Below are 57,671 nucleotides of genomic sequence, written 5' to 3'. Positions count from 1 at the left end.
AACCACTGTAACAAAGAATAACGCAAGATTCCCAAACTGATCAAAACCTGTTTTGGCCACGGAAGCGGCCACTAACCCAAACACGCCGAACGGTGCAAACTTCATCACCAGTTCAGTAATCAGCATCATCACATCAAAAACGCCTTGCCAAAAATTGTTCATTGTTTTGGCGGCATCGCCTTTTAATTGCGTCATGAAAAAACCAAACAATAAACTAAAGAAGATTAATCCCAACATCTGCCCTTCTGCCGCAGCATCAACAATATTGGTTGGAATCATTCTTAAAAAAACGTCAACCACATCACCAGCGGACTTGCCTTCAACAGCCATAGACACTGTTTCATTGGCTTCAATAACGGGAGGTGGATTCCCCGTGACGCCTGGCTGTATGATATTGACTAAAACCAGTCCAATTAAAATCGCGATAAAACTGGTTGCAACGTAATAACCGAGTGTTTTCATGCCTAATCGACCAAAACCGCCTTGGCTACCGACATTTGCAATACCCGTAATAATGGCCGAAACCACGAGTGGGACTACAATCATTTTTAGCGCATTTAAAAACAACGTACCAATAAAAGTATAAATGGCTAACCAATGGATTCCTATAATGGTCCCTTCAGTTCCGGTATAGGCTCCCATTGCGGCCGCTAGAACCAGTGCGATTAGAATTTGCCAATGCAGTGCAAGTTTCATATTTTGTCCTTAAAATTTTCAATACCTAAAACAGATGATTAGTCACCTGTTACAGGTCTTTAAAAGTCTGGTTTGATAATACAAAAAAAGCGCTTAAAACGATATGCTTTAAGCGCTTTTAAATAAGAAGTTTTGACGTTAGATTATAAATCTGGACACTGATGCCAAGCCATAAAAGAACCCAAGTTATACACTTCAGCGAAATTTTGAGACAGTAAAATCTGCATCGCCATGTGTGAACGCTGACCAGAGCGGCAGAACACAATCACTGGTAAATCTGCATCTAACATGCTTTCACCTACACGATCTATGTCTTGTAGTGGAATATTAATAGCGCCAGGCAATTTGCTCATTGCAAACTCTTCAGGAGTTCTGACATCAACTAACTGCGCATTTTTTTCTTTGATTAAACGTTTTGCATCATCGCATGGAATAAACATCTTTATTCTAACTCCCAGTTATACTTTTTTATTTGGTGCGTAATATACCTTAAAAGTGCATTTTTTTATACTTATATGACTTTTAAACTTATTAATATGTTAATAAGCATCTTTTATACCCAAATAAGAACAAGGTATAAATACATTCACTCTCTTTTAAGAATTTACTGTCATAAGGTAAACAATCCAAATAACAAAAATTGAATACATCGCGGCTAAAACATCATCTAACATTATCCCAAAACCACCTGAGACCTTTTCATCTACCGTTTTAATAGGCCAAGGTTTAAATATATCAAATACTCTGAACACCACAAAAGCCAATAGCCAGTATTGCCAATTCTGAACAGGTAATACTAACAATATTAGCCAAATACCGACAAACTCATCCCATACAATGCCACCATGGTCATGTACCTGCATATACTCTGAGGATTTACCACAAATGTAACTCCCCGCAAACAAACCTGCAATAAGTACAATCCAAGCCGCAACTTCAGACCAGAGTAGAATAGGCACATACAAAACCAATCCCAAAGCCGTACCTGCTGTACCAGGCCCCTTAGGTAGCAAACCCGAACCGAAGCCAAACCCCAACATCAAAAAAGGGTGCTTCATTAACTCAGAAAAGGCAGGTATGCGTGGGTTATTTTTAGACATAGTGCACTACTTTTAAAATAAATGGTGTTTCAAACTTCACAAACAAAAACAGCGTTAATAATAACGCTGTTTTTAGGTTACAACACGAAGATTACTTAACGCGTTTTTTAGCTGATGTTTTCAAACGTAAAGCATTTAATTTAATAAATCCTTCTGCATCTTTATGATTATAAGCCCCACCATCTTCTTCAAAGGTCGCAATCGCTTCATCAAATAGGCTGTATTCAGAAGCTCGACCTACAACCACCACATTACCTTTGTACAATTTAACACGCACATTACCCGTTACATAAGTCTGCGACTGGTCGATTAACGCTTGTAACATTTCACGTTCTGGTGCAAACCAGAACCCGTTATAGATCATTTCTGCATACTTAGGCATTAACTCATCTTTAAGGTGAGCGGCATTACGGTCTAATGTTAACGACTCCATTGCACGGTGTGCTTTAAGCATAATCGTTCCAGCAGGTGTTTCGTAACAACCACGCGCTTTCATACCTACAAAACGGTTTTCAACAATATCATCACGACCAATACCGTTTTCACCACCCACTTTATTTAGGTATTCCATAACCGTAGCAGGAGACATTTTGTCACCGTTAATACCAACAATATCACCCTTCTCAAATTCAATATCTAAGTAAGTTGCCACATCTGGTGCGTTTTCTGGGGAAACTGTCCATAGCCACATATCTTCTTCTGGCTCATTCTCTGGATGCTCAATAATCCCGCCTTCATAAGAGATATGTAACAGGTTAGCATCCATTGAATACGGTGATTTTTTACCTTTTTTCTTTTCAACAGAAATATTATGTTCTTCAGCGTAAGCCATCAGTTTTTCACGAGACATCAAGTCCCACTCACGCCATGGAGCAATCACTTTAACATCAGGCATTAATGCATAAGCATTTAACTCAAAACGTACCTGATCATTACCTTTACCAGTAGCCCCGTGAGAAATAGCATCCGCTCCTACCTCTTTAGCAATTTCAACCAAACGTTTAGAAATTAAAGGACGAGCAATTGAGGTACCTAAACGATACTCACCTTCATAAATGGCATTAGCACGCATCATCGGAAAAACAAAGTCACGTGCAAACTCTTCACGAAGGTCTTCAATGTAGATTTCTTTGATCCCCATTGCTTGCGCTTTTGCACGTGCAGGTTCAATCTCTTCACCCTGGCCAATATCCGCCGTGAAAGTGACCACTTCGCAGTTATATTCATCTTGTAACCACTTAGCGATAATTGAAGTATCTAAACCTCCAGAATAGGCTAAAACGACTTTTTTGATATCAGACATGATTGCTTTCCTTGTAATGAAACATTTATTTTGCGCGAATTATACATGAAACGGCTTAAAACATCATACATTTAGACGAAACAACCACATTAAAAACAAGTTGTTAAGCATCCAAAACAGCCTATATATTTACACTAAAATGTTTTGACTGATGATTTGTATTAAAAGTCTTCAATTGTAAATTTAAATATTGGCTAGCCACCTTGAATTTTTTACTTTAGAATCCCATAAACCATTAAATTAATATATTATTTTTCTTGTAAGGAAAGCTTTGTAATGGCAAAAGTTATGGACTTTATTAAAGTCACACCCCAATATTTTATTCCTAAACACCTGCTGTCTAGTGGCATGCATTGGTTTATGCAGGTTGAAACCCCTTGGATAAAAAACAATGTCATTAAATTGCTGACTAAAATTTACGACATCAATATCAGTGAAGCGGCCGATGAAAACATTGAAAACTACCCAAGCTTTAATGCTTTCTTTACGCGTGCATTAAAACCAGAAGCACGCCCTATTGATGACAAACCAAATAGTTGGGTAAGCCCAGTAGATGGTGTTATTAGTCAATCAACACATATCGAAGGCAATAAAATCATTCAGGCCAAATGCCACCCATATACAGTTGAAGCCTTAGTAGGTGGTGATATTGGTTATGCAAAAATATTCCAAAACGGGGAAGCGGCCGTTATCTATCTTTCGCCAAAAGATTACCACCGTATTCATATTCCTATTGATGCAAAACTCCTGTCTATGACCTATGTACCTGGTGATTTATTTGCTGTAAACCCTGCAACCGTTCGTCAAGTAGATGGTTTATTTGCCCGCAATGAACGTTTAGTCATTCGTTTTGAAAGTGAAAAAGGTCCATTTTGTTTAATTATGGTCGGAGCTATCTTTGTGGGAAGCATGGAAACGGTATTCCAAGGCAAAATCACCCCTGATTACGAACCGATGATTCAGCACTGGGATTATACTGAAGACAATATTAGCTTTGCTAAAGGTGATGAAATCGGTCGATTTAACATGGGTTCTACTGTGGTTTTACTTACACCAGAGGGACAATTACCAGAATTAGGAAAGATTCATCCAGATACCCCTATTCAAATGGGTCAACATTTGGCAGAATATCCAAACACCAGTGAAACGGCTTCAAATAAAACGCAAGAAGATCACTCGGAACACTAAACATTCTTAACTTTAAGGAATAAATATGAAACTCATTACAGCAGTGATTAAACCATTTAAACTTGATGACGTTCGTGATGCCCTTCATGAAATCGAAATTCATGGTATGACCGTCACAGAAGTCAAAGGTTATGGTCGTCAAAAAGGCCACACTGAAATGTATCGTGGCGCTGAGTATGTAGTGGACTTTCTGCCCAAGCTAAAGCTGGAGATTGCTATCAAAGGTGAAATGGTTGATTCTGCTATAGAAGCCATTATTCAAGCAGCACAAACGGGTAAAATTGGTGATGGGAAAATCTTTGTAACCAATATTGAACAAACCATTCGTATCCGTACAGGCGAAACAGGAACCGAAGCTCTTTAGTTTTCATACTCGTTATAAAACAGCTAAAACGCCACTTTGTGGCGTTTTTTTTATTGTACCTAATCTTGTTTTTAGCAAATTATCCCCTTTCTTTTAAAATAAAAAAAACTATTACTAGACTTTAGCGCATAATCTCTGTATTGTTATACCCAGCAAGAAAGAAAGCCCTACAATTTATATCCTACATTTCGTTGTTTTATTCGTAACACCCGTTCTGAAGTTTTAAAAGTAAAGTCAAGATTTCCACTGCTACACAAGCCATTTATGGCACAACTCTATTTATAAAATTCAGGTACATTATTATGTCTAATACAGTTAAAGGAACCGTTAAGTGGTTCAACGAATCTAAAGGTTTTGGTTTTCTAGAGCAAGAATCTGGTCCAGATGTTTTCGCACACTTCAGTGCTATCTCTGGTGACGGTTTCAAAACGCTTGCTGAAGGTCAGCAAGTTGAGTTCACAGTAACTCAAGGTCCTAAAGGTCCTCAAGCTGAGAACATCGTAGCTATCTAATTGATAACTTGATATTCAAGCTTAAATAAAAAAAGGGAAGCAATTTGCTTCCCTTTTTTGTATCTAACATTCTATATTTAACATTCTATTTCTTTCTACTGAAATTCATTACTCAAGACTGGGCAATCCATCAAAATTACCAGGCCTGGTAAATATGAATGAGCTGTTCATAACTACTGTAGCTAAGCTTCATCCATTGGTTTCATTATTAACTTTAACAGTCGCACTTCACTGCCCGTTTCTCTATTTCGATAAATATCGTGCATTGGCTCATCACCAACCAACTCATAATACTCATGCATATAGATAGAACGCTCTTCAAAATAGCGTTTTAATAACGAAGTTTCAATACTCCAGCCTTTGGGCATAGCAACGCCCTTAACCGACTCTGCTGACTGCAATGTAGCAAGACAAGTCAAGGTATTGTCTTTAAGTTTTGTAAATTGAATTTTTAACCAGTCTGCTGGAGTTTTTATTTCACCAAACTGTGAAACCATCACCATCTCTTTACCTTGAGTAAAACCTACGCCTTCAAGTGCGGCTAAAAACTCATTAACCTGTGCTAAATCAAGAAACCCAATTCTTAATAAATCTTGGTCAGAGCAAATCGCCGTCGGGTGAAGTGTCCCCTCAACAGCTCCCAGTAAATCGAGTGCACTTTGCTTATGTAATGCTTCTTTCTTATTAATAACAATTGAGTAACCTTCAATTAAAACGGCCATAGCTTATCCTGTAATAGAGTTTTGATTATTTTAACAAGATTGAGTTGCTTATCGATTAGGAAGCGTAATGATTGATATAAATAAAGAGTTATACAAAAATGCGAGCTTTATGCCGATGGTTATAAAAAAGAGACACCAACACGATTTTTTTGCCACTTACTTGAGCCTGCTTCACCAAGTGGAATAACCTCCCATTCCCAAGTATAGTCTGCTTTGGGAGGCTCTACATCCCACCACGGGTCAAAACGATCAATTTCTTGGCCACGCTCATTAAACTCAATACCTAAACGATCAGCAATCAAACAAACCTCTCCAGAAAACTGTTTAAGGTAGTGCATATGTGCAAAGATAAGTTGCTTACCCACAATATCTGCGGCATCTTCTGATAGATTAAAGTCGTTTAAAAGCCACCTAGCTGGAATTAATGGTAACTGAGTAATAATATTTAATGAAACAACTAAATCAATTGAATCATCGTCCAACCATGCCGAAGGGGTCTGAACCATGTCTTTTCCATCAGAGATCCACTCTAAAGACTCGGTAATATCATGCTCAATTAGAAAAACATTCTCATACTGTTTGGCTGTATTTTGTGCTGAAGACAAAAAAACCAGATCCACCAGTAATACAGTTTCAAATTGATTTGCTAACTCGGATAAGGGTATATCATTTAAAGAGCCTGCGCCAAAAACCAATACCGTACGATGTTGCACAGCACGCTGTGAGGCTTTTAATATGGCATTTTGACAATTTAAATAATGTTCTCCCCACTCATTTTGACAGCGCTTGGCTCGGGCTTGCATAGCAATGGCTTCTTTTACATATCCCATTTTTTTTGCCTGTTCAATTTTAGTAGAGGTTGTTAAATATTGCCAAAACTCTAAAATCATATGGTTTTCCTAACAGACCCAATAAAATAACCAGGCCTGGTTATTGTAATACCCAAGATTACACCTACAAACAAAGCAAGTTACCTGCCTAGATAATTAAATTGTAAATTAGGCTATTTTATCAATCCCTTAATTCACAAGATAATCACTTTATTCATCTAAACCTAAAGCCTGAGTTTTTCTGGTTAAGGTATTTCTCCCCCAGCCTAACAAGACTGCAGCCTTTTGACGATGATTACCAGATGCTTTCATAGCCACTTCAATCAATACTTTTTCAAAAATTTGTTCTGCTGAGGTGTGTAAACCTTCACGCCCACTCTTTAAAAACGCTTCAGACCATCTTCTTAGTGGTTTTTCCCAATTATCACCTGCGGTATCATCATCGTCATCTTGAGCAGGATGCTGTAACTCAAGAGGCATATCATCCATATATACCGTTTTATCAGGCGCCATAATTGTTAACCATGTGCATAGACTTCTCAGCTGTCTAACATTACCTGGCCAAGGTAGGCCTGATAAAAACTTTGTTACTTCTTTACTTAATATCTTTTCCTCTAAACCGAGACCACGCGCTTCTTTTTCTAAATAGAAACGCAGTAATAAAGGCACATCCTCAGACCTTTCACGTAAAGCAGGGACTTTAATTCGGATGATATTTAAACGGTAAAGCAAATCTTCTCGGAACTTACCTTCACGAACAAGCTGTTCCATATTTTGGTGGGTTGCCGCTACAATACGAACATTGGTTTTAATTGCACTTTTACCCCCTACTCGATAGAAACTTCCATCATTCAAAACACGCAACAATCGTGTTTGTAAATCAACAGGCATATCTCCAATTTCATCTAAAAAGAGTGTACCGCCGTCCGCCTGTTCAAAACGCCCGACTCGTTGCGAATGTGCTCCTGTAAAAGAACCTTTCTCATGCCCGAACAGCTCAGACTCCAATAACTCTCTTGGGATTGCAGCCGTATTGAGGGCAACAAAAGGCCCTTCTGAGCGTGGACTTAATTCATGTAAGGCTTGGGCAACCAACTCCTTACCCGTACCTGTTTCACCATTAATTAAAACCGTTACATCCAACTGTGAAACTCGCCCTAAAACACGAAACACCTCCTGCATTGCAGGGGCTGCACCAATGATATTTAACGGCTGTTTTTCAGCTTTAGGGCTTCGTTTAACTCGCTTAACACCGCCCGATTGAAAACGTTTTACCGCTCTATCAACTAAAACCGAAACCTCATCAATATCAAACGGTTTTGGTAGGTATTCAAATGCACGACTCTGGAACGACTTAACAGCGGTGTCTAAGTCTGCATGCGCTGTCATAATAATAACGGGAATTTGCTTATCCAATTCATGCAGTGCTTCCATGAATGTTAACCCATCCATATCAGGCATTCTGACATCACTGATCACAGCCGATGGTGGAAATTCATCATAGGCTTTCAAAGCAATTAAGGGAGAATCAAAAATTTTGACAATATAAGGTCTATCTTCTAATGCTGCTTCTAACACCCAACGAATTGAGGCATCATCGTCCACCACCCAAACAATTGGCTCAATAATATCGCCATTGGCATTGGCTTTTTGATCAAAACTCATTCTTCATCTTCCTTCTGTTTCAAGGGTAAATAGACCGTAAACACAGTGTTACCTGGTTCACTTTCAGCCACGATAAGTCCATCGTGTTTACGGAGCACATTTTGTGCGACAGGTAGCCCCAACCCAGTTCCTTCTTTTTTACTCGTTACCATTGGGTAAAAGATGGAGTCAAAGACACTTTCAGGAATCCCTTCACCTTCATCTTTAATGCTAATCATGGCTACTAAAGGATAGGTTTTCGCTCCCAAGGTAAATTTATGTTCAACACGTGTTTTAATGGTTAAAAAGCCACCCGTTTCACTCATCGCTTGGAGGCCATTTTGTATTAAGTTAAGTATGGCTTGCACCATGGCCTCAAAATCCATCAGAATATCTGGAATACTTGGATCGTAATCAATCTTTATATAGACATTTTCAGGCTTTTCACCTTCAATAATCTGCAGTACATATCGAATGAGTTCGTGAACGTTATAGGGCTCTTTTTGTGCTGTTTTTTCTGGCCCTAACATGCGATTAACTAAATTTTTTAAACGTAACACTTCACGGGAAATAATTTCTAAAAAATCCGACTCTTTCGCATCTGGCTCAAAACGTTTTTGCAGTAATTGTGTGGCTCCAAATATACCCGCAAGTGGGTTTTTTACTTCATGTGCAAGCGTTTTAATTAACAGATTTCCCGCTTCATATTGATGCCAGCGTTCATCCTCTTCAACAATTCGATGGTGTCGTTCAGTATTATAAATCTCAAACAACCATCCCATTTTTCCATCAAGTTCATAAGGAGTGATTGTGGTACTGATTCTCAATTTATCAAAACCTTGAATGGTGACGGAATATTCATGGATGGTAATCTTTTTATCAATGGAATCAGCAAGGTTTTCTACCAGGCCTGGTAATAACACTTGCCAACTTTCGCCCAACATACGGTTTGGACTCACTTGAAATATCTCACCTGCTGCCACATTCATGAACTGGATACGTTCATCTTTATCTAGCCACATAACAGCGGTTGTTAAGCCTTCAAGCACCTCATTAAAAAAACTATTAGACATCATCAATTATTCACTTTTTATACGAAACCTGTAAAGCCAATGCCAAACGGTAATCAATCGCATGGGCTTCACCTTCATTCACTTCAACCAATAAAGGACCATTAAGAGGGGCGATATTTTTTATACGTAAGCTAGCTCCAGTGGTTAAACCAATATTAGCAAGGTAACGCAACTCTTCAGGGCTTCGGTTTTTAATACGTTTGACCAAAACCGTCTCTTGCAATGGCACCTCCACCAAAGGTAACCAATTATGCTTCGTTACTTCACCTGCAATACTGGGTATTGGTGAACCGTGCGGATCGTGTGTCGGCTGACCTAAATCATCCCACATTCTATTGGCCAGCTTATCAGAAATAGCGTGTTCTAAAACCTCAGCCTCTTCATCAACCTCATCCCAAGAATACCCCAGCCTCTCAACCAAATACTGCTCTAAGATTCGATGTTTACGAATCATATTCAAAGCAATTTTTCGGCCTGATTCAGTCAAGCTCACGCCATAATAGGGAGCATATGAAATGTAGTTTTTATCCGCTAACTTTTTAATCATATTAGACACGGACGCTTGAGAAATGGATAAGCGTTCTGCAATAATCGAAGTTTGAACCCCTTTTTCTACCGAACCGCTGTCTTCCAGTTTATATATAATTTTTAAATAATCTTCTAAGGCTTTAGATGCCATGTAAATGAATTCCTAACATATTTTTCTCTAATAGCATTTTGCGGATTAACTCATTCAACTCAGATTAATTCGTCATCATCTCTCTAACAACCTCAGCATCAGGAAATGCCAAAATATAAAGAATCATAAATAAGATATAAAATACAAATCTTGCCACACCTTGAAATTGAATTTTAGGGTGACTGAGAATTGCAATTGCAAGCCCTGACACAATACCACCTACAGTGCCTAAAGTAGCTGCTAGCATGGCCAGTAAAGCTCCAAAAGCCATTACATAGTAATGCCAAGTAAACTTTGCTTTTTGTTGATTCATTGTTAAGATTCCAGATAATTATTTATGGCTTATATTCTACACTCAAATGCAACGGCTGTTGGATAACTTAAGCCATTTTGGTGCAACTTTGCACAATCCAATTCCCAACAAATTTTAAAATAATATGATTAGAGGTCATTACATGAAAGATCCCATTATTGTCATTGGGCTAGGTGAACTAGGCAGCGTTTTTGCACGCGGATTTTTACGTTTAGGGTATCCTGTACAAGGTATTACGCGTGAGATGGATTCTGATGTAATTGCAAAAAGCATCCCAAATCCTGCGGCAGTTCTTGTAGCCGTAGGTGAGGCAGATATTGAGCAAACATTAGCAGAGATTCCACAACAGTGGAAAGACAAAGTCATTCTTTTGCAAAATGAATTACTGCCCAGAGACTGGATAGCCGCTGAAATCAAAAATCCAACTGTTATCTCAGTATGGTTTGAAAAGAAAAAAGGCATGGATAGCAAAGTCGTATTACCTTCGCCAATTTATGGTGCAAATGCAAAATTAGTATTTGATGCTTTAGCGCAAATTGATTTGCCCAGTTTTGTAATCGATACTGAAGAAGAGCTAACCTACGAACTTGTTCGCAAAAACCTTTATATTTTAACCACAAATATTGCAGGGCTTGAAGTTGGCGGTAATGTAGATACATTAGCGAACCAACACTCTAATATTATGCAAGCCGTGGCTAATGATGTTTTAGATATTCAGGACTGGCTAACCGAAACGCAAAATGACCGCCCACGCCTTATGGAAGGTTTATTAGAAGCGATTAATGGAGACCTTGAACATGGTTGTATGGGGCGCTCAGCACCAGCACGACTAACAAGAGCGATTGGTTTTGCAGATAAAGCGGGCTTAGAAATTCACAAACTACGCACTCTCGCAGCAAAACACTTATAAAATAACCAGGCCTGGTAATTACCAATCACCAGGCCTGGTGCTTTTTCATTATCTTAATTTTACTAACCGCTAAACACCCTCCCCATTCTCATATTTACCTTAAATATTACAACACCACTTTTATGCTTTAAGATAAACCGATATGAGACACATCTATTTCAGAGGTTTATATGATTAAAGAACTCTCCCACCCTTTAGTAGCTGAATTGATTAACCGTTTACGTAAAACTGAAACCAATGCCGCCCAGTTTAAACAAATTGTTGAAGAGTTAACACGCCTACTATTTTATGAAGCAAGCAAATCCTTAAACTTAAAAAGCCACATAGTCACAACTTGGCAAGGCGACTTACCTTTTGACTTTATTAATCAGAATGAATTAGTCCTTATTCCAATAATGCGTGCTGGAATGCCTATGTTAAATGGATTGCAAAACTTACTTCCCGATGCTCCCAATGGCTTTTTAGCCATGAAGCGTGATGAAACCACCCATATAGCTAAAACCTACTACCAACGCTTACCAGACTGTTCAGGAAAAACGGTGATCCTACTTGATCCAATGCTTGCTACGGGTGGTTCTTTATCAGATGCTATCGCTCTTGTTAAACAACATCATCCTAAACAAATTCTTAGCCTAAATATTATTGGTTCACCAGAAGGCATTAAAAGCGTACTCAATAACCATAGTGATGTCGCAATCACAATTGCCCAAATTGATGAAAGATTAGACGAGAATAAATTTATCTACCCAGGCCTGGGAGATGCTGGAGACAGGGCTTTTAACACACCTGAATAAGAAACTTAGGCAATAAAAAACCCCGTGTTAACAATGTTAAGCACGGGGTTTAAGAATATGGTGGGTCGTGAGCGATTCGAACGCTCGACCAATTGGTTAAAAGCCAACTGCTCTACCAGCTGAGCTAACGACCCAAATCGTTATTTAAAATTTATACTCATTTTAAACAGCTCAATACTTTCCAAACAAACCCAGAGTAAATGGTGGGTCGTGAGCGATTCGAACGCTCGACCAATTGGTTAAAAGCCAACTGCTCTACCAGCTGAGCTAACGACCCGCTTGGAATGGGGCGTATTATACAAGCCTGCGAAAAGTGTGCAAGCCCTTTTGACAATTATTTAAGATTTATTTAAATTTTATTTCAATCCGCATGGGAAGTTAAGATTGATAAATAGTAGGATCGGCAACACCAGCATCGCTAAACCCTTGTTTTCTCAAGCGACACGAGTCACACTCACCGCAAGCACGCCCCAAATCATCTGCTTGATAACAAGAGACCGTTAAACTGTAATCTACCCCATTTGCCAAGCCTTGCTGAATAATTTCAGCTTTGGTTAAATCGATTAGTGGTGTTTGAATATGCATTTTATGACCTTCCACACCTGCCTTAGTGGCTAAATTAGCCATGGTTTCAAATGCGGCAATATACTCTGGCCTACAATCAGGGTAGCCAGAATAGTCAACAGCGTTCACACCAATAAATACATTATCCGCTTCAAGAACCTCTGCCAAACCTAATGCATAAGACAAGAACACTGTGTTGCGAGCAGGAACATAAGTAATTGGAATTGCACCCTCTTCAACACCAGAAACGGGCACATCAATAGAGTCATCCGTCAGTGCCGAACCACCAATCGCTCGCATATCCATACTCATCACTCTATGCGTTTTTGCCCCCAGGTTTTGGGCTAGATTTTGGGCTGCAACCAGTTCAGCTTTATGACGCTGACCATAATCAAAGCTCATAGTGTGGCACTCAAACCCCTGTGATTTAGCAATCGCTAAAACCGTTGCTGAATCTAAGCCACCTGACAGCAAAATAACCGCTTTAGCTTGATTATTAGAAGTGTTCACTTGACCTTCAAACATAATTACAGCTTCTCCAAGCGTTTTTGTGCATTTTTGGCAGCTCGACTATGTGGACGAGATTCAATAATCTCTTTGTAAAACTTTATAGCTTGTTCTTTATTGCCTAAATTCTCATAACTGTCGCCAGCTCGTAAAGTGGCATCTGGTACTTTTGATGACTCAGGATAACGTTTAATAACCGTTAAAAAAGCATCTAGCGCTTTTTGATTTTGACCTTTAATCAAATATCCTTCACCACTCCAATAAGCCGCATTACTTGCCAATTCACTTTCTGGGTAGAGAGAAATAAACTCTTGAAAGTCTTTAATTGAAGCATCGTATTTGGATGCTCTCATTAAAGCAAAAGCATTCTTGTACTTCTCTTTTTCAACGTCAGTAGCAGGTCGCGTTTCAATCTTAGCGACTTCATTAGGCACAACTTCTGTTGTTGAAGGGACTTCCTCACTTTCGGGTTTGGAGGCATTTTTTTCTGCTTCAACTTTAGTCGTTTCTGCACTAACAGAAGGCAAAACACGCTCTTCAACTCGAGTATTTGTTAATTCTGTTTGGCCATCAACTTTAGCATCAGATTGCACAGTATTCGTATTAGAAGCTACATCAGATTCTGCTTTCTCCTCTACAGGCGCTAAACCACTTGCTTTAAGTTTTCCGCCCTCAAGCGAACTCAAACGATCATCACTTTCTTTATAGCGTTTATCCATCAAAGCTCGTAAGCTACGTAAATCACGCTTTAAACGATCATTTTCATCTTGAAGCGATTGAATATCACGTTGCTGCTCACCCAAACGACGGCTTAATTGTAATAAAACTGGATTTTCCATCATTCGTTCTAAACGGTTTACACGCTGATCTAAGGTTGCGCCCTGTGCTGCATTGACGGGTAACGCTAAACTTAACGACAAACCTGAAATAGCTGTAATTAATACAGTTTTACGCATCATAGTTCCTTATTTAATGATAATTTCAACACGACGATTTTTTTGCCATGCTAACTCATTGCTTTCAGCAACAGCAGGTTGCTCCTCACCAAAACTGACCACTTCTATACGACTTTGTTCAACACCAAACAACATCATAGCTTGCTCTACCGCTTTAGCACGTTTTTCACCTAAAGCTAAATTATATTCAGGCGTACCGCGTTCATCAGTGTGACCTTTTAAAACCAATTTTTGTCTTGGATTCTGTAACAAAATATTGGCGTGATAACGAACCACGTCGGTGCCTTCATCATCTAATTCATATTGATCATATTTAAAATAAATTAACGGTTCATAAATACTATCAACATCCATCATTTTCATACCATCTAATGATTGCCCTTCAGAGAGTTCCCCCCCTCCCATTTGAGAACCATGTGCGGGAAGTACTTCCACTCCTGAATCAGCTTGCCCTGCTCCACCCACGCCAGGCGCAGTATCAGTACTAACTTCAGGATCATTAGCACCATCTCCACCTCTTTCTGGCGCTGAGCTACAGGCCGTAAGAAGTGAGATTGCAGCAATAGAGAAAATTTTTTGTAATGTATGCATGTTTAACCTCTTTAATATTTAGTTAAATCTTGAGACCTTTGCACGAGTCAGGGACGTAAGAAAAACGAGATAGAATTCTTTAGATTTAGGCTAAAAAATACGCTTAATAACGAGTTATTGGGCGGATTTTTTAGCCTGAAGATAGAGGATTATAGCCGTTTTTATACGTTCTTCGACTCGTGCAAAGGTCTCTTTATATTTAATATTTACATTAGTTCCCTATCAATTTAGATAAGGCCCCCAAGCTGGCTCACGAACTTCACCATTTTTTACTTTCAAGGTTTGTGATGTCTTACCATCAATTGCAACCACCGCAAGCTCACCTTTACCATTTTTATTCATCGCATAAAGAATCATTTCACCATTTGGCGAAAATGTTGGTGACTCATCTAAATAGGTTTCAGTGAGCACATTGAATTCATTGGTATATAAATCTTGTAAGGCAATATGAAAGCCCCCTTGCCCGTGAACAACGGCCAAGTAGCGCCCATCTGGAGAAACTTCTGGATTAGCATTATATTTCCCCTCAAACGTGACACGACGTATTTCACCTGTATCTAAAAATACCTGAAAAACTTGCGGTTGACCACGACGGTCTGAGTTAAAGAACAAAGAGTTCCCATTTGCAGCCCAAGCCGCCTCTGTTTCAATTGAATAATTACGAGTTAAACGACGCAGTTTTTGTGTCGATAAATCCATAATATACACATCAGCACTGCCATCTTTAGAAAGCGTTAAAGCCATTTTAGTACCATCTGGAGACCACGCAGGAGCACCGTTAATTCCTTTGTAATTAGCAATGATTTTTCGGTATTTTCCATCTAAACTTTGCACAACAATATTTGAACGACCGCTTTCAAAAGAGACATAGGCGAGTTTAGTACCATCTGGAGACCAACTCGGTGACATAATTGGCATCTTAGACTTTAAAATCGGTTGAGGGTTATAACCATCCGCATCTGAGATTTCTAAAGTATACAGTCGCTTACCGCCGACTTTTTGTAAAGTAACGTAAGCAATTTGTGTATTGAATGCACCACGTACACCCGTTAGCTCTTCATAAATTAAGTCACTCATTTGGTGTGCAATTTGTCTAAGATTCGATTTAGGAATATTTGTCCAACGTTTTCCAATCACTTGGTTTTTACGCAATACATCCATAAAACGCATATCAATTTGATAAAGGCCATTTCCCTGTGAAACCAGGTTACCAATTAACATATTATCGATATCTAACGTTTTCCAACTGTCAAAATCAATACCATCAATATCCGTTGGGTTTGATGGTAAAACCGTTCTAGCAAGTGGATTAAAATGACCGCTTCGTCTTAAATCCGCACTCACAATCGCTGCCAAATCCACAGGGGCTTTCCGTTGATTCGTTTGAGTCATTGTTGGTTTTAAATCCGCTAGTTCAGAATAACCAAACGGGACAATCGCAATAGGTAATGCATTCTCATAGCCCTCATTGATTTCAATGGTCAATTCTGACCAAGCAGGAAACGAAAAAACCATCAATATCGTGAGTAAAGCTGGTTGAATTTTAGCTCTTAATGTTTTTAGTAAACTCAAAGTAGTCACCGCTATTTTTCAATTCATTAATTAAATATTATCTCAAAACCAATCAATAAGCAGGCCTGGTTTTCACTCAATGGATAACCAGGCCTGGTAAGTTAATGTTTCTGAAATTGTTTAAGGTTTAAATTCAAACGTTATCTCTCGCTCAAACAACTCTTTAACAGGAGGAGCTGGTAGAGGTTCCGCTCGATAGACCGCTTTTTCTGCCGCCTCTTTAAACTGTTTACTAGCAAACTTATTACAGTTCAACACTTTTACGCTGGTAATACTCCCCGTTGGTGATTGGGTGATTTTTAGATCACATTGCGCTTCAGGTGAAATTCTTGCCGGTGTGCGCCAATTATCTTTTACCTTAGCGGTAATAGATGAAATATAGGTCTCTCTCAAGGACAGCATTTGTTTACGCTTCTGAGCTTCTCGCTGCTCAGCAGCCTCTTGATCTAATTGACGCTGTAATGCCGCAGCCGCTTCTTGCTGTTCTTTCTCACGTTTGGCTTCTATAGCCGCCTTTTCAAGCGCTTTGTTCTCTTCTGCTTTACGAGCCAACTCTTTTTCTAAAGCTTTCTTTTTCTTCTCTTCTTCTAGACGCTGTTTCTCAGCAAGAGCGGTTTTTTGCTTAGCTTCTTTACTTTTTTGCTCCGCTTCTATAGCGGCTTGTTTTGCTTGTTCAGCCTTCTTACGTTCGGCATCGGCTTTTTTCTTCTCTATCTGAGCTAAACGTTTCGCTTCTTCAGTTTTCTTACGCTCAGCTTCGGCTTTACGCTTTTGCTCTTCAGCTAACTGTTTCGCTTTATCCGCTTTCGCTTTTTCGGTTTCTTGCTTCTTTTTTAGCTCTTTTAATCGTTCACGCTCTTCTTGCGTTTTAGCTTGTAGATTCTTTTGCTCTTGACGCTTAGCCTCTTGTTCCGCTTTAATTTTTTCTAGTTGAGCCTGAACCTGACTAGAGTCCACGGTAAACGTCTTCATAGGTTCGAGTGTCGCTACCTGTTTGATTTCAACACTCTCTTCACCCTCTGAAGAAATCTTGATTTTTTCTGGCTCATCCAGCCACTGAACACTAAAGGCAGTAACTAACGAAATATGCAAAACGAGGGCTAAAAAAATAGAAATCGGGTGTTTAACAATAAATTTCAACATTACGGTTTTACCAACTCAGGTTCAGTCATTAAAGAAACATTTTCAACGCCGTTTGCTTTTAATAAAACAAAAATGTGCACAACTTTTCCATAAGGCGCTCGGCGATCACCTTGAATATAAATCGCTTGCTCTTGGTTGAGTTGTGAACGTGCAATCACTTCGGCCACCAAACTTTCTAAGTCCTTATTACTAAGAACAATCTCGGGTTGCTCTGACGTTTTATACATACCATCTTCTGTTACGGTAATAACAAAAGGTTTATTCTCTTCTGTCACTGGAATCATTTTTTTGGTCACCTCAGGCGTTTGTGGCAAGCTAACCGTAACCGCTTGCTGAACAATAGGGGCTGTCACCATAAAGATAATTAACAAGACCAAGGTGACATCAACGTATGGCACTACATTGATTTCTGCCATTAGGCGTTTTTTCTGTCTATTGCTTCTAAAACCGTTTTGCATATATCTTCCTAAAAACTTTTTTATCGCTTAACTCTTGAGCCATAACTAAGCGGCAATTAATCTTGCTTAGTCACACTGTGTGCTTGGCGTTGCAAAATCGTTAAGAAACCTTCTGCAAAGTTTTCATATTCACTTAATAAACGATCTACTTGATTTGTTAAACGGTTATAAGCAATAACGGCAGGAATCGCAGCAAAAAGACCGATTGCTGTTGCAATCAATGCTTCAGAAATACCAGGAGCAACGGCGGCTAAAGTAGCGTGTTGAACATCACCTAACGATTGGAAAGCGTGCATAACCCCCCAAACCGTTCCAAAAAGACCAATATAAGGGGCAGATGACCCCACGGTAGCTAAAAATGATAAATGATTTTCTAACTTATCTGCCTGTTTAGAAAACGCTATTTTCATGGTTCTTTGTGCGCCTGAAATTAAATCTGTAGCTTCACCAACACCTTGTTGTTTTAAACGTGCAAACTCTTTAAACCCATCAGCAAAAACTAACGCTAGACCCGTCGCTGATGCTCTATCGGTCTCAACCGAATGATAAAGAGTCGATAACTCCTGAGTTTCCCAAAATGTTTTTTCGAATGTTTTTGCCTCTCGTATGGCTTTTCTGACTTGATAAGATTTGGCAAAAGCCACCGACCATGCGGCTAGAGACATTGCTGCTAGCAACACCATAACAGCTTTTACAACAGGGCTAGCACTTAATACAATTTCAATTAAATCACTATCGTTCATGGTCTTCTCTTTCCATTTATTTGGAGGTTAATCAAGTTAATTTACGTTAGGTGAGTATGGCTTTAGCGACACTCATCCCAAATACAAAATGTAATTATATTACTTTTATTTGGCAATTTGTTCAAAGTTCAAATGTTTATAGGCGTGTGAGGTGGCCATTCGCCCTCTTGGCGTTCTTACCAAAAAACCTTGTTGAACCAAAAATGGTTCAATCACATCTTCAATCGTACCGCGCTCTTCACCTAAAGCGGTTGCCATGCTGTCAATCCCAACTGGCCCGCCTTCAAACTTGTGAATCAGTGTTTCTAAAAAACGTCTGTCCATCTTATCTAGTCCGAGCGTATCAACTTCCAGCAGATTTAAAGCAGAATCAGCAATCACTTGAGTAATGATACCATCGCCTTTTACTTGAGCGTAATCGCGTACACGTCTTAATAAACGATTGGCAATTCGTGGTGTACCACGAGAACGACGAGCGACTTCTTTTGCTCCTTCAAGCTCTGAATGCATTCCTAAAATATGCGAAGAACGCGTTACAATCTCGGTTAATTCATCATGCGTATAAAATTCTAAACGCTGTACTAAGCCAAAACGATCACGTAATGGGGATGTTAGTAAACCAGCTCTTGTGGTTGCCCCTACCAAAGTAAATGGAGGCAAATCGATTTTGACACTTTGTGCCGCTGGTCCATCACCAATCACGATATCAATTTGAAAATCTTCCATTGCAGGATACAAAACTTCTTCAACAATCGGGCTTAGACGATGTATTTCATCCACAAACAAAACATCATGCGGTTCTAAACGTGTCAAAATCGCCGCTAAATCCCCTGGTTTTTCAATCACAGGCCCTGAAGTTTGACGTAATGTTACACCCATTTCTTGGGCGATAATATTCGATAAAGTGGTTTTTCCCAGGCCTGGTGGCCCGTACAGCAATACATGGTCTAAGGCTTCACCACGCATTTTAGCGGCATCCATAGAGAGCTGTAATTGTTCACGAACCGCTTGTTGACCAATGTACTCATTAATTTGCTGCGGTCTTACGGAAGGAGCTGTGTAGATATCATCAGCAATCTCCTGACTGCCAATTATGCGATCGGTTTCAATCATCTACAATTTTACTCCTTGTAAGGCACGTTTAATTAGGGCTTCTAATGTTAACCCTTCCTCAAAAGCTCCTGCAACCATTTTTTCTGCCTGGGTATTTTTGTATCCTAACGCAATCAATGCTTCAGATGCTGACTGCTTTATTGAGTTAGCAAAGCCCGTTGTTGGAATCGCCGTTTGAGCGCCACTACTGGTAATTTGCGGTTGGTAATCCAACACACCTGATTCAACGATTGGCTTGAGCCTATCACGCATTTCTATTTGTAAACGCTCTGCCGTTTTTTTACCAACACCTGGAATGCGGGTTAACGCTGAAATATCGCCATTATCGACATAGGTACAAAACTCATTCACCGACATAGCCGATAAAATCCCCAATGCCATCTTGGCACCAACCCCATTGACCTTAATCAATGTTTTAAAAAGCACTCTTTCAGATTCTGTGGCAAAACCAAATAATAACATCGCATCTTCACGCACATGCATATGAGTCAAAATAGTGATATCACCCTCTTTTTTCTCTAATTGATAGAAGGTAGACATAGGGGCTTCAATTTCATACCCTACGCCATTCACATCCAACAATAACATTGGAGGAAGTTTTTGAACCAACTGGCCTCTTAACAATCCAATCACTTTTTATATTCCTTAAAATTTTGAGCCTTTTGAAATCAACTCTGGATCAATGCCTAACGACATATAACGGTCATGACATAATGCACAGGCCAATGCATCCGCCGCATCTTCTTGCGGTGTATCGGTCAATTTGAGTATATTTTGCACCATGTATTGCACCTGGTCTTTACCCGCATGGCCTTTACCGACAATCGTGCTTTTAATCTGCGTTGGGGTGTATTCCATAATATCCACCCCCTTAATCGCCGCAGCACATAAAATCACCCCACGCGCCTGCCCTAAAGTGATCGCTGACTTTGGGTTTTTATAGACAAATACTTTCTCAACCGCCATCACATCAGGTTGGTATTGGTCGATAATTTGGCAAACCGATTCAAAGATATTTTTTAAACGCATCGCACCAGAAAATTTCTCAACTCGAATCACCCCGCTTACCAAATAATTAGGATGATAACGGCCTGATTCTACAATACCAAAACCGGTTTTACGTGAACCTGGGTCAATACCTAATATGCGTTTGAGTTTAGTCAATGTTTGCCCTTTTACCAGGCCTGGTAGTTCCATAAAACGCCAAGCCATAAAAAAGCGGGCTAAAACACCCGCTTATTAAATATTGCTTTTAATTATTTGATTTGACCAGGCCTGCTTGTCTTGAAAAATCTAACATTCTTTGTAACGAAATCAACGCTTTTTGACGAACATCCTCATCAACCAACACTTCACCCGTATGATTTTTTAAACAATCACGCAAGTTTTGCAAACCGTTCATGGCCATCCAAGGGCAGTGCGCGCAACTGTTACATGAGTCTTTTTTACTGCCTGTGGGTGCAATATAAAGTTTTTTATTGGGTGCTAACTGTTGCATCTTATAGAAGATGCCATAATCGGTTGCCACAATAAATTCGTTATCAGGCATATCCACCACAGCATTTAATAACACCTTGGTTGAACCAACGACATCCGCTAAATCAACAACTTCCGAAGGGGATTCAGGATGAACCAAAACTTTTGCATTTGGGTGTTGTTGTTTTAACGACTCTAATTCAAACGTTTTAAATTCATCATGGACAATACAATGCCCTTGCCAACGAAGCATCTCTACACCCGTTTGCTGTTCAATCCAGTTTCCTAAATGGCGATCAGGCGCCCAAATGATTTTTTGGCCTTGTTCTTTTAGATGGGTCACAATTTGCAATGCATTGCCTGATGTCACCACCCAATCCGCTATCGCTTTTACTTCTGCACTGGTATTGGCATAAACCACCACCGTGTAGTCTGGGTGTTGAGCACAAAACTTAGCAAATTCATCCGCAGGACAACCTACATCTAAAGAACACGTCGCTTCTAAATCAGGCATTAAAATGGTTTTTTCTGGGCTTAACATCTTAGCGGTTTCACCCATAAAACGTACACCACAGACCACCAACATATCCGCATCAGACTGAGCACCAAAATTAGCCATCTCTAAAGAGTCAGCCACCGTACCGCCCGTTTCTTCTGCCAATGCTTGAAGCTCATCGTCAACATAATAATGCGCCACCAATTGAGCATTATTAGCTTTTAATAACTGCTTAATTTCCGCTTTCAACGTCTCTTTTTCAGCATTGTTTAACCAAGGCTGCGTTGGGGCTGATGATGCCAACTGCTGAATACGCGACTCTAATTGGGTCGGTATCTCGGTTGACTTGGTTGACATCACTTCTGACATAAATGAGTTCTCTATAGGTTTATTGATTACGCTTCGCCACGCATTGGCTTTCTAAATCTTAGAGCCAAATCTTCAAGCTGAGCATTATCTACCAGGCCTGGTGCTTCTGTTAATAGACACGCCGCTGACTGTGTTTTAGGGAATGCAATAACATCACGTATTGAATCAATATTACCTAAAATCATCACTAAACGATCTAAACCAAATGCCATACCCGCGTGTGGAGGACAACCATATTTCAGTGCATTCAGTAAGAAGCCAAACTTATCTTGGGCTTCTTCATCCGAAATACCTAATAGTTTTAATACGGCTGCTTGCATGTTTGTATCGTGAATACGCACAGAACCACCACCCACTTCTAGACCATTGATAACCAAATCATACGCTTTAGAAAGCATTTGCTCAGGAGCGTGATGATTTAAGATTTCTTCAGTGGTCGCTTTTGGCTGTGTAAACGGATGGTGAATCGCCGTCATACGTGCGTTTTCTTCATCTTCTTCAAACATAGGGAAGTCAACAACCCATACAGGCTTAAACTGACCATTCAACATATTTAAATCTTCACCAATCTTGACTCGTAAAGCGCCCAAAGCGTCGTTTACAATTTTGGCTTTATCGGCACCAAAGAAAACGATATCACCATCTTGAGCGCCAACACGCTGCATGATTTCCATCACCTGGTCAGGGAAGAATTTAACGATTGGTGACTGCAGACCATCAATGCCCGCAGACAGATCATTTACCTTAATATAAGCCAAACCTTTTGCACCGTAGATACCCACAAATTTAGTGTAAGCATCAATGTCTTTACGACTCATTGCGCCCGCACCAGGCACTTTAAGTGCAACAACACGGCCTTTTGGATCTTTAGCTGGCCCTGCAAACACTTTAAAATCAATATCCTGTAATAAATCAGCGACATCAACCAACTGCATATCAATACGCAAATCAGGGCGATCAATACCATACTTTTCAATCGCTTCTGCATAAGTCATACGTGGAAAGTCATAACCAAAATCGTGACCAATCGTTTCTTTAAAGATGGTCTTAGTCAAGCCTTCCATCACGTTCATAACCGCGTCTTCTTCCATAAAAGAAGTCTCAATATCTAACTGAGTAAATTCAGGCTGACGGTCTGCACGTAAATCTTCATCACGGAAACAACGGGTGATTTGGTAATAACGGTCAAAACCAGACATCATTAATAACTGTTTAAACAGCTGTGGCGACTGAGGTAGTGCGAAGAATTTATTTTGGTGAGTACGGCTTGGCACTAAATAATCACGCGCACCTTCTGGCGTTGATTTTGTCAGAATTGGTGTTTCAATATCCATAAAGTTGTTGTCATCAAGGTAACGACGCATTGAACGTGTTACTTTATAACGCAGCATTAATGTTTGCTGCATCTCTTCACGACGTAAATCAATGTAGCGATATTTTAGACGCGTCTCTTCACCGACGTTCTTATCATCTAACTGAAATGGAATCGGCTCTGCCATACTAAGCACATTCAGCTCAGTCGCCACAATTTCAATTTTACCCGTAGTCATATTTGGGTTAATTGTGCCTTCTGTACGAGCAATAACCTGCCCCGTAATCTGTAAGACGCACTCAGAGCGCAAACGTTCTGCTTTTGCAAAAATATCTGCTGTATCTGGGTTTACAACCACTTGTACCAAACCTTCACGGTCACGTAAATCGATAAAGATAACCCCACCGTGGTCACGGCGACGATGAACCCAACCAGCAACGGTTACGGTTTGGTCAATAAATGTTTCTGTAACTTGCCCACAATACTGCGTACGCATACTCTTTAATACCTTTAATAAATTTAACCGCTTAACGCACAATCAATTATGTTGCTCATTAAGCGGTAGTCATTGCTTTGGTTGCTCAATTGCAACCTCTAAAATAAATCTGTTTTTCTAATGGATCTAGAGTTCAAGTGCTTTTTGAACCAATTAACTATTTCTCACTTACAGGTGGTGAAACCGACTCTATGCCTTGTGTGCCTTGAAGACTGTCTGGAATGATCATTTTGCCATCTTTGCCCTTTTTCATTCCTGGCACTACCACGCCACCAGAAATAACCATTTTTAAAGCGTCATCCACATTCATCTCCAACTCAACAACTTCATGGCGACTTGCCATAATAAAAAAACCCGAAGTTGGGTTCGGTGTTGTTGGCACAAACAAATTCACCACATCATTCATACCCGTTTTTCTCTGAGCCTCGGCCTGATGAGTACTGGTTTGAAATGCTAAAGTCCATAAATGTTTTCTAGGGTATTCAATTAAATAGACCTTTTCAAAAGTTTGATCACCAGAACCAAACACCGCTTCAGCAATTTGTTTTACCGCATTATAAATGGAGCGAACCAGTGGAATCCTGGATAAAAAAGCCTCCCACAAGCCAACAATTTTACTGCCCAATAAATTAGCAACAAAAACACCCGTTATTAAAATCAATAACAGTGAAAGCACAACCCCCAGGCCTGGTATATTAAACCCCAACAAGGTTTCAGGACGATAAGCATGTGGAATTAACAATAAGGTCTGGTCAAAAAACTCCACCAAAAATTTGATTACCGCAATGGTCACACCCAAAGGAAGCCATACCAATAATCCAGCAATCAAATAACGCTTAAAAAAAGACACTTAACACAACCTAGTTAATTAACTCATAAGAGAACACGACATTATAAAGGAATTCATAACACTTTTAACAACAGATTTACTCAATATAGCTGCTTTTATTGATTATTTTTTGATTCCAAAACAAACCTTGTAACAGCCTCCTTCAAATCGGCCTATTATGTAAAACCTTGGAATTAATTTCTGGTATAAAATGAAAAAGATTCAGTGAAACAAAATAGGCATTAATATCAATTTTTGATAAAGTGTTCACACAATTAACTTAACCCAAGCGCTTGAGAATAAATACAAGCAAACACCCTTTAAGAGCCTCTAAAATGACAGAACTCACTACCACACAACTTCTTATTTTCAGCGGCATTCTTGGACTCGTAATTGGCAGTTTTCTATCCATGCTTACTTGGCGACTCCCACGCATCATGATGATGGAAGAGGAAGCACAATTTAAAGAGATCAGTCTAGGAGGCTCAAAATGCCCACAATGTGATGCCTCTCTGCCTTGGTACAGGCTTATCCCTCTTTTCAGCTGGCTCTATTCCAAAGGCAAATGCCATAACTGTCAAAGCAAAATCTCACCTCGATACCCCATTATTGAAGCCAGCACCGCACTCTTTACTGTGGCCTGCATGTGGCAATTCGGCTTAACCACAGAAGGCGTAGCCGCTACCTTATTTAGCTGGATGCTTATTGCTATTTTTGTGGTGGACTATGAACACCAACTAATTTTAGACAACCTAAGCCTACCATTACTTTGGCTTGGCTTACTCTTCAACACACAAACACTCTTCGCAACACCTATTGATGCCATCTGGGGTGCCGCAATTGGCTACCTTTTACTTTGGATTGTTTTTCATGCCTTTAAATTACTAACAGGCAAAGAAGGCATGGGCTATGGAGACTTTAAATTATTAGCCGCTTTAGGTGCTTGGTTTGGATTTATCGCATTACCACAAATCATTCTAATTGCGGCCGTTACCAGTATTTTAGTGAGTGTCATTGGTATTATGCTCAAAACAAGAGGTAAAGATACACCTTTAGCCTTTGGACCATTTTTAGCCATCGGTGGCTGGGCCACTTTATTCTTAGGACCAAATATTTTTTAATTCATCAGCGTTACCATAAGTTAAAAAAAGGCCATAAAAAAACCCCGATAAATATGATTTATCGGGGTTTTTAATCATCAACCTAGTCAGCTTTACAACTTCGACCTTAACGTTAAGTTAAGCGCCCAGCTTAGACTCATCCAAATCACATACTTGAGTCATTTTCAACTTATTGCTTTTAACAAAATTCATTACATATTGAAACATACCAGGGTTTTTCTGTTCCAGTGCCATATCAATCATCAAGCACTTTTGCCCTTCATATAACTCTGGATGAAGCATGTCTGAATAAACAAGTCTCTGCATATCATACGATGCACCCATTGATGAGATACGATCAATCCAATCGCTCGGTCTAAATTTTCGGCCGTCTTCAGTAACGCCTTCAATAATATATTTACAATGCACTTGCCTAGCCCATACTCAGTATTTTAAAACGCAATGATTTTAGCATAGTTATTCATAGAGTTTTTAGCATCTCAGGGTATTTTTTCATGTTTTTAGTATAAAAAATAACGATTAAATTGATCGTAAAATCAACTTACCAGGCCTGGTAAATTTCGTCCAATATAAAAAAACATAAGAAATCACTGTTATTTACAAGAATTGATAAAGCAAATAGCGTCATAAAGTGGCATAATATCGCGTTTATTCCCACGTATTTTTAGCCTAAAAATACACATAAAAAACAATTTGATGATTAAGGTTTCAATATGACGCAGTATCAAACAGATGATTTACGCATCAAAAACATCACAGAAGTTCGTTCACCTCGTGATTTGCATGAGCAGTTTCCTATTACAGAAAACGCCGCTCAAACTGTTTATGATACACGTCAGCAAATTCACAATATTCTTGCTGGCAGAGATGACCGCATGTTAGTGGTGATTGGCCCATGTTCAATTCACGACACAGGGGCAGCACGTGAATATGCAAAAAAACTGAAAGAGCAGATCGAAAAATACAAAGACTCTCTGCTAATTGTTATGCGTGTTTACTTTGAAAAGCCAAGAACCACTGTTGGCTGGAAAGGTTTGATTAACGATCCAAACCTTAATGAATCATTTGAAATCAATAAAGGCTTAGGACTTGCTCGTGAACTTTTACGTGACATAAACGATATGGGCGTACCTGCAGCCACTGAGTTTTTAGATTTAATCTCACCACAATATGTCGCTGATTTAATTTCTTGGGGCGCCATTGGTGCTCGCACAACCGAAAGCCAAGGTCACCGTGAGCTAGCGTCAGGCCTGTCTTGCCCTGTGGGCTTCAAAAACGGAACCGATGGTGGCTTTAAAGTGGCCGTGGATGCAATCCGTGCTGCGAATAATCCTCATATTTTTATGTCATTAACTAAAGATGGTCATTCTGCTATTTTTGAAACCAATGGCAATGAGGATTGTCACGTTATTTTACGTGGTGGTAATGATGGACCAAATTACGAGGCTGAGTTTGTCACTGATGCGGTACAACAACTACAAGCGGCCAAGGTTGAAGACAAGCTAATGATTGACTGTAGCCATGCAAACAGCAGCAAACAGCACGAAAGACAACTAGTGGTTGCAGAATCAATCAAAGAACAGCTTGCCGCTGGCTCACCGTATATTATGGGTGCCATGGTAGAAAGCCATCTCGTTGGTGGACGCCAAGATGTTGAACCAGGCCAACCCCTCAACTATGGCCAAAGCATTACAGATGCTTGTATTGATTGGGATGACAGTTTAACCGTTCTTGAAAGCCTATCTCAAGGGGTTATGGCACGCAGAGCGCTTAACAAGAAGTAAATCACCATCTCTTATTAAATAAAAATGCCTGGTAGCAATTGTTTGCTACCAGGCATTTTTATTTGTATGCAATTTGTTAACAAAACGTTAAAAGTGAAGATAGCCTTTAGAGTCACTCACATCAAAAGAAGTACCGCTTAAAAATAACTCAATTTTTACATCTTGCTCTTTACTCACCACTGCTGAAACAACCACCTGACCAATCACAGAAACCCTCATCCCCAAGCGATTCGCTGTCTCTTTTGCCAAACCCAACTGCTCTTCTGAAAGAGTAAAACAGAGCTGATAGTCATCACCGCCAGCTAAAATCGTTTTCCAGTCCCCCGTTTTATCAATATATAATTTTGCTGCGTTTGATAAAGGAATTGAGTCTAACTCTATCTTAGCTGAAAGCCTTTTCCCACCTGACTCTATAAGTTTATTAGACGCTTCCAAAATATGATTTAAATCAGCCAACAATCCATCAGAAATATCAATTGCACTATTGGCAATTTTGGGTAGGTATTGACCTATTGCTAACTGCGGTTCTGGACGGTTTAAAGCATTTAACAGATGCAAACTCTGCTCTTGAGTCATCTCTTGTTTTACCAGGCCTGGTAACTCATTAAAAGCCACTTTTAAACCCAAAGCTCCATCACCAATGGTATTGGTCACACAAATTAAATCACCTACTTTAGCCCCCGAACGCTTTAACGCCGTGCCTCGCTCTACAAAACCTTGCGCGGTAACTGTAATCGTTAAAGGGCCTTTAGTGGTGTCTCCGCCAATTAACGGAATCTTGTAGGCGGAACAAATATCGGCAAGACCTTTGGCAAAATCAACCAACCAGGCCTGGTCATTATTAGGGATCGTTAAAGCGAGTGAGTAAAACCCTGGTTTAGCGCCCATTGCTGCTAGGTCGCTTAAATTAACGGCTACCGCTTTCCAGGCAATGTCATAGGCGCTGGCATTTTCTGGAAAATGCACCCCTGAAACCAAAGTATCCGTCACCACAACCAACTGATGATTATTGGGCACATTAAGCACCGCTCCATCATCGCCAATGCCTATTTCGTCACTTGATAGCCCTTTTGATAAGGGTTCAAACAGCGTGTTTATTAATTCAAATTCACTAGCCATAAATTTTCTATTGATATATTTCTGGTATAAAAAAACCCCGTAAAGACGAGGTTTTCAAGAGTACTTAAACCATTTTACGCCATTTCTGACGAGCGTAACTGCTTAGCCACATTGTCTAAAATACCGTTTACGTATTTGTGACTCTCTTCTGCCCCAAAACGTTTGGCCAATTCAACACTTTCGTTAATGATAACTTTGTATGGAATTTCAATTTTTGATTGTAGTTCGTAAGCACCCATTCGCATAATGGCACGCTCAACTGGGTCAATACGAGCCACAGAACGATCTAAATAGTCCGCATACAGCGCATCTAAACTGTCTGATGAGTTAGAAACCTCAGTTAACAACTCTTTAAAGAAATCAAACTCTAACCCTTCAAGCAATCCGTCTTCATTGAATTGTTTGATGATTTCTGGAATCTCTTCATTGGTTAGTTGCCACTGATACAATGCTTGCATAGCCACACGACGTGATTGTGTACGTGGCGTTACTTGACCTTCTTTTTCAATGACTTCTTCGCCCTGGCCTGGTTGAATATCTTTGATTGTTTTCATTAAAGCTGCTTCAACACGTTAACCATTTCAATCGCAGAAACCGTAGCTTCTTCACCTTTATTACCCATTTTAGTACCAGAACGCTCAATGGCTTGTTCAATTGAGTTGACTGTTAAGATACCAAATGCAACAGGTACACCATATTTAAGCATAACGTTACTAATACCCTTAGTCGCTTCACCTGCTACATAATCAAAATGCGGTGTACCACCTTGTATAACAGCACCCAAAGCAACGATTGCATCATACTTACCAGAAGCGGCCATTTTTTCTACAGCAAGTGGCACTTCAAATGCACCAGGAACCAATACTTGGGTGATGTTATCTGCTGAACCACCGTGTCTTTCTACTGCTTCAATAGAACCTTTAACTAGGTGATCAACCACAAAGCTATTCCATCGTGTTACCACAAAACCAAGCTTCATTCCCTCAGCATTTAAGTTGCCTTGAATCATTTCCATAATCTACTTCTCTTACATTCTGTTTATTTGCATTTAACTGGGTATTTTGCCATAAATTAATAGGTTAAAAAAAAATTCTAACCGTTTGCTCACGCAAAAATCATTTAGTCTTTTTTGGCAACGACTTCTGTTATCTCTAAGCCAAACCCACTCAACCCTTTCATTGGCCAAGCTGAACCTATGATTTTTAACTTTTTAATGCCTAAGTCCGCAATAATTTGTGCACCAAGTCCATAAGTTTTTGCATCATCATCCGAGATACGCTCTGGTGATTTAACCCCTAAATCTTTCATTTGGTATTGTTGAATTTTATCTAATAACTCCGAGGCATCTTCATGCTTACGCAACACAACAATCGCACCAGCGCCCTCTTCAGCCACCTGATTCATCGCTTTATCTAAAGACCAACCACACTCTTGACGCTGCGAACCAAACACATCACATAAAGTATCTAGCATATGAACACGCACTGCAGTAGGTTTGTTACTGTCGATTTTTCCGTACACGAGTGCAAAATGGGCTTTTTGTTCAAGAACATCTTGATAACCAATCAGTTTAAAATCACCAAACTGTGTTGGCAACTTACACTCAGAAACACGCTCAATGGTTTTTTCGTTTTGTAAACGGTACTCAATTAAATCTGCAATTGTGCCAATTTTTAAACCATGTTCCGCAGCGTAACCCTCAAGGTCTTCACGACGCGCCATTGAACCATCTTCATTCATGATTTCAACAATAACGGATGCTGGCTCCATACCTGCTAAACGCGCTAAATCACAACCCGCTTCAGTATGGCCCGCACGAGTCAAAACACCGCCTGGCTGTGCCATTAACGGAAAAATATGCCCTGGTGTCACAATATCTGCTGGCCCTGCATTTTGCGCAACAGCTGCTTGTACGGTTACAGCTCTATCTGCGGCAGAAATACCCGTTGTAACCCCTTCTGCGGCTTCAATAGAAACCGTAAAATTGGTACCATTTTGATCTGTATTATTGGTAACCATCAGTGGCAAATGTAGCTGATTACAACGCTCCTTAGTCAAGGTTAAGCAAATTAAACCACGGCCATATTTCGCCATAAAGTTTATATCTTCTGCACTACATGTATTGGCAGGAACTAATAAGTCACCTTCATTTTCTCGGTCTTCATCATCCATTAGGATGACCATCTTGCCTTGTCTGTAATCTTCGATGAGTTCTTCAATTGTATTTAATGGCATCTTTACTTAAATCCGTTTTCAGCTAAAAATTCTGGAGTAATTCTACTCTCTTGATTGGGTTGTGGAGCGGTCATCATTCGTTCGAGATAACGAGCGAGCAAATCGACTTCTAAATTGACGGTTGAGCCAATTTCTAAATATTTAATTGTGGTTTCTTGGCGAGTATGCGGCACGATATTGACACCAAACTTACAACCATCCACCTGATTTACGGTCAAACTAATACCGTTAATACAGATAGAGCCCTTGGCGGCAATGTACTTACATATCTCAATCGGAGCTTCTACCTCATAACGCCATGAACGAGCATCCTGAGAGATTGAAACAACCTGACCAATACCATCTACATGACCACTGACCAAGTGACCACCTAAACGATCCTGGAGGGTTAAAGCTTTTTCTAGATTGACTGGTGTGCCAGACTTCCAAGCGCCAGCATTTGTGACTTTTAAAGTTTCTCCAGAGACATCTGCAACATATTGACTATCGTTAAATTCAATTGCGGTCAAGCAAATACCATTCGCCGCAATACTGTCCCCTATGTCCACATCACTCATATCAAGCTTGCCAACATTAATCGTGACCTTCCAATCACCCTCTTTTGGCTCGATAGCCGCAATGGTTCCTTCTGCCTGAATAATTCCAGTAAACATAATTAAACCGTTTCCTTTGGTACTAAGATTAATCGGACATCGTCACCAAAACGATCCATTGATTGAATTTGAAAATTCATCTTTTGTTCCATTGAATCAATCCCTGGTAACACAAACATCGGCTTGGCGGCATTTCCCATTAAGGACGGGGCAATAAAACTATGCAATTCATTCACCAGGCCTGATTGCATAAAAGCACCTGCGACAATTGCACCCGACTCAACCATAACGTCATTTATATCTTCCACTTCGGCAAGGTAACGCAAAATAGATTCAATATCTAAATGGTCGTCTTGAGCGGACACTGCAACCATTTCTATGCCTTGATTATGCAATATTTCCACCAATTCAGGCGCTCTATCTGTCGTTTCTTTTGAGGTCATTAAAATAGTACGTCCTGGTAACGATAGCATTTTGGCATCGGTAGGCATACTCAAATTAGGGTCAAGCACCACACGAATGGGATGGCAATTTTCTTGGGTTAGATTTAACGCCGCCAACTCTTCATCTGTTAAACGAACGGTTAAACTTGGGTCATCGGCTAACACAGTACCAATACCTGTGATTAAAGCACCACTTAGGGCGCGCATTTTATGAACTTCACGGCGCGATTCTTCACCCGTAATCCAATGGCTTTCGCCATTATTCATGGCGGTACGACCATCTAAACTACTAGCCATCTTTAACCTAACAAACGGTAACTGTTTTTCCATTTTTCTAATAAATCCTAAATTAATCGCTTTGGCTTCAGCCTCTAAAACACCAACAACCACTTCAATTCCAGCATTTTCAATTCTTTGAATTCCTTGCCCAGCAACCAGCGGATTTGGGTCTCGCATGGCGACCACCACTCTAGCCACTTTAGCTTCAATCAAACCATCTGCACAAGGTGGGGTTCTACCAAAATGAGAGCACGGTTCTAATGTTACATAAGCGGTTGACCCTTGCGCTTTTTCGCCAGCATTCGCTAAAGCCACTCGTTCAGCATGTGGCTGACCCGCTTTTTGATGCCAACCCTCACCCGCAATGATGCCGTCTTTCACTAATACACAACCAACAGCTGGATTAGGTTTAGTTGAATAAAGCCCTTTTCTAGCCAAATCAATCGCTTTTTGCATAAAAAAAACATCAGATTTAAGCATGGCTGAGTCAGTCAAAACGGCAGTCCTTATTTATCTCATAACGCAGTATTAAGGTTATTTAGCAGTGGTAACTTGAACAAGACGTTCAATCTCTTCTCTGAAAGCGTTTACATCTTGGAATGAACGATAAACAGAAGCAAATCGCACATAAGCTACTTGATCTAAATCTCGTAACGCATCCATAACCCATTCGCCAAGTGTTGAGGAAGGGATTTCTCGTACGCCCTCTGACATCAATCGTTTAGTCATTTGGCTAGCGACTTGGTCAATCGCATCACTCGAAACAGGACGTTTTTCAAGCGCTTTGATTAAACCACGACGAATCTTAGATTCATCAAACTTCTCTCGATTACCATCACTCTTAACCACACGTGGCAAAGAAAGTTCAGCAGACTCGTAAGTTGTAAAACGTTCAGAACACTGAATACATTCTCTACGACGACGTACCTGAACACCTTCAGTTGCTAGGCGTGAGTCAATGACTTTTGTATCTGACGCATTACAGAATGGACAATGCATAGCAAGCTCCTTTGCTTTTATCGTTTTGAGGCAGGATAAACACCTTAAAAGTGGTAGAACTCTCTAACAGAAATTCAATTGTACTTTTTTTAAATTGCAAATACTAAAAAACCACCAGGCCTGGTGGTTTTAGATGCTGCTTACATAAAAAACAGTCTCAAAAAGGTTCTATTCAATGGAATAAAACCTTTTTCATTATTTGTAAACAGGCTTAGCCGCGCATAACGCAGAAACTTTATTACGAACATCAGCTATTACTGCTTCATCCCAAGTTTCGTTTGCTTGGTCGCAGGCATCAATCACATCACACATCCAAGTTGCCAAGTTAATGCAATCTTCTTCATTAAAATCACGTGAAGTTGCTGCTGCTGTACCTACACGAATACCACTTGTAACAAACGGTGACATAGGATCATTTGGTACCGAGTTTTTGTTTACAGTAATATGCGCTTCATCTAACGCTTTATCCACAAGCTTACCTGTTAAGCCTTTTTCAATTAAGCTCACTAGGAACAAGTGGTTTTCTGTACCACCAGAAACGACATCGCAACCACGTGACATAAATACTTTAGCCATCGCTTGAGCGTTTTTAACCACATTTTCACAGTAAGTTTTCCAAGAAGGCTCTAAACACTCTTTAAATGCAACCGCTTTAGCCGCCATTACATGCACTAAAGGTCCACCTTGACCACCAGGGAAAATCGCTGAGTTTAACTTTTTCTCAAGCTCTTCATGACCTTTAGATAAAATCAAACCACCACGAGGGCCGCGTAACGTTTTATGTGTTGTGGTTGTAACAACATGCGCGTGTGGCACAGGGTTAGGATACAGACCACCTGCAATTAATCCAGCAACGTGAGCCATATCAACAAATAAGTAAGCACCTACAGAATCTGCAATTTCACGGAATTTAGCCCAATCAATTACCTGAGAATAGGCTGAGAAACCAGCAATAATCATCTTAGGTTTATGTTCGTTTGCTAACGCCTGAACTTCATCATAATCAATTCGACCAGAAACTGGATCAATACCGTACTGAACCGCGTTATAAATTTTACCTGAAAAACTAACATGAGAACCGTGAGTCAAGTGACCACCGTGAGCCAAGCTCATACCAAGAACAGTATCACCAGGATTTAGTAAAGCCATATACACAGCTGCATTGGCTTGCGAACCAGAATGCGGCTGTACGTTAGCATAGTCAGCACCAAATAACTCTTTAGCACGATCAATAGCTGCTTGCTCTACAACATCTGCAAACTCACAACCACCATAGTAACGTTTACCAGGATACCCTTCGGCGTATTTGTTTGTGAAATAAGAGCCTTGAGCTTCCATAACACGTGGGCTGGTGTAGTTTTCAGATGCGATTAACTCAATGTGAGATTCTTGACGATTTTCTTCGTTTTTAATCGCATCAGCGATTAAATCATCGTAACCTGCGATAGTCATGGATTTTGTGAACATGTTTACGGCTCTCCGTTTCAAAAAATTGCGATATTTTCAAAGACGACGATTTTACCTGTTTTACGCCAAATAACCAAATCAATTATTTAGTCAACCACTATATGTAGTACCTTAATGGAAACGTCTTTGATTTAAAGCTTTATATAATGGCTAATTTTAGGTAAAGTTTCTTAAATAAAATTTATAGCAATCATTAACAAAACACATTAAAAATAGTTAGGAAGATACATGGCTCAGTTTGTATACACCATGAACCGCGTGGGTAAGGTTGTCCCGCCAAATCGTCACATATTAAAAGACATCTCATTATCGTTTTTTCCAGGTGCCAAAATTGGTGTTTTAGGTTTAAACGGGTCTGGTAAATCCACCCTTTTAAAAATTATGGCAGGCCTGGATACAGATATTGTTGGTGAAGCACGTCCACAACCAGGTATTAAAATTGGTTACCTAGCTCAAGAGCCTCAACTTGATGAAAGCAAAACCGTTCGCGGCAATATTGAAGAGGCTGTTTCTGAAGTCAAAGATGCTTTAGCTGAGTTAGATGCGGTTTATGCCGCCTATGCAGAACCTGATGCAGATTTTGACGCACTTGCAAAAAAACAAGCCGAGATTGAAGACATTATTCAAGCAAAAGATGGTCATAACATTGAGCGAAGACTCGAGATTGCGGCAGATGCACTACGATTACCTGACTGGGATTCAGAAGTATCACACCTATCAGGTGGTGAAAAACGCCGAGTTGCACTTTGCAAACTTCTTTTAGAAAAACCAGACATGCTTTTATTAGATGAGCCAACTAACCACTTAGACGCAGAATCCATTGCTTGGTTAGAACGCTTTCTTCTGGATTTTCCAGGAACGGTTGTAGCTATCACACACGATAGATACTTCTTAGACAACGCCGCTCAATGGATTTTAGAACTTGACCGTGGTGAAGGAATCCCGTACGAAGGCAACTACTCTTCTTGGTTAGACCAAAAGGAAAAACGCCTTGAGCAAGAGTCTAAATCCGAAGCGGCTCGCATGAAAACCATTAAAAGTGAGCTGGAGTGGGTTCGGTCAAACGCTAAAGGTCGTCATGCTAAATCAAAAGCGCGTTTAGCTCGTTTTGAAGAGCTTAGCTCACAAGAGAGCCAAAAACGTAATGAAACCAGTGAAATATTTATTCCTGTTGCTGAACGTTTAGGTGAAAAGGTCATTGAAGTAAATCATATCTCTAAAGGTTTTGGTGACCGCTTATTAATCGATGACCTAAACTTCCGTTTACCTCAAGGTGGCATTGTAGGGATTATTGGTGCCAACGGTGCGGGTAAATCTACCCTATTTAAAATGCTAACTGGTCAGGAACAACCTGATTCAGGAACCATCGAATTTGGCGAAACCGTACAACTCTCTTATGTAGATCAAAGTCGCGATGCACTGGATGATAATAAAACCGTTTGGGAAGAGATTTCTGAAGGTGATGAAATCTTTATGGTAGGTAATACTGAGGTAAACTCACGTGCCTACTGCAGTCGCTTTAATTTTAGAGGTGGCGATCAGCAAAAGAAAATCGGCCAGCTATCTGGTGGTGAACGTAACCGTGTGCATTTGGCCAAAACGCTACGCAGTGGTGGTAACTTACTGTTATTGGATGAACCAACCAACGATTTAGATGTTGAAACCTTGCGTGCATTAGAAGAGGCTCTACTCGAATTTGCAGGTTGTGCAGTGGTTATCTCCCATGACCGTTGGTTCTTAGACCGAATTGCCACTCACATGCTAGCCTTTGAAGGTGATTCACACGTTGAATGGTTTGAGGGTAACTTCTCTGATTACGAAGAAGACCTAAAACGCCGCAAAGGTGCTGATGCTGCCCAACCACACAGAATTAAATACAAGCCAATCACAAAGAATTAAAAAGATTAAAAGGATTAAGCTATGACTGAGATTCATACTACTGCTTCGCATTTAGAGGCGATTGCTAATGCCATGCCTGACCCTATCTTTGTGATGGGGCAAGATGGAACTTACCTAGATATTGTTGGAGGTCAAGCGCGTAATTTATACGCTGATGGTTCAGGATTGATTGGCAAAAAATATCATGAAGTACTTCCTGAGCAGATGGCGAACCGTTTTTTAAAAGTGGTACAACGCGCTATCGATTCAGGTCAACTACAAGAGATTGAATACCAATTGGCTAACAATGAAGTAGAAGGCGTTCAAGAAGGACCTCATGGGGGACAATGGTATGAAGCGCGTGTTTACCCTGTTACGGAAGGTACCTATGAGCAACCTGCGGCAATTTGGTTAGCCATAAACATCACTAGCCGTAAACACATGGAAGAACAAATTGAGCACCTCTCCTCTACTGATCCTTTAACCAGTCTATATAACCGTGATTTCTTTTTAGGCTTAGTCGATGAAGAACTCAATAAAGCACAACTGAATAATAAAGCCCTTTCATTAGCTAAAATCAACCTAGATTGCTTTAAACGCATTACCGATGGTTATGGACATGAAATGGGTGATAAAGCCATATTGACAGCGGCCCATGCCATTCAAAACGTGGTCAAAGAGTTAGGTTATATAGGGCGTTTAAGCTGTGATCAGTTTATGATTGTTTTACCTGAAGTCAAAGCAGTTGATGCATTTCGCATCGCTAAATTGGCGCAAGAAACCATCTCTGCTCAAACAATTAAGCTAGACGATGGCCAAACAACCTGTCTAACCAGTCATGCAGGCGTAACAGAACTTAGAGCAAAAGACGAAGATAGCCAGGTGTTATTTCAACGTGTGAATGCCGCCATTCAAGCTGCGGAAGGTACACGTGATATTACCCGTATTATGTAAGTGTATAATCAATATAGACTTGTTTTCTAAAACACGATAAGGAGATCAAAATGAAACAGATGATTAAGAAGGTGTTAGGCGCCCTACTTGTGGCATCATTAACAATATTTTCATTAAACTCACAAGCAGCGGATGATGGAGCTAAGGTGGTTTACCATGTCGATTTTAAAGACCCTACTCGTTATTCAGCAACCTTAACGTCAATCAATAACATTATCAATTTCTATGAATCGGAACTAATGGAAGCGGATGTACACTTGGTGTTTGTGGGTTATGGTTTACGCTTTACTACCGATGATGAGCTTAAAGGCACACCTTACCAAGCGGATAAAGATTTGCTGGATAGACGTAATGAACTTAAAGGCCGTTTAGATGCCTTAATTAATGTGCGTAATGTTAAAGTACATTTATGTGATAAAACACGTGACGAAGTGGGTTTACCACAAGCTAAAGTTTACAAAGGCATTCAGTTTGCACCATCTGGAGTGGCTAAGATCGCTATTTTACAAAGTGAAGGTTACGCTTATTTGAAAGTACAGTAAGCTTAAAATCCAAACCAACACCTAAAAATGGATTCCATTAGAAAACTCAGTCGTTAAAATCAATTTAGACAGCCTTTAAATACCGTTGCCTCATAAACCTGAGTCAACGGTTAATTACTCACGCACTATACCTATCGACATCCAACATGACTTAGCAACCACTACCCTACAATGGCATAGTAGTTCCTGTAATTTTGGGTTACATCGTTTTTTTAAAAAATTAGTTAAATGCAAAAACTTGGAGGTTATTGATGCACAATGCTGAAACAATATGGAGAACCTACCACGCTAAACTCTTAAATTTTATTAAAAGCCGTGTGAGCCAACAGCTCGATGCTGAAGATTTATTACAAGAGATTTTTATTAAAGCCTTACCAAAGCTAAATGATTTGAAAGAGAGCAGTAAATTGGAAAGCTGGCTTTTTCAAATTACTCGCAACACCATTATTGACTACTATCGAACAAACAAGGTCAGTGAAACTTTACCAGATTGGCTTACAACTGAGGATTTAGGCAATCTATTTGAAGAAACTGAACTAAACCGCCAAGCTCTCTCAGAATGCTTAACCCCTTTAATAGATGCTTTACCTACAGATTACCGCCTTGCAATTCACCAATCTGAAATTCAAGGATTAACTCAACAAAACATTGCTGATTTAGATGGGATTTCATTATCAGGTGCTAAATCTAGAGTACAACGCGGTCGAGCTCTATTAAAAGACTTACTGCATCAGTGTTGTGAATTTGAACTAAATCAATCAAATCAAATTGAAGATTTTCATACAAAAAAAACAGCAAGCTCTACATTGATATGTAAACCCAATGATTCTAGCTGCTGTTAATCAAACTAAAACCTACTCTTCACTTTTTAAAGTTTAAATTCATTAAATACTCACCATTTATTTTGCGTCTTTTTCCAACTCTTACCGTCTACATAAGGGAGTACAAAAACACAATTTATTATGGAGACAAAATGAGCATTCTATTTAAAGAATTTAATGATGCAATTACAAACAACCCAACGAAACAACTTCGATTTTATTTACCGAATAATGAAATGATTCCCGCTCACTACCATATGACAGATATAGGTTCGGTTTCACGTAACTTCATTGATTGCGGAGGACATACCCGCACTGAACATCAAGTGCAAATCCAACTTTGGTTAGGTATTGATACCCAACACCGTTTAACAGCACAGACAACGGCTAAAATTTTGCAACAGAGCCAATTCATTTTGAATTTATTACCTGATGCAAACAACAGTGAGTTATTAATTGAATATAAAACAGATTTAGTATCCCTCTACCCTATTGAACGTATTGAGCAAACTGAGGACACCATTAATTTGCATTTAACACTCTCAAAAACACAGTGTTTAGCGGCTGTTCGACATCAACAAGAGATTGATAACAATGCCACAAATTCTTGCTGTAGCAACTCAAATAAAACATCTATAACACAATCCAGTTGTTGCTCACCAAGCGCAAAAACAAGTTGTTGTGGTTAAATACGCAAAACTCAAATAGGCTAAAGAAATATCAAATTCACCTAGTTGACTAGAGCCTTGGGTTTTCACAATCCCAAGGCTTGTAGAATATTGACTTTAAAAGTCATTAAAATATTACTCAAAACTATTCATTTAATAGAATGAGCAAACTATAATGAGAAAATATTAATCAATATTACTTATTTAATGAATAATCTCTATCTACCGCTTATCTTTGTCAACCTAATATATCTAGCCACTCCGTTAATGGCAAATGACAACAATGAGCACGAAAAAAACCAAAGCAACACGGTTTATGACCTCGTAAACACCTTAAATGAAACGCTGACTTTATATCTTCATACCCATTCAAGACCTGGAATTGAACACATATCGACCTTTCAAAAAAATAAACAAATCATTATTCAAGTAACCCACAATCCCAAACTTAGTTATAGCGCAATGATTGATAACATAGCTGGTACAGCAAGTCGAGTGAATGGCGTGAACTTTCAAAATAGCTTTACCTTAAATATTATTGATAGCTACTGTAAAACCGATATGTTTTACACGATTCAAGGGGAAGGATTGGATAAAGAAGTTATTGTTCAGTATGAAGACTTAAAAGGTAACAATATTGCCCAGCATCGAATAAATAAAACCCTTTGCCATCTTTAAAAACAAGTTACCAGGCCTGGTAACTTGTAAACAACAAAACTCTAGATATAAAAAAACCAGCATAATGAAGTGACCCCAAAAAGTTGGACATTTTAGTTAAACGGCACTTAAGGCCTGATTTCGATATTCTATCGGAGTCAGGCCTTTTAGTTTCACCTTGATTCGTTTTGTATTGTAATACTCAATATAGTCTTTAATTTCTTCCATTAGATGCTCAGCGCTATTGAACTTCTTACGATGATACATCTCGGTTTTGAGGATTCCAAAAAAGTTCTCAGCAACCGCATTATCTAAACAGTTCCCTTTTCTTGACATGCTCTGAGTTAATCCATTCTCTTTTAGTAACTTCTGTACATCACTATGCTGATACTGCCAGCCTTGATCACTGTGGAATATCGGTTTGACTTTGCCTGTTAACTTATTGACTGCTTCTTTTAGCATGTCGGTCACCAGTGGTAGCCGTGCACTCTTGGCCACTCGATAACTAATCACTTCTTGGTTAAACAGGTCAATCACTGGGGATAAGTAAACTCGCTGTTCTCCGACTTTAAACTCCGTGACATCGGTGACCCATTTTTTATCCGGTGCATCAACACGGAAGTTTCTTTGAAGCACATTTTCGGCAATTCGGCCTACTTGACCTCTATAGGATCGGTAACGCTTTGGCCTGACGAATGACTTCAAGTTCAGTTCTTGCATTAAACGTTGAACGGCCTTCTTGTTTAAAAAGTGACCTAAGCGTCTTAACGCATAGGTCATGCGTCGATACCCATAACGACCTTTATGCTCATTACAGAGTTGTTGAATCGCTCTTTTAACGTCCGCATAACGATCAGGCAGCGCATTGCGCGCCTGATGGTAATAAAACACACTGCGCGCAAGCCCTGCGGCCTTGAGAAGATGTTTAAGTGGATAGAACTTTCTAAGCTGATCTATGAGCCCTGCTTTTTCTTGGTTTGGCGTTCTTTTTCCTGAAGCAGGGCATCGAGCTTTTTTAAATAAGCATTCTCCGCTCGACGGTATTCGAGTTCTTCTCGTAACTCTTCTAGGCTCATTTGTTCGGTTGGTTTAATGGTTTCTTGCTTTTGGTTTTTTTTCATTTTTCTACCCTGCTTTTTAGGCTGCAAGCCTGAAAGGCCGAACCGTTCGAATTGAGTGAGCCAAGTAGAAATCGTACCTGGAGAACTCATGTTATGGACAATACTGGTATAACTAATAGACCAGTTATTTTCACGCATGTGTTTTAGGATACGATATTTGTCTTCAAAAGAGTATGGTGTGTTTCGTTTGATAAACGCATTTTGACCATGGAAACGATAGACTTGTGTCCAGTAACGGATATAGCGATCTGGAATACCGAGTCGCTTGGAAATGGACAGACTGGATTCATGAGAAAGGCATTGCTTAGCAATCGCCAGTTTAAATTCTCGATTGTATTTGGACATGAAAAACCCCCAAAGTTGGTGTCCAACATTTGGGGGTCACTTCATAAAGCTGGTTTTTTATTGAGTGTTAAATAACTTAATAATCTATTAACTAATAAATTAAGCCATTTCACCTTCGTATGCTTCGATACCAGGGTTGTTTTTAACACCTTTAAGCTTAGGATGGTTAATTTTCTTAAGCTTAGTAGAACCTTTATGGTTACGTAGGTAATCAGCTGCAACATCCCACATTAGACGACCTTGACCCACAGCTTCAACCTGCGCCCAACCAGCAACAGTATACGTTTTGTTTGCTTCTAAAGGCGTACCATCATCTAGACGCATTTCAGAAATACGGCTACCGAATTTACCATTTGGCTCACAAGCGTAGTCCATACCACCAAGACGTACCATATCACCACCAGACTGTAGGTATGGGTCTTTTTGGAATAGGTTCTCACAGATACCTTCTAGGATATCTTTCATTTGAGCACCTGTCACTTCTGACTTGTATGTTTCACCGTAAGTCATAGACGTTTCATCCATAACGCGTTCCATAGTAATCATTTCGCCAGCTAGAACTGAAGTACCCCAACGAACACCAGCAGACATTGCGATTTGAGTATCGTGCTCTTCACGTAGAGAGTTTACGATAATCTGATCCCAAGTACCCATGAAGTTACCACGACGGTATAGAGTATCTTCTGCTACAGCTAGTTCTTCACCTAAGATTTCACCGTAAGTCTTACCTAAACGGTCTTTGTTTACAGCGCGATCAGGGTTACGTGATTCAATGATGTTTTCATCATATTTCTTAGTGTAAAGGTGATCAATGAAAGTCTGAACTTCTGCATCAGCAGCTAACACATTAGAGAATACAGGAAGTAATTTGTAGTCAACACCACGTAGTTTACCGTTCTGAATATCTAAATCCATGCAACCTACGAACTTACCGTTAGAACCCGCATTCGTTACGTGACATACGCCACCTTCAGGAGTTTTAACAGGAGTCGTCTTTGGAATACCATCATGAGTGTGACCACCAAAGATTGCATCAATACCGCTTACGCGTGAAGCCATCTTGATATCAACATCCATACCGTTGTGAGAGATCATAACGATAGCCGCTACTTTCTCTTTTTCACGGATTTTGTCAACTAACTCTTGTAGAGCATCTTCACGAAGACCGAAAGACCAATCTGGGAAGTTTGACTGTGGGTTTGCGTTTGCAGTACGAGGGAATGCTTGACCTACAACAGCAATACGCTCACCATTTACAATCTTAACTGTATACGGCTTAAATGCACGAGCTTCATCTTCATCATAAAGACCTACACCATTATGAGCTGCTACCATTTCACGGTAATCATCACCAAACAGTGAATCTTCTTTAATACGTACGTTTTGCGCTAAAAACTCACCTTTGAATGCATTTAGGTTCTTAAATACTTCTGCTTCACCATAGGTAAATTCCCAGTGACCAGTCATAATATCAACACCTAATAGGTTTGATGCTTCAACCATGTCCATACCACGTGTAAATAACGCAGTACCTGAACCGTGCCATAAATCACCACCATCCATAGTTAACGTATTATCACGACCACCAGCTTGCTCACGCAACTTATCTAACAATGTTTTAACGTGTGCAAAACCACCTACTTTACCGTACTGTTCAGAAGCATCTTTAAAGTTAATGTATGAGAATGCATGTGCTAGAGGAGTGTTTTCTTTAACACCAATTTCTTGTAACAATTTTGTACCAACAACATGCGGTAACTTACCAAACGCAGGACCCGTACCTAAGTTAACGTTAGGTTCACGGAAATAAATAGGCTTTAACTGTGCATGAGTATCTGTGATGTGTAAAAGACGAACCTTTCCTTTCATAGGTTGGTTATAGATCTCATCAGAAGCTTTAGCGATAGCAGCTTTATCAGCTCCACCAGACATTGCACTTGCAGTACCAGGTAACATTCCAGCTGCAGCAGCCATTGACATTACGTGAAGAAATTCGCGGCGATTTAAAGACATTAGGTCTCTCCGTTTTAATGAAAATAACACCCCTTTTTTATACACTATAAAACAAGGGCTTTTAAATTAGTCAGAACAATTTAAGGGTTCGTCCTATTAAAGTCAAATAAATGAAAGTTATCAATTAACAGAAAAAACTTATTAGCAATTTCTTATAAACATTTATTTTGTACTTAAAGCTTCGATACCCTAAAAAAATAAAACTTCTACCCTACCCATTTGCGAGCGTTTCTAAATAAACGCATCCAAGGAGCATCTTCTTGCCATCCATCTGGATGCCATGAGTTTTGAACGGTTCTAAATACTCGTTCTGGATGAGGCATCATAATGGTAACTCGTCCATCAGGCGTAGTTAACCCTGTCATCCCTGCTTCTGTTCCATTTGGATTAAATGGATAAGTTTCCGTTGGATTACCAATCGCATCAACATAACGTAGACCAACCAGTCCAGCTACATCAGCAGATGATCCAGCTCCAAAATCCATACGACCTTCACCGTGCGCTACTGCAACAGGGATACGCGTTCCTTCCATCCCTTTTAATAGAATAGATGGTGAATCTTGAATCTCTACCTGAGAGAAACGTGCTTCAAACTGCTCAGACTCATTACGAACAAACGCTGGCCAACCTTCTGCACCAGGAATAATTTCTTTAAGGTTTGATAACATCTGACAACCATTACACACACCCAAGGTAAATGTATCTTGGCGATTGAAGAAACCTTCAAATTCTGAACGGGCTGTTTCATTAAATAAGATTGAATTAGCCCAACCACGACCTGCACCCAATACATCACCATAAGAGAAGCCACCACATGCAACCAAACCTTTGAAATCATCGAACTTAACTGAGCCAGACAATACATCAGTCATATGCACATCAATCGCATCAAACCCTGCCTTATCAAAAGCCGCAGCCATCTCTTGCTGACCATTTACACCTTGTTCACGTAAAATAGCCACTTTAGGGCGTGGCTTACCTGTAAATTCAGATGTAATATCATCATTAGCATCAAAGGTAACCACTGGTGCAATCTGAGTATTTTCATCATTTTGAATGGAATCAAATTCTTGTTGCGCACAATTTTCATTATCACGCAAGGCTTGCATACGATAAGACGTTTCAGACCACCAGGCCTGTAAAGTCTTACGCGGTTTGTTAAGCAACGTTTTACCATGCGCTTGAATATTAATTTGATCGTTATCCGCTGTTGAGCCAACCCAGTGTGACATTGACGTTAGGTTGTATTTATCCAAAATGACCGACACAGCAGCTTTATTTTCAGTAGTAACTTGTATAGCCACCCCAATCTCTTCTGCACACAGCGCAGCAATTGCTTCTGAGCCTAATGCAGACACATCCACATTTAAACCACAATGCCCAGCGAAGGCCATTTCTAATAATGTCACCAGCAAACCGCCATCAGCACGATCATGATAGGCCGTCATTAAATCAGTAGTCAACATCTCTTGAGTCGCATCAAACAGATTAAGTAGGTCTTGTGAATCATCTAAATCAGCAGATACATCACCTACTTGATTATAAACCTGTGCTAAACAACTTGCTCCCACACGGTTCTGACCTTTACCAAGGTCAATCACTAATAACTCGGTTTCACCCAAATCCGTTCTCAATTGAGGAGTCACAGTCTTACGCACATTTTGAACAGGGGCAAAAGTCGTGATGTTTAGAGATACAGGAGAGATAACTGCTTTAGATTCATCACCGTCTTGCCAAACCGTTTTCATAGACATTGAATCTTTACCAACGGGCACAGCAATACCAAGCTCTGGGCACAGTTCCAAGCCAACCGCCTCAACAGCATCATACAGTGCCGAATCTTCACCAGGATGTCCTGCTGCTGCCATCCAGTTTGCAGAGATTTTAATATCACTCATTTTTGCGATTTTTGCACAAGCAATATTGGTAATCGCCTCAGCAATAGACAAACGAGCAGAAGCTTTTGGGTTAATCAAAGCCACAGGCGGTCTTTCACCAGAAGCCATTGCTTCACCAGTATAGCCAGAATAATCGGCACAAGTTACAGCCGCATTAGCCACTGGCACTTGCCATGGCCCCACCATCTGGTCACGAGTTACCATACCTGTAATACTTCTATCACCAATGGTAATTAAGAAGTTTTTGCTGGCAATGGTCGGTAATTTTAATAAACGTTCAGTAACATCTTCAAAATCTAAATTTGCAGTTTCAAAACCTGCTTGAGGAATATTGCGTGTTTCGGCGGAGCGGTGCATTTTAGGCGGTTTACCTAACAATACATTTAAAGGCATATCCACTGGATTATTGTCAAAAACGGTGTCGTTAACAATTAATTCTTGCTCTTTGGTTGCTTCACCTACAATGGCGTATAAACAACGTTCACGCTTACAAATATCCTCAAACTGCTCAATTTTATCTGCATGAACCGCAATAACATAACGCTCTTGAGATTCATTACTCCAAATCTCCATTGGCGACATGCCAGGCTCATCATTTGGTACAGAACGTAAATCAATACGTCCACCTTTACCAGCATCATTTACTAGCTCTGGGAAGGCATTAGAGATACCGCCCGCACCTACATCGTGAATAGACGCAATCGGTGTTGCTTCACCTAAATAGGTACAACGGTCAATGACCTCTTGCGCACGACGTTCCATCTCTGGGTTTTCACGCTGAACAGAGGCAAAGTCAAGAGCTTCGGAACCAGCTCCCGTATCGACCGATGAGGCTGCTCCACCACCAAGGCCAATTAACATGGCTGGCCCACCAAGAATGACTAATTTAGCACCAACAGGAATATCGCCTTTTTGAACGTGCTCTTCACGGATACTTCCTAGACCACCCGCCAACATGATTGGCTTGTGATAACCACGGACTTCTTCACCATCATTCGTTGTAAAAGTATTTTCATAAGTACGGAAATAACCGTTGATGGCTGGACGACCAAATTCATTATTGAAACCAGCTGCACCTAGCGGCCCTTCCATCATAATTTCAAAAGGCGTCACAATACGTGCGGGTTTACCATAATCACGCTCCCAAGGCTGTTTAAAACCAGGAATATTAAGATTAGAAACCGTAAAACCTGTTAAGCCAACTTTTGGTTTAGAGCCTTTACCTGTTGCACCTTCATCACGAATTTCACCACCAGAACCTGTCGCTGCACCAGGCCACGGAGAAATCGCCGTTGGATGGTTGTGGGTTTCGACTTTAATCTGAAAGTGAACATTCTCTTTATGAGTTTGATATTGACGTGTTTCAGGGTTTGGAAAAAATCTTGAAGCAGGATAACCTTCTACTACTGCCGCATTATCGCTATAAGCAGACAACACGCCTTGTGGGTTTTTTTGATAGGTATTACGAATCATACCGAACAGTGAATTAGGCTTATCTTCACCATCAATTGTCCAGTCCGCATTAAAGATTTTATGACGACAATGTTCAGAGTTTGCTTGTGCAAACATCATGAGTTCAGCATCGACTGGGTTACGATTTAAACCATTAAACGCCTCTACCAAGTAATCAATTTCATCAGAACTCAGTGCCAAGCCCATTTCCACATTGGCAACTTCCAACGCTTGACGACCACCACCAACAATATCAACTGTTGAGTATGGCTTAGGTGATTGATGGGAGAACAATCCTTCTAAAGACTCGAAATCATAAGATACTTGCTCCATCATACGATCATGAACAGCACCTTCCATGGCAGATTTATCTTGCTTAGATACACCAGTAAAACTATAAACGATTCCACGTTCAATTCTATGCACATGCTCAATACCACAAGTATGAGTAATATCTGTTGCCTTAGAAGACCATGGTGAAATAGTACCTAGTCGCGGAGTAACAATACAACTATCTGAAGATAGCTCTGCGGCTTTTTCGGCTTCAGAATTATTTAATAGCACCTTCAAATGCGCTAATTCAGTTTCAGTTAATTCACCATCCAAATCCACAAAATAAACAAACTGTGATTGAATACTCTCAATCGCACCAATAGTTTGTAATTTAATTAATAGTTGATTTAAACGATAGGCTGAATGAGCTGGATTTCCCCAGATAACTTGCATACTTTTACCCTTATACAAAAAACAAAGCCCTCAATAATGAGGGCAATAATAATGTCCGATTATTCTACTAACAATCCAAGACTTTCAAAAATATAACGTCTCTGCTTCTCATTTAAAGGAGAAGCGTTTTCAGGAGCTGAAACCGTTAATATGACTTTTTCAGCATCCGTTTCGGATTGAGTTAACTTTAATTTAACCAAGTCTGGTAAGGCCTTTTTACCTGAGTCCTTCCAAAAAGCGAGGCTAGAGATAAATGAGTCATCTTCTTTTACCGATTTTGGAACCAAGGCCCATAATTCATAATGTGATGCTTTTACTTTATCTACTGACCAACTAGCACGATAAATCATCGCTTGAAGGTAACTCCAACTCTTATCAAGGCTACTTCTAAATGCAAGACCTTCTAACTCCTCGCCCTCTACAACTTCAACCATCTCTTCAGTCACTTTCAACTGAGCCAAAGCTTTTTCACTACTTGAACCAAAAAACACCATTGTTTCATAAAGCGCTTGCGCTTCCATCACTGGGTTATAAGGCTTAATACGCCACTGTCTATCAATTTCACGCGCCTCATTCGCATCAGGAGAGTAAAGTTCACCATGATTAACATAGACTTTGACTAACCCTGATTCTGGAACCGTTTCAACTCTAGCAGTAAACTTATCATAAACACCATCAGCCAACTCTGGGCGCCAACTGTTAAACAACCTAGTTAGAGGACCCACATCATCTAAAGGCACCAATTCTGTTCGAGCAAGGTAATTGGTCTTCATAACACCGATATCTTTACGCTCTTCAGCTACCTCAAAACCTTTAGAAATAAAGAAACGTTTTAAGCTAGACCAAACCTGTTCACTGTTTGAGGAATCAATTTCCAACCAACGCTCAGACAGGTTGCTTTTAATAGCTAAACCTTGCGCTTTGAAGTTGGGAATATAATCATATTGATCTTTTTCTGCTAAAGCATCCTGCTCAGCTTTCTGAAGCGCTAAAGACATTTCTGTTTGCGGTTTAGCAGGATTAAATAGATTGGGGGGCATTTCAAGAGATTTAACTAACTTGGCTTCATTGTCTCTGTAACTACCATCAGTACCGAACATATTCGAAATAGTAGAACAACCTGTTAAACTCAACGTCGCAATCGATGTTGATAATACAAATGTTTTTGCATAAAGACGCATAAAACTTTTTACCTTTAGATTAGTCAATAAAATACACTTAGTTAAGTGCTATGCCAGCTTCAATAAGCGCTTTACGCACAATTGGTTTACAAGATTCTGATAATGGCGTCATAGGTAAACGAAGCGTTCCTCCCATTAACCCCATTTCAGCAACGGCCCATTTCACAGGAATTGGATTTGACTCAATAAAAATATCCCTATGAATAGCCTGAAGTGGAGCATCTAACTCTTTAGCTTTGACTTCATCTCCAGCCAAAGCGGCAGCATAAGCATCATGTAACTGCTTAGGCGCAACATTCGCTGTCACAGAGATACCGCCATGACCTCCTGCCAAAATAAAATCAATTGCCGTTGCATCGTCACCCGTATATAAATCAAATTCTGGCGACACCCCAGCTTTAATCTGCGCGACTCTACTGATATCCCCTGTTGCTTCTTTGATACCAATAATATTTTTAACCTGAGCCAGCCTAATCACCGTTTCTGGCAATAGGTCACAAGCAGTACGGCCTGGAACATTGTATAAAACCTGAGGAATATCAACCGTTTCAGCAATTTTCTTGTAATGCTGATATAAGCCTTCTTGAGTTGGCTTATTGTAATATGGAGTCACTAACAAACAAGCATCTGCCCCAGCCTCTTTAGCGCATTGTGTTAAAGAGATTGCTTCACTCGTTGAGTTAGCGCCCGTTCCAGCAATCACTGGAATTCGCCCGTTCACTTTTTCAACAACAAAACGAACGACTTCACAATGCTCTTCCATATCTAAAGTAGCAGATTCACCTGTCGTACCCATTGCAACAATGGCATCGGTTTCAGAAGCTATATGGAATTCAATCAATTTTTCTAGGGCGTCAAAATCGACAGATTCATCTTCTAACATCGGCGTGACTAGCGCCACCATACTGCCTCTAAACACGGTGAATTTCTCCATTCATTTTACAGTAATATAAAAAGTGTAATATTACCCTTTCCACCCCGACACTTCAACCAATTAATGGCGTTTATCCCAGACTCTTAACTTACCCAAAAGGACTTAAGGATAAATAAGAAAAAACATCACACATTTACGGTTGATTAGAGTAATGAAGTTGGGCATACTGAAAGCGTTCACATCTAATTTGGAATAGCTAAATGAGTATAAAAATTGGAGACAAACTCCCTCCTTTCAATGTAAAAGCAACATCAAACCTAACCATAACCAATCCAGATCTTATTGATAAATACACTGTCATCTATTTTTACCCTAAAGACAGCACTCCAGGCTGTACAACCGAAGGCCGAGATTTTAGCGCCCTTCAGGCTGAATTCGACCAACATAACACACAAATCTTTGGCGCCTCTCTCGACAGCATGAAACGTCACGATAACTTTATCGCCAGACAAAATTTCACTTTTAACCTCATCTCAGATCCCGAAGCAGAATTTTGCAATCTTTTTGGCGTCTATCAATTAAAAAAGAACTTTGGTAAAGAATATATGGGAATTGTGCGCAGCACCTTTCTTTTTGATAAAACTGGCACCCTTATTAATGAATGGAGAAACGTTAAAGTAAAAGGACACGCACAAGAAGTACTCGACACAATTAAAAACCTTTAAAAAACATCATTTAAAACACCTAAGGATTTCTCATGACCAATGAAGCAAAAAGGTTATTTATTCTAGATACAAATGTTTTAATGCACGATCCTATGGCTCTTTTTAACTTTGAAGAGCACGATATATTCATCTCCATGACCGTATTAGAAGAGCTTGATGCTGGCAAAAAAGGCATGTCTGAAGTCTCCCGAAACGTGCGTGAAACCAACCGATTAATTGATGAAATCATTAGTGATGCAAGCTTTGAAGATATCAAAGCAGGTCTTTCATTAGAACGAATCCATCCAAACTCATCGCAAGAGCAACTCCATCTTGGCAAACTTTTTTTTGAAACCGAACCTTTAACCTACGATCTTCCCAGCTCCCTTCCTAGTCACAAAGCAGATAACCACATTCTGCAAACAGGGCTTGCTCTAAAAGAGTTGTACAGCAACCGAAACGTCACACTGGTTACCAAAGACATTAACATGCGTATTAAGTCTTCTACGGTTGGTTTACATTCAGAAGATTACTACAATGACCGCGTTCTAGAAGATGCTGATCTTCTCTATACTGGTTGGGAAATGCTTGAACCGCATTTTTTTGAAAAACACGGCAAAACTATGAAGTCATGGCAAGAAGGCAGCCGAACCTTTTACGAACTCGAAGTCGATGAAAAGTGCAAATGGCATCCAAATCAATGCCTTATCAGTGAAAATGATGCTGGATTCAACGCCATCGTTAGAGAAATATCTCACGGAAAAGCCATACTTGAGTACTTACATGACCATGAGAATCCCAATCACTCTATCTGGGGAATAACAGCAAGAAACTCAGAGCAAAACATTGCACTAAACTATCTAATGGACCCTGACATTGATTTTGTTTCATTACTTGGTACAGCAGGCACAGGTAAAACACTATTAGCACTGGCTGCCGCACTTGAACAGACCTTAGATTTGAACAGATACAACGAGATTATTATGACTCGCGCAACGATTCCTGTAGGCGAAGATATTGGCTTCTTACCAGGAACAGAAGAAGAGAAAATGACGCCTTGGATGGGAGCCCTAATGGACAATCTTGAAGTATTAACCGATTCCGACGGCTATACCGATTGGGAAAAAGAAAGCACTCAACAACTACTCAGTAAGCGCATAAAAATCAAATCAATGAACTTTATGCGTGGACGCACTTTCCAGAAAAAATTCATTATTCTTGATGAAGCGCAAAACTTAACCCCTAAACAAATGAAGACACTAGTTACTCGCGCAGGAGAGGGCACGAAAGTAGTTTGTTTAGGAAATATAGGTCAAATAGATTCACCTTATTTGACCGAAACAACAACAGGTTTAACCTATATCGTTGACCGATTCAAAAACTGGGATCACAGCGCACATATCACACTTCAACAAGGTGAAAGATCAAGGCTTGCAGAGTTCGCTTCTGACAACTTATAACACCCTTACCCCATAAAACAAAAAAGGCCCACAAGGGCCTTTTTAATGAATCAGATACAGAAACTACTTTGATCTGCCTAGCGCCTGTTCTTCTTCAGTTGGCACTCTAAATCCTAACTCAGTCGCTCTTTCGCGACAATATTCCACTGCAAACTCAAGCAATTCACCCACTGCACGATGACGGAATTTGTGCTTTTGTCTTACATGAGAAAAAGGACGTAAAATTGGTGGGTCTAAAGGAATCGCTTTTAAAGTCCCTAAACGTAATTCTTTTGAAAGCGTGGTACGAGATACAACCGCCAAACCGACTTCAGACTCAACAGCCATCTTAACCGCTTCTGGACTACCTAACTCCATGACCACATTTAAATCACTGTAGCTAAAGCCTTGCTCACGAATATAAGTATCGATTACCGAACGAGAACCTGAACCTTCTTCACGAGAGATATAACCAAACTTACGGAAATCTTCAACCGTGACTTTATCTCGCTTAGCTAAAGGATGGTCTAACGGGCAAATCAACTGCATTTCATCAATACGGCAAACGTCAACTTCAAGGTTCTTGTTTTGCACAGGAGCTTCAACCAAACCTAAGTCAATCATATTATTTTCGACCATAGAAACGATAGCGTCAGTATTACCTACTTGTAAACGAATATTAACATCTTGAAATTGTTTCTTAAATGCGCCCAAAAGACTTGGCAACATATATTCTGCAATGGTTGTACTTGCGCCAATAACCAAAGTACCAGTTACTTCACCAGTCAGCTCTCGTACTTCACTATTCATCTTCTCATAATGCTCAAGAATCTGATCAGCATAGTCATAAACAACCTTACCAGCATCTGTCAGAGTAATCTTATTATGGGTACGATCAAAAAGACGGGTATTAAAGAAATCTTCTAACTGCTTAACTTGGAATGTCACTGCCGGCTGAGTCATGTGAAGGGTTTCTGCCGCTTTTGTAAAACTCATTACCTTTGCAACAGTGTGGAACACCTGAAGACGTCTATCTGCCATCCGTAAATTTCCTTTATGCTCTATAAAATTAATTTGCTGCAATGAATATAGGGGTTTCGCTATTAAAAGTCAATGAACTTAATCACTGTATAAGGGTTTTTTGTCCATTTAATTATACTCGGTGCAAAACCACGACACCAATACGAGATTCATACTAAGTTTAGCGTTTTAATGGTCATCTTTATGGCGTTCAAGATTTTCTTGCCTTAACTTAGTTATACTCTCTGCCTGAAGCTTTTTCATTTCCGTTTTTAACGACCTAATCTCATTACTCATATGCATAATAATTCGCTCAACATGCTCATCATTAACAAGCTGTTGATTTGCTAAACGCTTCTCTGTTGCTTTCATGTAATCCAAAATATCACGCTCTAACTTACGCTGTTCAGAACCGATTAAGAAAGCCGAAATATTTGCAGTAACCAACGAGAAAAACACCACGCCAAACAAAATGAGAAAAACACCAAAAATGCGCCCATACTCAGAAACAGGAACAATATCCCCATAACCCACGGTCGTAATGGTAACTAAAGAGTACCAAACTCCATCCCAAAATGTCTTATCCTCCAGAAATGCAAACAGCGCCCCTGCTCCTAAAATAATAAAAGCCGATGCTACTAAGATTTGACCAAAACGGTTTCGATTTAAGATGGAGATAAAATCTTTAAAAAAACTGGTAAAAAAACGAACAAACAATAATAAACGAAGGGAGCGCACAATCAGCGCCCAATCACTACCCCAGTTAAATCCAGGAAAAGCAACTAGAACAATGGCAACGTTTAACCAATTCTCTTTAAGATAGCGAACTTTATTTTTTACAAAAAACAAGTTAACGACTAATTCAGCAAAAAAGACAAGCCAAATTAAACTATTAATCCAATGAGAGTGAATCAACTCTTCACTAAACAGCATAAACACCTGGGCAAAAACTACCAGAAGAGCAATCAGAACTATAAACTCAAACATCCGACCTATTTTTTGAGCCTTTTCAGACTCTAAATAGTTCACCCCAGCGACACCTAAAAGCGCATTTAACCTCATAATTTATTTATATTCCTCGTAAAATTTGTTAGCTTTTAGGAAAATTTTTAGCGAGCCTTGGTAGAGCTTCACGACCATTTAAAGCTTGCCCCATCAACCAATTTTTAACAAAAGTCAACTTATTCGCCATCGGTAAAAATGGCTTTCTAAAGACCGTTTTAAGAGAGGCGTCTTGTTTAAATAACCAGTCAAAACCTTCCATCGACCTTTGAACTAAAGCATTATCTCCACGACGCCATCGCTCATACTTTCTTAAAACAGAAAAACTACCCCAACGCTTAGACGCATCTTTAGCGTTAATGATAACCTCCACCAGCGCGGCCGCATCTAACAGGCCTAAATTAACCCCCTGACCAGCTTGAGGGTGAATTGTATGAGCCGCATCCCCCACTAAAGCGAGGTTCGACTTTACATAGTGTTCAGCATGCCTTCTAACCAATGGAAAAGCCCCTCTTTCTGCAACTTCAACCACCTGCCCCAAACGATAATCCGATGCTTGGGATATTTCTTTTGCAAACTCTTCGTCTGACAACCCTAATGCCCACTGCATTTTATCCATTGGTAAATACCAAGCAATTGAGCTGACATTATCCCCCATCGATAAAAAGGCAAAGGGGCCATTTTGGGTATAACGTTGCCAGCAAGTATCTTGATTTGACAGTTCAGTCCTAACACAACCCACCACTGCGCACTGCTCATAATCATGGGTATCTAAACCAATATTAGCTAACTGACGTATCTTTGAAAAAGCACCGTCCGCACCAATAACTAATTCTGTTTTTAAACAACCGATATTCTCTAAGGTTAACCAGGCCTGGTTATTTTTAAAATCTAAGGCTTCAATATTCACGCCAAATAGCACTTTAATCATATCGCAAGCTTCAACTTGCTCCCACAAGGCCGCTTGAATAACATCATTTTCAACGGTATAACCTAGGTTTGGCTCGTTCATATCTTGAGCAGAAAAATGTACCTCACCTGGCGTCACTTCATCCCAAACATGCATAGCCGTGAAGGGGTGATAGCGCCTTTTTTCAATACCCGCCCAAGCACCTAAGTTTTTTAAAATTTTTTCAGAAGCTCGCGTTAAAGCACTCACTCGAACTTGATAAGGCTTTTCAGAACTCCACTGCAAATCAACAGGCTTATTCTCTAGCAAAAGAACCTTTATACCCTGTTGACCTAAGCCTAAAGCTGTTGCAGCACCAACCATCCCGCCGCCCACAACAACAACATCCCAAACACTGTTTTTTAAACCTTCAGTTTGAATAGATTCACCACTCATGCTCGGCTACCTCTCATTGCAAATTTTGAAAAACGGCGTTTTAAACCAGGCATTGCTTGCATTGCCATTAAACCGATACCTCTTAGGTGACCAACTAATGGAGAAGAGTGTTGAAAAATTTGAATTAAGCCATCGGTTAACCCCATTACCTTCTCATGATCAGGAGCACGACTTTTTGCATAATCATTTAACCAGGCCTGCTCACCTAAACCTTCACATTCAGATAAACCTTGTAGAAAAACCTCGATATCTCTAATACCTAAATTTAAACCTTGTGCGGCAACTGGGTGTTGAGTATGTGAAGCATTTCCCATCAATACCGCACGCCCTTTTGTCATTTGCGGAACATAGGTTTCTTTTAATGGATATACAATACGTGGACTTATTTTGACAAAACGACCTAAACGCTCGCCCATTTTGGCAGTGAATAATGCAATATACTCTTCATCAGATAAAGCTTGAATATCAGCCACTTGTTGTGCTGAGCAAACCAAAACGGCTTTATGTGAATGGCCAAACATAGGCAATAAAGCAACAGGCCCTTCTGTTGTAAAACGTTCATACGCCCATCCGTTAGGATGCAGCTCAGTCTCTATTTGTGCCAAAACACCAAACGCATCATAAGACTTCTCTTCAATCTCAAGACCTAAAATCTCTCTTACTTTAGATTGCGTTCCATCTGCGCCTACAATCAGCTGGGCAGAAACCTTATAAATAACCTGCCCTTCTTGCTCAGGATTTAATGCCACTGTTATTTGAACAGCATCATCGGACTCAACAAAACTTTCTAATACAGCAGGGCAAAGTAAACGGATATTCTCTTCTTGATTGGCTAACGTCCATAAAACGGCACCTAAATCACTCGACTGCACACTAAAACCTAGCGCATCCACATCCACCTCTTCTGCATGCAGAGTGGTAATCCCCATGTAACCTTTTTGTGACACATGAATATGCTCAATGGACGTGGTAAAAGGCTTTAACGTTTGCCAAACACCAATCTCTTCAAGAAAGGTTTGTGAACCTTTCGATAAAGCCAAAACGCGGCCATCAAATGAATTTTGAGCCTCTTCAAAATCATTCTTTTTAGGCATAAAACGTTCAGCTAAAACGACTTTTTTGCCCAAACGAGACAGCCCAATAGCAAGCATAAGCCCGACAGGACCGCCTCCTGCAATAAAAACATCAGCCTGGTAAGTTTCAGTTTGGTTTGGTTTATTTGTCATCAATATATTTGCCCAGTTCTATTTGATTCGTTACAGCCTATTCGAAAATATTAACTAATCGCCACAAGAGGCCATCCAAGCCTCAATCTCTTTAACCGTTCTTGGTAACCCTTTTGTTAAAACTTCATGACCCGATTTAGTAACCAAAATATCATCTTCAATACGAATACCAATATTATGCCACTTACCATCAACACTCTCATGTTCAGCAGAAATATACATGCCTGGTTCAACCGTTACGACCATTCCAGGTTTAAAATCACGCCATTGCTGGTTGATTTTATACTCACCCACATCATGCACATCCATTCCTAACCAATGCCCAGTACCATGCATAAAAAAGGGCTTATAAGCTTCAGCTTTAATCAGTTCATCGGTATCACCTTGCAATATACCCAACTCTACCAGGCCTGCTGTTAACACCTTAACCGAAGCTTGGTGAGCCTGGTCATAACTAACATTTGGTTTAATCACTTCAATTGCTGCTCGTTGGGCTTTTAAAACCAGGCTATAAAGTAACGCTTGAGCTTCTGAAAAGTGACCACTTGCAGGAAATGTTGTGGTGATATCCCCCGCATAACCCGCCCATTCTGCACCCGCATCAACAAGCAATAAAGCTTGTTTATTAATTTCTGAACGATTTTCTGTATAGTGCAAAATACAAGCATTTTCAGCCGAAGCGACAATTGAACTAAACGCCACTCTTGGTGAACCTTGCCTAACAAATTCGGCTTCTAAGGCCGCTTGAACCTGATACTCATAATCACATTCTAAAACAGCACGCATTGCCGCTAAATGACCCTTTACCGAAATTTGAGCCGCATGACGCATACGCTCAATTTCTTCAGGCGTTTTGCAGACACGCATTTCATGAAGGATCTTATCCAAGTCAGAGATATTTGAAGGGGCTGAAATACCTTTTCGCACTTTCTGTTTAAGTGACGTAATCCAGCTGTTTAGTAATTCGCTCCACTGGTTCAAATGACTAAAACTAAGGTAGATATTTTCAATG

58 protein-coding genes and 2 tRNA genes (2 of these 60 cut by a window edge) are annotated in these 57,671 nt (G+C 40.0%); 15 read left to right on the top strand and 45 right to left on the bottom strand.

The features are described from left to right. From A379_RS12385 to A379_RS12370, 4 genes are all read right to left on the bottom strand, one after another. Window positions 1-696: the 5' portion of a dicarboxylate/amino acid:cation symporter gene (locus A379_RS12385; RefSeq protein ID WP_040728407.1), read on the bottom strand. Its footprint begins 567 nt before the window's first position; 696 of the gene's 1,263 nt are visible here — the first part of the coding sequence; it begins with the start codon at window positions 694-696; the stop codon falls past the left edge of the window. A 143-nt stretch (window positions 697-839) separates the two neighbouring features. Then, window positions 840-1,136, bottom strand: coding sequence for a rhodanese-like domain-containing protein (locus A379_RS12380; RefSeq protein WP_040728406.1), 297 nt, complete (start codon window positions 1,134-1,136; stop codon window positions 840-842). Window positions 1,137-1,292: 156 nt separating this feature from the next. Continuing rightward, window positions 1,293-1,796 (bottom strand): phosphatidylglycerophosphatase A, encoded by a 504-nt coding sequence (locus tag A379_RS12375; protein ID WP_040728405.1) that lies wholly within the window; start codon window positions 1,794-1,796, stop codon window positions 1,293-1,295. Window positions 1,797-1,887: 91 nt separating this feature from the next. Then, a complete protein-coding gene (locus tag A379_RS12370; protein WP_040728404.1) occupies window positions 1,888-3,099 on the bottom strand; it encodes an argininosuccinate synthase in 1,212 nt (403 codons plus the stop codon). Between the two features lie 276 nt (window positions 3,100-3,375). On the opposite strand from A379_RS12370, the gene asd reads away from it, so the two are divergent. The 3 genes from asd to A379_RS12355 all read left to right on the top strand — a co-directional run bounded on the left by asd (window position 3,376) and on the right by A379_RS12355 (window position 5,163). Continuing rightward, window positions 3,376-4,287 carry an archaetidylserine decarboxylase gene (gene asd / locus A379_RS12365; protein WP_040728403.1) on the top strand — a complete coding sequence of 304 codons (912 nt, stop codon included), beginning with the start codon at window positions 3,376-3,378 and terminating at the stop codon, window positions 4,285-4,287. 25 nt (window positions 4,288-4,312) lie between these two features. After that, on the top strand, window positions 4,313-4,651 hold the full coding sequence (locus A379_RS12360) for a P-II family nitrogen regulator (protein WP_040728402.1): 339 nt from the start codon (window positions 4,313-4,315) through the stop codon (window positions 4,649-4,651). 302 nt (window positions 4,652-4,953) lie between these two features. Further along, a complete protein-coding gene (locus A379_RS12355) occupies window positions 4,954-5,163 on the top strand; it encodes a cold-shock protein (RefSeq protein WP_040728401.1) in 210 nt (69 codons plus the stop codon). Window positions 5,164-5,345: 182 nt separating this feature from the next. Here the strand turns inward: A379_RS12355 and A379_RS12350 are convergent, their stop codons facing one another. The 6 genes from A379_RS12350 to A379_RS12325 form a co-directional block, all read right to left on the bottom strand. Then, window positions 5,346-5,885, bottom strand: coding sequence for a hypothetical protein (locus tag A379_RS12350; protein WP_040728400.1), 540 nt, complete (start codon window positions 5,883-5,885; stop codon window positions 5,346-5,348). Window positions 5,886-6,004: 119 nt separating this feature from the next. Further along, window positions 6,005-6,775 carry a hypothetical protein gene (locus A379_RS12345; RefSeq protein ID WP_040728399.1) on the bottom strand — a complete coding sequence of 257 codons (771 nt, stop codon included), beginning with the start codon at window positions 6,773-6,775 and terminating at the stop codon, window positions 6,005-6,007. Between the two features lie 150 nt (window positions 6,776-6,925). After that, entirely contained in the window at window positions 6,926-8,380 is a 1,455-nt protein-coding gene (gene ntrC, locus A379_RS12340) for a nitrogen regulation protein NR(I) (protein WP_051145216.1), read from the bottom strand. Continuing rightward, window positions 8,377-9,435: a nitrogen regulation protein NR(II) gene (gene glnL / locus A379_RS12335; RefSeq protein WP_040728398.1), complete on the bottom strand. Its 1,059-nt coding sequence runs from the start codon at window positions 9,433-9,435 to the stop codon at window positions 8,377-8,379. The genes ntrC and glnL overlap by 4 nt, the downstream gene beginning before the upstream one ends. 7 nt (window positions 9,436-9,442) lie before the next feature. Then, window positions 9,443-10,111, bottom strand: coding sequence for a metal-dependent transcriptional regulator (locus A379_RS12330; protein WP_040728397.1), 669 nt, complete (start codon window positions 10,109-10,111; stop codon window positions 9,443-9,445). A gap of 64 nt (window positions 10,112-10,175) precedes the next feature. After that, entirely contained in the window at window positions 10,176-10,424 is a 249-nt protein-coding gene (locus A379_RS12325) for a hypothetical protein (RefSeq protein WP_040728396.1), read from the bottom strand. A gap of 142 nt (window positions 10,425-10,566) precedes the next feature. Between A379_RS12325 and A379_RS12320 the strand changes: the two genes are divergently transcribed. Continuing rightward, entirely contained in the window at window positions 10,567-11,334 is a 768-nt protein-coding gene (locus tag A379_RS12320) for a hypothetical protein (RefSeq protein ID WP_040728395.1), read from the top strand. 170 nt (window positions 11,335-11,504) lie between these two features. Further along, complete coding sequence (upp, locus tag A379_RS12315) at window positions 11,505-12,128, top strand: uracil phosphoribosyltransferase (RefSeq protein ID WP_040728393.1); 624 nt, start codon at window positions 11,505-11,507, stop codon at window positions 12,126-12,128. A 58-nt stretch (window positions 12,129-12,186) separates the two neighbouring features. Here upp and A379_RS12310 read toward each other — a convergent pair. The 15 genes from A379_RS12310 to A379_RS12240 form a co-directional block, all read right to left on the bottom strand. Beyond that, window positions 12,187-12,262: transfer RNA gene (locus tag A379_RS12310), tRNA-Lys, on the bottom strand. Window positions 12,263-12,329: 67 nt separating this feature from the next. Then, a tRNA-Lys gene (locus A379_RS12305) sits at window positions 12,330-12,405 on the bottom strand. A 101-nt stretch (window positions 12,406-12,506) separates the two neighbouring features. Further along, the gene (gene queC / locus A379_RS12300) at window positions 12,507-13,217 is read right to left on the bottom strand and encodes a 7-cyano-7-deazaguanine synthase QueC (RefSeq protein WP_051145215.1); all 711 of its coding nucleotides are present in this window, start codon (window positions 13,215-13,217) and stop codon (window positions 12,507-12,509) included. Window positions 13,218-13,219: 2 nt separating this feature from the next. Beyond that, on the bottom strand, window positions 13,220-14,155 hold the full coding sequence (gene ybgF / locus A379_RS12890; protein WP_051145214.1) for a tol-pal system protein YbgF: 936 nt from the start codon (window positions 14,153-14,155) through the stop codon (window positions 13,220-13,222). A gap of 9 nt (window positions 14,156-14,164) precedes the next feature. Continuing rightward, window positions 14,165-14,746: a peptidoglycan-associated lipoprotein Pal gene (gene pal / locus A379_RS12290; protein WP_040728391.1), complete on the bottom strand. Its 582-nt coding sequence runs from the start codon at window positions 14,744-14,746 to the stop codon at window positions 14,165-14,167. Window positions 14,747-14,968: 222 nt separating this feature from the next. After that, entirely contained in the window at window positions 14,969-16,318 is a 1,350-nt protein-coding gene (gene tolB, locus A379_RS12285) for a Tol-Pal system beta propeller repeat protein TolB (RefSeq protein WP_232744854.1), read from the bottom strand. Window positions 16,319-16,438: 120 nt separating this feature from the next. Continuing rightward, complete coding sequence (tolA, locus tag A379_RS12280; protein WP_040728390.1) at window positions 16,439-17,461, bottom strand: cell envelope integrity protein TolA; 1,023 nt, start codon at window positions 17,459-17,461, stop codon at window positions 16,439-16,441. Further along, entirely contained in the window at window positions 17,461-17,919 is a 459-nt protein-coding gene (locus A379_RS12275; protein WP_040728388.1) for an ExbD/TolR family protein, read from the bottom strand. The genes tolA and A379_RS12275 overlap by 1 nt, the downstream gene beginning before the upstream one ends. Before the next feature lie 56 nt (window positions 17,920-17,975). After that, window positions 17,976-18,662, bottom strand: a complete 687-nt coding sequence (gene tolQ, locus A379_RS12270) for a protein TolQ (RefSeq protein ID WP_040728387.1) — start codon at window positions 18,660-18,662, stop codon at window positions 17,976-17,978. Between the two features lie 105 nt (window positions 18,663-18,767). Further along, a complete protein-coding gene (gene ruvB, locus A379_RS12265) occupies window positions 18,768-19,775 on the bottom strand; it encodes a Holliday junction branch migration DNA helicase RuvB (protein ID WP_040728385.1) in 1,008 nt (335 codons plus the stop codon). Beyond that, the gene (gene ruvA, locus A379_RS12260; protein WP_040728384.1) at window positions 19,776-20,408 is read right to left on the bottom strand and encodes a Holliday junction branch migration protein RuvA; all 633 of its coding nucleotides are present in this window, start codon (window positions 20,406-20,408) and stop codon (window positions 19,776-19,778) included. It lies immediately after the preceding gene. Window positions 20,409-20,420: 12 nt separating this feature from the next. After that, entirely contained in the window at window positions 20,421-20,987 is a 567-nt protein-coding gene (gene ruvC, locus A379_RS12255; protein ID WP_369759652.1) for a crossover junction endodeoxyribonuclease RuvC, read from the bottom strand. Window positions 20,988-21,027: 40 nt separating this feature from the next. Then, window positions 21,028-22,116 carry a quinolinate synthase NadA gene (gene nadA, locus A379_RS12250; protein WP_232744853.1) on the bottom strand — a complete coding sequence of 363 codons (1,089 nt, stop codon included), beginning with the start codon at window positions 22,114-22,116 and terminating at the stop codon, window positions 21,028-21,030. A gap of 26 nt (window positions 22,117-22,142) precedes the next feature. Next, complete coding sequence (gene aspS, locus A379_RS12245) at window positions 22,143-23,924, bottom strand: aspartate--tRNA ligase (RefSeq protein ID WP_040728383.1); 1,782 nt, start codon at window positions 23,922-23,924, stop codon at window positions 22,143-22,145. A 157-nt stretch (window positions 23,925-24,081) separates the two neighbouring features. Then, window positions 24,082-24,774, bottom strand: coding sequence for a DUF502 domain-containing protein (locus A379_RS12240; RefSeq protein ID WP_051145212.1), 693 nt, complete (start codon window positions 24,772-24,774; stop codon window positions 24,082-24,084). A gap of 314 nt (window positions 24,775-25,088) precedes the next feature. Here A379_RS12240 and A379_RS12235 point away from each other — a divergent pair, with 314 nt between their 5' ends. After that, entirely contained in the window at window positions 25,089-25,874 is a 786-nt protein-coding gene (locus A379_RS12235; protein ID WP_040728382.1) for an A24 family peptidase, read from the top strand. Window positions 25,875-25,991: 117 nt separating this feature from the next. Here A379_RS12235 and A379_RS12230 read toward each other — a convergent pair whose 3' ends face one another. Continuing rightward, the gene (locus A379_RS12230; RefSeq protein WP_040728380.1) at window positions 25,992-26,282 is read right to left on the bottom strand and encodes a DUF3579 domain-containing protein; all 291 of its coding nucleotides are present in this window, start codon (window positions 26,280-26,282) and stop codon (window positions 25,992-25,994) included. Window positions 26,283-26,587: 305 nt separating this feature from the next. Between A379_RS12230 and A379_RS12225 the strand changes: the two genes are divergently transcribed. Continuing rightward, entirely contained in the window at window positions 26,588-27,658 is a 1,071-nt protein-coding gene (locus A379_RS12225; protein WP_040728378.1) for a 3-deoxy-7-phosphoheptulonate synthase, read from the top strand. Window positions 27,659-27,745: 87 nt separating this feature from the next. On the opposite strand, the gene thiL is transcribed toward A379_RS12225, so the two are convergent. The 8 genes from thiL to glyA all read right to left on the bottom strand — a co-directional run bounded on the left by thiL (window position 27,746) and on the right by glyA (window position 34,793). Beyond that, window positions 27,746-28,777: a thiamine-phosphate kinase gene (gene thiL / locus A379_RS12220; protein ID WP_040728376.1), complete on the bottom strand. Its 1,032-nt coding sequence runs from the start codon at window positions 28,775-28,777 to the stop codon at window positions 27,746-27,748. Window positions 28,778-28,851: 74 nt separating this feature from the next. Beyond that, window positions 28,852-29,331 (bottom strand): transcription antitermination factor NusB, encoded by a 480-nt coding sequence (gene nusB, locus A379_RS12215; RefSeq protein ID WP_081696423.1) that lies wholly within the window; start codon window positions 29,329-29,331, stop codon window positions 28,852-28,854. Then, window positions 29,331-29,792 (bottom strand): 6,7-dimethyl-8-ribityllumazine synthase, encoded by a 462-nt coding sequence (gene ribE / locus A379_RS12210; protein ID WP_040728374.1) that lies wholly within the window; start codon window positions 29,790-29,792, stop codon window positions 29,331-29,333. Before ribE ends, nusB begins: the two co-directional genes overlap by 1 nt. Window positions 29,793-29,896: 104 nt before the next feature. Then, the gene (ribBA, locus tag A379_RS12205; protein ID WP_040728372.1) at window positions 29,897-31,012 is read right to left on the bottom strand and encodes a bifunctional 3,4-dihydroxy-2-butanone-4-phosphate synthase/GTP cyclohydrolase II; all 1,116 of its coding nucleotides are present in this window, start codon (window positions 31,010-31,012) and stop codon (window positions 29,897-29,899) included. 2 nt (window positions 31,013-31,014) lie between these two features. Further along, a complete protein-coding gene (locus A379_RS12200) occupies window positions 31,015-31,665 on the bottom strand; it encodes a riboflavin synthase (RefSeq protein WP_040728371.1) in 651 nt (216 codons plus the stop codon). Between the two features lie 2 nt (window positions 31,666-31,667). Further along, window positions 31,668-32,822: a bifunctional diaminohydroxyphosphoribosylaminopyrimidine deaminase/5-amino-6-(5-phosphoribosylamino)uracil reductase RibD gene (gene ribD / locus A379_RS12195; RefSeq protein WP_232744852.1), complete on the bottom strand. Its 1,155-nt coding sequence runs from the start codon at window positions 32,820-32,822 to the stop codon at window positions 31,668-31,670. Window positions 32,823-32,861: 39 nt separating this feature from the next. After that, on the bottom strand, window positions 32,862-33,326 hold the full coding sequence (nrdR, locus tag A379_RS12190) for a transcriptional regulator NrdR (RefSeq protein ID WP_040728370.1): 465 nt from the start codon (window positions 33,324-33,326) through the stop codon (window positions 32,862-32,864). A 195-nt stretch (window positions 33,327-33,521) separates the two neighbouring features. Then, entirely contained in the window at window positions 33,522-34,793 is a 1,272-nt protein-coding gene (gene glyA / locus A379_RS12185; RefSeq protein ID WP_040728368.1) for a serine hydroxymethyltransferase, read from the bottom strand. A gap of 228 nt (window positions 34,794-35,021) precedes the next feature. Between glyA and ettA the strand changes: the two genes are divergently transcribed. From ettA to A379_RS12155, 6 genes are all read left to right on the top strand, one after another. Further along, the gene (gene ettA, locus A379_RS12180) at window positions 35,022-36,692 is read left to right on the top strand and encodes an energy-dependent translational throttle protein EttA (protein WP_040728367.1); all 1,671 of its coding nucleotides are present in this window, start codon (window positions 35,022-35,024) and stop codon (window positions 36,690-36,692) included. Window positions 36,693-36,713: 21 nt separating this feature from the next. Beyond that, entirely contained in the window at window positions 36,714-37,625 is a 912-nt protein-coding gene (locus A379_RS12175) for a sensor domain-containing diguanylate cyclase (RefSeq protein ID WP_040728366.1), read from the top strand. Window positions 37,626-37,675: 50 nt separating this feature from the next. Continuing rightward, window positions 37,676-38,167, top strand: coding sequence for a DsrE family protein (locus A379_RS12170; RefSeq protein ID WP_040728365.1), 492 nt, complete (start codon window positions 37,676-37,678; stop codon window positions 38,165-38,167). Between the two features lie 251 nt (window positions 38,168-38,418). Further along, entirely contained in the window at window positions 38,419-39,009 is a 591-nt protein-coding gene (sigZ, locus tag A379_RS12165) for an RNA polymerase sigma factor SigZ (RefSeq protein WP_051145211.1), read from the top strand. Window positions 39,010-39,140: 131 nt separating this feature from the next. Then, a complete protein-coding gene (locus A379_RS12160) occupies window positions 39,141-39,677 on the top strand; it encodes a DUF6428 family protein (RefSeq protein WP_040728364.1) in 537 nt (178 codons plus the stop codon). Between the two features lie 246 nt (window positions 39,678-39,923). Continuing rightward, a complete protein-coding gene (locus tag A379_RS12155) occupies window positions 39,924-40,334 on the top strand; it encodes a hypothetical protein (protein ID WP_040728363.1) in 411 nt (136 codons plus the stop codon). Between the two features lie 96 nt (window positions 40,335-40,430). Here the strand turns inward: A379_RS12155 and A379_RS12150 are convergent, their stop codons facing one another. From A379_RS12150 to dapA, 6 genes are all read right to left on the bottom strand, one after another. Beyond that, complete coding sequence (locus A379_RS12150; protein ID WP_106381680.1) at window positions 40,431-41,357, bottom strand: IS3 family transposase; 927 nt, start codon at window positions 41,355-41,357, stop codon at window positions 40,431-40,433. Then, the gene (locus A379_RS12145; RefSeq protein ID WP_040725716.1) at window positions 41,267-41,779 is read right to left on the bottom strand and encodes a helix-turn-helix domain-containing protein; all 513 of its coding nucleotides are present in this window, start codon (window positions 41,777-41,779) and stop codon (window positions 41,267-41,269) included. The genes A379_RS12150 and A379_RS12145 overlap by 91 nt, the downstream gene beginning before the upstream one ends. A 99-nt stretch (window positions 41,780-41,878) precedes the next feature. Beyond that, the gene (locus A379_RS12140; protein ID WP_040728362.1) at window positions 41,879-43,792 is read right to left on the bottom strand and encodes a 5'-nucleotidase C-terminal domain-containing protein; all 1,914 of its coding nucleotides are present in this window, start codon (window positions 43,790-43,792) and stop codon (window positions 41,879-41,881) included. Between the two features lie 206 nt (window positions 43,793-43,998). After that, the gene (gene purL / locus A379_RS12135; RefSeq protein WP_040728361.1) at window positions 43,999-47,868 is read right to left on the bottom strand and encodes a phosphoribosylformylglycinamidine synthase; all 3,870 of its coding nucleotides are present in this window, start codon (window positions 47,866-47,868) and stop codon (window positions 43,999-44,001) included. Window positions 47,869-47,927: 59 nt separating this feature from the next. Next, the gene (gene bamC, locus A379_RS12130) at window positions 47,928-49,049 is read right to left on the bottom strand and encodes an outer membrane protein assembly factor BamC (RefSeq protein ID WP_040728360.1); all 1,122 of its coding nucleotides are present in this window, start codon (window positions 49,047-49,049) and stop codon (window positions 47,928-47,930) included. A gap of 37 nt (window positions 49,050-49,086) precedes the next feature. Then, the gene (gene dapA, locus A379_RS12125; protein WP_040728358.1) at window positions 49,087-49,968 is read right to left on the bottom strand and encodes a 4-hydroxy-tetrahydrodipicolinate synthase; all 882 of its coding nucleotides are present in this window, start codon (window positions 49,966-49,968) and stop codon (window positions 49,087-49,089) included. Window positions 49,969-50,183: 215 nt separating this feature from the next. Here dapA and A379_RS12120 point away from each other — a divergent pair, with 215 nt between their 5' ends. Continuing rightward, a complete protein-coding gene (locus tag A379_RS12120; protein ID WP_040728357.1) occupies window positions 50,184-50,648 on the top strand; it encodes a peroxiredoxin in 465 nt (154 codons plus the stop codon). A 32-nt stretch (window positions 50,649-50,680) separates the two neighbouring features. Then, the gene (locus tag A379_RS12115) at window positions 50,681-52,087 is read left to right on the top strand and encodes a PhoH family protein (RefSeq protein WP_040728356.1); all 1,407 of its coding nucleotides are present in this window, start codon (window positions 50,681-50,683) and stop codon (window positions 52,085-52,087) included. 63 nt (window positions 52,088-52,150) lie between these two features. Here A379_RS12115 and A379_RS12110 read toward each other — a convergent pair whose 3' ends face one another. From A379_RS12110 to A379_RS12090, 5 genes are all read right to left on the bottom strand, one after another. Next, the gene (locus A379_RS12110) at window positions 52,151-53,107 is read right to left on the bottom strand and encodes a LysR family transcriptional regulator (protein ID WP_040728354.1); all 957 of its coding nucleotides are present in this window, start codon (window positions 53,105-53,107) and stop codon (window positions 52,151-52,153) included. Window positions 53,108-53,275: 168 nt separating this feature from the next. Next, window positions 53,276-54,148 (bottom strand): potassium channel family protein, encoded by an 873-nt coding sequence (locus A379_RS12105; protein WP_232744851.1) that lies wholly within the window; start codon window positions 54,146-54,148, stop codon window positions 53,276-53,278. A gap of 28 nt (window positions 54,149-54,176) precedes the next feature. After that, window positions 54,177-55,433 carry a UbiH/UbiF/VisC/COQ6 family ubiquinone biosynthesis hydroxylase gene (locus tag A379_RS12100; RefSeq protein WP_040728352.1) on the bottom strand — a complete coding sequence of 419 codons (1,257 nt, stop codon included), beginning with the start codon at window positions 55,431-55,433 and terminating at the stop codon, window positions 54,177-54,179. Further along, window positions 55,430-56,659 (bottom strand): FAD-dependent monooxygenase, encoded by a 1,230-nt coding sequence (locus A379_RS12095; RefSeq protein WP_040728351.1) that lies wholly within the window; start codon window positions 56,657-56,659, stop codon window positions 55,430-55,432. The genes A379_RS12100 and A379_RS12095 overlap by 4 nt, the downstream gene beginning before the upstream one ends. A gap of 54 nt (window positions 56,660-56,713) precedes the next feature. Then, window positions 56,714-57,671 carry the 3' portion of an aminopeptidase P N-terminal domain-containing protein gene (locus A379_RS12090; protein WP_040728349.1) on the bottom strand. Its footprint extends 359 nt past the window's final position, so the window shows 958 of its 1,317 coding nt (coding positions 360-1,317); its start codon lies beyond the right edge, outside the window; the stop codon is at window positions 56,714-56,716.

The organism is Thiomicrorhabdus sp. Kp2 (assembly GCF_000478585.1).
GTDB lineage: Bacteria > Pseudomonadota > Gammaproteobacteria > Thiomicrospirales > Thiomicrospiraceae > Thiomicrorhabdus.
The sequence above is the reverse complement of the archived record's forward strand: the minus strand, read 5'-3'. Positions and strand labels throughout refer to the sequence as shown.

Excerpts from the sequence above, each read along its gene's own strand:
- tolA (WP_040728390.1), bottom strand. The coding sequence starts at position 17,461 with ATGTTGAAATTTATTGTTAAACACCCGATTTCTATTTTTTTAGCCCTC.
- A379_RS12360 (WP_040728402.1), top strand. The coding sequence starts at position 4,313 with ATGAAACTCATTACAGCAGTGATTAAACCATTTAAACTTGATGACGTT.
- A379_RS12105 (WP_232744851.1), bottom strand. The coding sequence starts at position 54,148 with ATGAGGTTAAATGCGCTTTTAGGTGTCGCTGGGGTGAACTATTTAGAG.
- A379_RS12320 (WP_040728395.1), top strand. The coding sequence starts at position 10,567 with ATGAAAGATCCCATTATTGTCATTGGGCTAGGTGAACTAGGCAGCGTT.
- A379_RS12100 (WP_040728352.1), bottom strand. The coding sequence starts at position 55,433 with ATGAGTGGTGAATCTATTCAAACTGAAGGTTTAAAAAACAGTGTTTGG.
- A379_RS12370 (WP_040728404.1), bottom strand. The coding sequence starts at position 3,099 with ATGTCTGATATCAAAAAAGTCGTTTTAGCCTATTCTGGAGGTTTAGAT.
- A379_RS12095 (WP_040728351.1), bottom strand. The coding sequence starts at position 56,659 with ATGACAAATAAACCAAACCAAACTGAAACTTACCAGGCTGATGTTTTT.
- ntrC (WP_051145216.1), bottom strand. The coding sequence starts at position 8,380 with ATGAGTTTTGATCAAAAAGCCAATGCCAATGGCGATATTATTGAGCCA.
- nrdR (WP_040728370.1), bottom strand. The coding sequence starts at position 33,326 with ATGCATTGTCCATTCTGTAATGCGTCAGATACAAAAGTCATTGACTCA.
- queC (WP_051145215.1), bottom strand. The coding sequence starts at position 13,217 with ATGTTTGAAGGTCAAGTGAACACTTCTAATAATCAAGCTAAAGCGGTT.
- A379_RS12345 (WP_040728399.1), bottom strand. The coding sequence starts at position 6,775 with ATGATTTTAGAGTTTTGGCAATATTTAACAACCTCTACTAAAATTGAA.
- nadA (WP_232744853.1), bottom strand. The coding sequence starts at position 22,116 with ATGTCAGAAGTGATGTCAACCAAGTCAACCGAGATACCGACCCAATTA.
- A379_RS12235 (WP_040728382.1), top strand. The coding sequence starts at position 25,089 with ATGACAGAACTCACTACCACACAACTTCTTATTTTCAGCGGCATTCTT.
- nusB (WP_081696423.1), bottom strand. The coding sequence starts at position 29,331 with ATGAAAACAATCAAAGATATTCAACCAGGCCAGGGCGAAGAAGTCATT.
- A379_RS12110 (WP_040728354.1), bottom strand. The coding sequence starts at position 53,107 with ATGGCAGATAGACGTCTTCAGGTGTTCCACACTGTTGCAAAGGTAATG.
- A379_RS12275 (WP_040728388.1), bottom strand. The coding sequence starts at position 17,919 with ATGCAAAACGGTTTTAGAAGCAATAGACAGAAAAAACGCCTAATGGCA.
- purL (WP_040728361.1), bottom strand. The coding sequence starts at position 47,868 with ATGCAAGTTATCTGGGGAAATCCAGCTCATTCAGCCTATCGTTTAAAT.
- A379_RS12225 (WP_040728378.1), top strand. The coding sequence starts at position 26,588 with ATGACGCAGTATCAAACAGATGATTTACGCATCAAAAACATCACAGAA.
- A379_RS12155 (WP_040728363.1), top strand. The coding sequence starts at position 39,924 with ATGGCAAATGACAACAATGAGCACGAAAAAAACCAAAGCAACACGGTT.
- A379_RS12120 (WP_040728357.1), top strand. The coding sequence starts at position 50,184 with ATGAGTATAAAAATTGGAGACAAACTCCCTCCTTTCAATGTAAAAGCA.
- A379_RS12375 (WP_040728405.1), bottom strand. The coding sequence starts at position 1,796 with ATGTCTAAAAATAACCCACGCATACCTGCCTTTTCTGAGTTAATGAAG.
- asd (WP_040728403.1), top strand. The coding sequence starts at position 3,376 with ATGGCAAAAGTTATGGACTTTATTAAAGTCACACCCCAATATTTTATT.
- ribBA (WP_040728372.1), bottom strand. The coding sequence starts at position 31,012 with ATGCCATTAAATACAATTGAAGAACTCATCGAAGATTACAGACAAGGC.
- pal (WP_040728391.1), bottom strand. The coding sequence starts at position 14,746 with ATGCATACATTACAAAAAATTTTCTCTATTGCTGCAATCTCACTTCTT.
- A379_RS12380 (WP_040728406.1), bottom strand. The coding sequence starts at position 1,136 with ATGTTTATTCCATGCGATGATGCAAAACGTTTAATCAAAGAAAAAAAT.
- A379_RS12175 (WP_040728366.1), top strand. The coding sequence starts at position 36,714 with ATGACTGAGATTCATACTACTGCTTCGCATTTAGAGGCGATTGCTAAT.
- A379_RS12115 (WP_040728356.1), top strand. The coding sequence starts at position 50,681 with ATGACCAATGAAGCAAAAAGGTTATTTATTCTAGATACAAATGTTTTA.
- A379_RS12170 (WP_040728365.1), top strand. The coding sequence starts at position 37,676 with ATGAAACAGATGATTAAGAAGGTGTTAGGCGCCCTACTTGTGGCATCA.
- A379_RS12350 (WP_040728400.1), bottom strand. The coding sequence starts at position 5,885 with ATGGCCGTTTTAATTGAAGGTTACTCAATTGTTATTAATAAGAAAGAA.
- ribE (WP_040728374.1), bottom strand. The coding sequence starts at position 29,792 with ATGGAAATGATTCAAGGCAACTTAAATGCTGAGGGAATGAAGCTTGGT.
- aspS (WP_040728383.1), bottom strand. The coding sequence starts at position 23,924 with ATGCGTACGCAGTATTGTGGGCAAGTTACAGAAACATTTATTGACCAA.
- A379_RS12200 (WP_040728371.1), bottom strand. The coding sequence starts at position 31,665 with ATGTTTACTGGAATTATTCAGGCAGAAGGAACCATTGCGGCTATCGAG.
- A379_RS12325 (WP_040728396.1), bottom strand. The coding sequence starts at position 10,424 with ATGAATCAACAAAAAGCAAAGTTTACTTGGCATTACTATGTAATGGCT.
- bamC (WP_040728360.1), bottom strand. The coding sequence starts at position 49,049 with ATGCGTCTTTATGCAAAAACATTTGTATTATCAACATCGATTGCGACG.
- ruvB (WP_040728385.1), bottom strand. The coding sequence starts at position 19,775 with ATGATTGAAACCGATCGCATAATTGGCAGTCAGGAGATTGCTGATGAT.
- tolQ (WP_040728387.1), bottom strand. The coding sequence starts at position 18,662 with ATGAACGATAGTGATTTAATTGAAATTGTATTAAGTGCTAGCCCTGTT.
- thiL (WP_040728376.1), bottom strand. The coding sequence starts at position 28,777 with ATGGCTAGTGAATTTGAATTAATAAACACGCTGTTTGAACCCTTATCA.
- A379_RS12160 (WP_040728364.1), top strand. The coding sequence starts at position 39,141 with ATGAGCATTCTATTTAAAGAATTTAATGATGCAATTACAAACAACCCA.
- glyA (WP_040728368.1), bottom strand. The coding sequence starts at position 34,793 with ATGTTCACAAAATCCATGACTATCGCAGGTTACGATGATTTAATCGCT.
- upp (WP_040728393.1), top strand. The coding sequence starts at position 11,505 with ATGATTAAAGAACTCTCCCACCCTTTAGTAGCTGAATTGATTAACCGT.
- sigZ (WP_051145211.1), top strand. The coding sequence starts at position 38,419 with ATGCACAATGCTGAAACAATATGGAGAACCTACCACGCTAAACTCTTA.
- A379_RS12330 (WP_040728397.1), bottom strand. The coding sequence starts at position 10,111 with ATGGCATCTAAAGCCTTAGAAGATTATTTAAAAATTATATATAAACTG.
- ybgF (WP_051145214.1), bottom strand. The coding sequence starts at position 14,155 with ATGCGTAAAACTGTATTAATTACAGCTATTTCAGGTTTGTCGTTAAGT.
- glnL (WP_040728398.1), bottom strand. The coding sequence starts at position 9,435 with ATGATGTCTAATAGTTTTTTTAATGAGGTGCTTGAAGGCTTAACAACC.
- A379_RS12140 (WP_040728362.1), bottom strand. The coding sequence starts at position 43,792 with ATGTCTTTAAATCGCCGCGAATTTCTTCACGTAATGTCAATGGCTGCT.
- A379_RS12355 (WP_040728401.1), top strand. The coding sequence starts at position 4,954 with ATGTCTAATACAGTTAAAGGAACCGTTAAGTGGTTCAACGAATCTAAA.
- ettA (WP_040728367.1), top strand. The coding sequence starts at position 35,022 with ATGGCTCAGTTTGTATACACCATGAACCGCGTGGGTAAGGTTGTCCCG.
- ruvC (WP_369759652.1), bottom strand. The coding sequence starts at position 20,987 with ATGGCTTGGCGTTTTATGGAACTACCAGGCCTGGTAAAAGGGCAAACA.
- A379_RS12145 (WP_040725716.1), bottom strand. The coding sequence starts at position 41,779 with ATGTCCAAATACAATCGAGAATTTAAACTGGCGATTGCTAAGCAATGC.